This is a genomic window from Streptomyces sp. NPDC026672, assembly GCF_040638185.1.
Lineage (GTDB): Bacteria > Actinomycetota > Actinomycetes > Streptomycetales > Streptomycetaceae > Streptomyces.
Genome location: NZ_JBEZXS010000033.1, coordinates 54,802 through 100,083 on the forward strand (window position 1 = coordinate 54,802; position 45,282 = coordinate 100,083).

38 protein-coding genes and 16 pseudogenes (1 of these 54 only partly in view) are annotated in these 45,282 nt (G+C 67.7%); 31 read left to right on the top strand and 23 right to left on the bottom strand.

The window, feature by feature from the left end; all coding sequences use genetic code 11:
- A protein-coding gene (locus tag AB0F77_RS31260; RefSeq protein WP_361955077.1) for a YibE/F family protein crosses the window boundary here: on the top strand, positions 1-327 show its 3' end. 1,080 nt of this gene lie to the left of the window's left edge; only the last 327 of its 1,407 coding nucleotides appear in the window; its start codon lies beyond the left edge, outside the window; it ends in the stop codon at positions 325-327.
- A gap of 307 nt (positions 328-634) precedes the next feature.
- Here AB0F77_RS31260 and AB0F77_RS31265 read toward each other — a convergent pair whose 3' ends face one another.
- On the bottom strand, positions 635-1,192 hold the full coding sequence (locus AB0F77_RS31265) for a Ku protein (RefSeq protein ID WP_361955078.1): 558 nt from the start codon (positions 1,190-1,192) through the stop codon (positions 635-637).
- A gap of 71 nt (positions 1,193-1,263) precedes the next feature.
- On the opposite strand from AB0F77_RS31265, the pseudogene AB0F77_RS31270 reads away from it, so the two are divergent.
- A pseudogene (locus tag AB0F77_RS31270) lies at positions 1,264-1,728 on the top strand (transposase); the annotation flags it as partial.
- 21 nt (positions 1,729-1,749) lie between these two features.
- Positions 1,750-2,187, top strand: a complete 438-nt coding sequence (locus AB0F77_RS31275) for a cytidine deaminase (RefSeq protein ID WP_358079763.1) — start codon at positions 1,750-1,752, stop codon at positions 2,185-2,187.
- Between the two features lie 41 nt (positions 2,188-2,228).
- On the opposite strand, the gene AB0F77_RS31280 is transcribed toward AB0F77_RS31275, so the two are convergent.
- The 3 genes from AB0F77_RS31280 to AB0F77_RS31290 form a co-directional block, all read right to left on the bottom strand.
- Entirely contained in the window at positions 2,229-2,765 is a 537-nt protein-coding gene (locus AB0F77_RS31280; RefSeq protein ID WP_361955046.1) for an IS5 family transposase, read from the bottom strand.
- 445 nt (positions 2,766-3,210) lie between these two features.
- Complete coding sequence (locus AB0F77_RS31285; protein WP_361955047.1) at positions 3,211-4,107, bottom strand: TIGR03620 family F420-dependent LLM class oxidoreductase; 897 nt, start codon at positions 4,105-4,107, stop codon at positions 3,211-3,213.
- 748 nt (positions 4,108-4,855) lie between these two features.
- Complete coding sequence (locus AB0F77_RS31290) at positions 4,856-6,202, bottom strand: epoxide hydrolase family protein (protein WP_361955048.1); 1,347 nt, start codon at positions 6,200-6,202, stop codon at positions 4,856-4,858.
- Between the two features lie 455 nt (positions 6,203-6,657).
- Between AB0F77_RS31290 and AB0F77_RS31295 the strand changes: the two genes are divergently transcribed.
- Positions 6,658-7,122, top strand: a complete 465-nt coding sequence (locus AB0F77_RS31295; RefSeq protein WP_361955049.1) for a MarR family winged helix-turn-helix transcriptional regulator — start codon at positions 6,658-6,660, stop codon at positions 7,120-7,122.
- Positions 7,123-7,388: 266 nt separating this feature from the next.
- Here the strand turns inward: AB0F77_RS31295 and AB0F77_RS31300 are convergent, their stop codons facing one another.
- The 4 genes from AB0F77_RS31300 to AB0F77_RS31315 all read right to left on the bottom strand — a co-directional run bounded on the left by AB0F77_RS31300 (position 7,389) and on the right by AB0F77_RS31315 (position 10,524).
- Positions 7,389-7,700 carry an aldo/keto reductase gene (locus AB0F77_RS31300; RefSeq protein WP_361955050.1) on the bottom strand — a complete coding sequence of 104 codons (312 nt, stop codon included), beginning with the start codon at positions 7,698-7,700 and terminating at the stop codon, positions 7,389-7,391.
- Positions 7,701-8,001: 301 nt separating this feature from the next.
- The gene (locus tag AB0F77_RS31305) at positions 8,002-9,084 is read right to left on the bottom strand and encodes a cell wall protein (RefSeq protein WP_361955051.1); all 1,083 of its coding nucleotides are present in this window, start codon (positions 9,082-9,084) and stop codon (positions 8,002-8,004) included.
- Complete coding sequence (locus AB0F77_RS31310; protein ID WP_361955052.1) at positions 9,081-10,109, bottom strand: ABC transporter ATP-binding protein; 1,029 nt, start codon at positions 10,107-10,109, stop codon at positions 9,081-9,083. Before AB0F77_RS31310 ends, AB0F77_RS31305 begins: the two co-directional genes overlap by 4 nt.
- Positions 10,110-10,119: 10 nt before the next feature.
- Positions 10,120-10,524, bottom strand: a complete 405-nt coding sequence (locus tag AB0F77_RS31315; RefSeq protein ID WP_361955079.1) for a GntR family transcriptional regulator — start codon at positions 10,522-10,524, stop codon at positions 10,120-10,122.
- A 417-nt stretch (positions 10,525-10,941) separates the two neighbouring features.
- Here AB0F77_RS31315 and AB0F77_RS31320 point away from each other — a divergent pair, with 417 nt between their 5' ends.
- A complete protein-coding gene (locus AB0F77_RS31320) occupies positions 10,942-12,414 on the top strand; it encodes a hypothetical protein (protein WP_361955053.1) in 1,473 nt (490 codons plus the stop codon).
- Positions 12,415-12,558: 144 nt separating this feature from the next.
- Here AB0F77_RS31320 and AB0F77_RS31325 read toward each other — a convergent pair whose 3' ends face one another.
- The 5 genes from AB0F77_RS31325 to AB0F77_RS31345 form a co-directional block, all read right to left on the bottom strand.
- On the bottom strand, positions 12,559-13,860 hold the full coding sequence (locus AB0F77_RS31325) for a nucleotide disphospho-sugar-binding domain-containing protein (protein WP_361955054.1): 1,302 nt from the start codon (positions 13,858-13,860) through the stop codon (positions 12,559-12,561).
- A 257-nt stretch (positions 13,861-14,117) separates the two neighbouring features.
- Positions 14,118-14,864 carry an SDR family oxidoreductase gene (locus AB0F77_RS31330; RefSeq protein WP_358079801.1) on the bottom strand — a complete coding sequence of 249 codons (747 nt, stop codon included), beginning with the start codon at positions 14,862-14,864 and terminating at the stop codon, positions 14,118-14,120.
- 83 nt (positions 14,865-14,947) lie between these two features.
- Positions 14,948-15,712, bottom strand: coding sequence for an SDR family oxidoreductase (locus AB0F77_RS31335; RefSeq protein ID WP_361955055.1), 765 nt, complete (start codon positions 15,710-15,712; stop codon positions 14,948-14,950).
- A gap of 379 nt (positions 15,713-16,091) precedes the next feature.
- Entirely contained in the window at positions 16,092-16,826 is a 735-nt protein-coding gene (locus AB0F77_RS31340; RefSeq protein ID WP_361955056.1) for an SDR family oxidoreductase, read from the bottom strand.
- 88 nt (positions 16,827-16,914) lie between these two features.
- The gene (locus tag AB0F77_RS31345) at positions 16,915-17,877 is read right to left on the bottom strand and encodes an NAD(P)-dependent alcohol dehydrogenase (RefSeq protein ID WP_361955057.1); all 963 of its coding nucleotides are present in this window, start codon (positions 17,875-17,877) and stop codon (positions 16,915-16,917) included.
- Positions 17,878-18,031: 154 nt separating this feature from the next.
- Between AB0F77_RS31345 and AB0F77_RS31350 the strand changes: the two genes are divergently transcribed.
- The 3 genes and pseudogenes from AB0F77_RS31350 to AB0F77_RS31360 all read left to right on the top strand — a co-directional run.
- The gene (locus tag AB0F77_RS31350; protein WP_361955058.1) at positions 18,032-19,039 is read left to right on the top strand and encodes an RNA polymerase subunit sigma-70; all 1,008 of its coding nucleotides are present in this window, start codon (positions 18,032-18,034) and stop codon (positions 19,037-19,039) included.
- 299 nt (positions 19,040-19,338) lie between these two features.
- Complete coding sequence (locus tag AB0F77_RS31355) at positions 19,339-20,025, top strand: NAD(P)-binding domain-containing protein (protein ID WP_361955059.1); 687 nt, start codon at positions 19,339-19,341, stop codon at positions 20,023-20,025.
- Between the two features lie 138 nt (positions 20,026-20,163).
- Positions 20,164-20,409, top strand: a pseudogene (locus AB0F77_RS31360) (VOC family protein); the annotation flags it as partial.
- A 116-nt stretch (positions 20,410-20,525) separates the two neighbouring features.
- On the opposite strand, the gene AB0F77_RS31365 reads toward AB0F77_RS31360, so the two are convergent.
- On the bottom strand, positions 20,526-20,717 hold the full coding sequence (locus AB0F77_RS31365) for a hypothetical protein (RefSeq protein WP_361955083.1): 192 nt from the start codon (positions 20,715-20,717) through the stop codon (positions 20,526-20,528).
- Between AB0F77_RS31365 and AB0F77_RS31370 the strand changes: the two are divergent.
- The 3 genes and pseudogenes from AB0F77_RS31370 to AB0F77_RS31380 all read left to right on the top strand — a co-directional run.
- Positions 20,644-20,901, top strand: a pseudogene (locus tag AB0F77_RS31370) (SDR family NAD(P)-dependent oxidoreductase); the annotation flags it as partial. The gene AB0F77_RS31365 and the pseudogene AB0F77_RS31370 overlap by 74 nt on opposite strands.
- Positions 20,902-20,965: 64 nt before the next feature.
- On the top strand, positions 20,966-21,307 hold the full coding sequence (locus tag AB0F77_RS31375; protein ID WP_361955080.1) for an SDR family oxidoreductase: 342 nt from the start codon (positions 20,966-20,968) through the stop codon (positions 21,305-21,307).
- An 88-nt stretch (positions 21,308-21,395) separates the two neighbouring features.
- Positions 21,396-22,145, top strand: coding sequence for an SDR family oxidoreductase (locus AB0F77_RS31380; RefSeq protein WP_361955060.1), 750 nt, complete (start codon positions 21,396-21,398; stop codon positions 22,143-22,145).
- Positions 22,146-22,218: 73 nt separating this feature from the next.
- On the opposite strand, the gene AB0F77_RS31385 is transcribed toward AB0F77_RS31380, so the two are convergent.
- Positions 22,219-22,896 (bottom strand): TetR/AcrR family transcriptional regulator, encoded by a 678-nt coding sequence (locus AB0F77_RS31385; RefSeq protein WP_361955061.1) that lies wholly within the window; start codon positions 22,894-22,896, stop codon positions 22,219-22,221.
- 371 nt (positions 22,897-23,267) lie between these two features.
- Here AB0F77_RS31385 and AB0F77_RS31390 point away from each other — a divergent pair, with 371 nt between their 5' ends.
- From AB0F77_RS31390 to AB0F77_RS31405, 4 genes and pseudogenes are all read left to right on the top strand, one after another.
- A complete protein-coding gene (locus tag AB0F77_RS31390; RefSeq protein ID WP_361955062.1) occupies positions 23,268-24,221 on the top strand; it encodes an LLM class flavin-dependent oxidoreductase in 954 nt (317 codons plus the stop codon).
- 116 nt (positions 24,222-24,337) lie between these two features.
- Positions 24,338-24,778, top strand: a complete 441-nt coding sequence (locus AB0F77_RS31395; RefSeq protein ID WP_361955063.1) for an ester cyclase — start codon at positions 24,338-24,340, stop codon at positions 24,776-24,778.
- A gap of 220 nt (positions 24,779-24,998) precedes the next feature.
- Positions 24,999-25,505: pseudogene (locus tag AB0F77_RS31400) on the top strand (SDR family NAD(P)-dependent oxidoreductase); the annotation flags it as partial.
- Between the two features lie 65 nt (positions 25,506-25,570).
- The gene (locus AB0F77_RS31405) at positions 25,571-25,750 is read left to right on the top strand and encodes an SDR family oxidoreductase (protein ID WP_361955081.1); all 180 of its coding nucleotides are present in this window, start codon (positions 25,571-25,573) and stop codon (positions 25,748-25,750) included.
- 85 nt (positions 25,751-25,835) lie between these two features.
- Here AB0F77_RS31405 and AB0F77_RS31410 read toward each other — a convergent pair whose 3' ends face one another.
- Together AB0F77_RS31410 and AB0F77_RS31415 are read right to left on the bottom strand one after the other, a co-directional pair.
- Positions 25,836-26,363 carry a MarR family winged helix-turn-helix transcriptional regulator gene (locus AB0F77_RS31410; protein ID WP_361955064.1) on the bottom strand — a complete coding sequence of 176 codons (528 nt, stop codon included), beginning with the start codon at positions 26,361-26,363 and terminating at the stop codon, positions 25,836-25,838.
- Positions 26,364-26,590: 227 nt separating this feature from the next.
- A complete protein-coding gene (locus AB0F77_RS31415) occupies positions 26,591-27,421 on the bottom strand; it encodes an SDR family NAD(P)-dependent oxidoreductase (protein ID WP_358079813.1) in 831 nt (276 codons plus the stop codon).
- A 59-nt stretch (positions 27,422-27,480) separates the two neighbouring features.
- Here AB0F77_RS31415 and AB0F77_RS31420 point away from each other — a divergent pair, with 59 nt between their 5' ends.
- Complete coding sequence (locus tag AB0F77_RS31420) at positions 27,481-28,107, top strand: TetR/AcrR family transcriptional regulator (RefSeq protein WP_358079815.1); 627 nt, start codon at positions 27,481-27,483, stop codon at positions 28,105-28,107.
- 98 nt (positions 28,108-28,205) lie between these two features.
- Positions 28,206-28,865 (top strand): peroxiredoxin-like family protein, encoded by a 660-nt coding sequence (locus tag AB0F77_RS31425; RefSeq protein ID WP_361955065.1) that lies wholly within the window; start codon positions 28,206-28,208, stop codon positions 28,863-28,865.
- 201 nt (positions 28,866-29,066) lie between these two features.
- Here AB0F77_RS31425 and AB0F77_RS31430 read toward each other — a convergent pair.
- Positions 29,067-29,678: pseudogene (locus AB0F77_RS31430) on the bottom strand (transposase family protein); the annotation flags it as partial.
- Positions 29,679-30,258: 580 nt separating this feature from the next.
- On the opposite strand from AB0F77_RS31430, the gene AB0F77_RS31435 reads away from it, so the two are divergent.
- The 3 genes from AB0F77_RS31435 (at position 30,259) to AB0F77_RS31445 (ending at position 32,945) form a co-directional block, all read left to right on the top strand.
- On the top strand, positions 30,259-30,513 hold the full coding sequence (locus AB0F77_RS31435) for a hypothetical protein (protein WP_361955066.1): 255 nt from the start codon (positions 30,259-30,261) through the stop codon (positions 30,511-30,513).
- Positions 30,514-30,521: 8 nt separating this feature from the next.
- Positions 30,522-31,391, top strand: a complete 870-nt coding sequence (locus AB0F77_RS31440) for a helix-turn-helix transcriptional regulator (RefSeq protein WP_361955067.1) — start codon at positions 30,522-30,524, stop codon at positions 31,389-31,391.
- Between the two features lie 618 nt (positions 31,392-32,009).
- Positions 32,010-32,945: a hypothetical protein gene (locus AB0F77_RS31445; RefSeq protein ID WP_361955068.1), complete on the top strand. Its 936-nt coding sequence runs from the start codon at positions 32,010-32,012 to the stop codon at positions 32,943-32,945.
- Positions 32,946-33,014: 69 nt separating this feature from the next.
- On the opposite strand, the gene AB0F77_RS31450 is transcribed toward AB0F77_RS31445, so the two are convergent.
- Positions 33,015-34,817, bottom strand: coding sequence for a hypothetical protein (locus AB0F77_RS31450; protein ID WP_361955069.1), 1,803 nt, complete (start codon positions 34,815-34,817; stop codon positions 33,015-33,017).
- A gap of 521 nt (positions 34,818-35,338) precedes the next feature.
- Here AB0F77_RS31450 and AB0F77_RS31455 point away from each other — a divergent pair.
- Both AB0F77_RS31455 and AB0F77_RS31460 read left to right on the top strand, forming a co-directional pair.
- Positions 35,339-35,689, top strand: a pseudogene (locus AB0F77_RS31455) (CoA-transferase); the annotation flags it as partial.
- The gene (locus AB0F77_RS31460) at positions 35,689-36,348 is read left to right on the top strand and encodes a CoA transferase subunit B (RefSeq protein ID WP_361955070.1); all 660 of its coding nucleotides are present in this window, start codon (positions 35,689-35,691) and stop codon (positions 36,346-36,348) included. The pseudogene AB0F77_RS31455 and the gene AB0F77_RS31460, both read left to right, overlap by 1 nt.
- Positions 36,349-36,621: 273 nt before the next feature.
- On the opposite strand, the pseudogene AB0F77_RS31465 reads toward AB0F77_RS31460, so the two are convergent.
- Positions 36,622-37,427: pseudogene (locus AB0F77_RS31465) on the bottom strand (3'-5' exonuclease); the annotation flags it as partial.
- A gap of 50 nt (positions 37,428-37,477) precedes the next feature.
- Between AB0F77_RS31465 and AB0F77_RS31470 the strand changes: the two are divergent.
- Together AB0F77_RS31470 and rpsR are read left to right on the top strand one after the other, a co-directional pair.
- Positions 37,478-38,089 (top strand): annotated as a pseudogene (locus tag AB0F77_RS31470) (GTP-binding protein); the annotation flags it as partial.
- A 69-nt stretch (positions 38,090-38,158) separates the two neighbouring features.
- Positions 38,159-38,398: pseudogene (rpsR, locus tag AB0F77_RS31475) on the top strand (30S ribosomal protein S18).
- A gap of 511 nt (positions 38,399-38,909) precedes the next feature.
- Here the strand turns inward: rpsR and AB0F77_RS31480 are convergent.
- Positions 38,910-39,188 carry a hypothetical protein gene (locus AB0F77_RS31480; protein ID WP_361955071.1) on the bottom strand — a complete coding sequence of 93 codons (279 nt, stop codon included), beginning with the start codon at positions 39,186-39,188 and terminating at the stop codon, positions 38,910-38,912.
- A gap of 325 nt (positions 39,189-39,513) precedes the next feature.
- Between AB0F77_RS31480 and AB0F77_RS31485 the strand changes: the two are divergent.
- Positions 39,514-39,961: pseudogene (locus tag AB0F77_RS31485) on the top strand (magnesium transporter CorA); the annotation flags it as partial.
- A pseudogene (locus AB0F77_RS31490) lies at positions 39,961-40,304 on the top strand (cobalt-precorrin-5B (C(1))-methyltransferase); the annotation flags it as partial. The pseudogenes AB0F77_RS31485 and AB0F77_RS31490, both read left to right, overlap by 1 nt.
- 42 nt (positions 40,305-40,346) lie before the next feature.
- Here the strand turns inward: AB0F77_RS31490 and AB0F77_RS31495 are convergent.
- Positions 40,347-40,777: pseudogene (locus AB0F77_RS31495) on the bottom strand (hypothetical protein); the annotation flags it as partial.
- Positions 40,776-41,090: pseudogene (locus tag AB0F77_RS31500) on the bottom strand (ABC transporter ATP-binding protein); the annotation flags it as partial. The pseudogenes AB0F77_RS31500 and AB0F77_RS31495, both read right to left, overlap by 2 nt.
- 177 nt (positions 41,091-41,267) lie before the next feature.
- Here AB0F77_RS31500 and AB0F77_RS31505 point away from each other — a divergent pair.
- The 5 genes and pseudogenes from AB0F77_RS31505 to AB0F77_RS31525 form a co-directional block, all read left to right on the top strand.
- On the top strand, positions 41,268-42,395 hold the full coding sequence (locus AB0F77_RS31505) for a glycoside hydrolase family 88 protein (protein WP_361955072.1): 1,128 nt from the start codon (positions 41,268-41,270) through the stop codon (positions 42,393-42,395).
- A 198-nt stretch (positions 42,396-42,593) separates the two neighbouring features.
- Positions 42,594-43,015, top strand: a pseudogene (locus AB0F77_RS31510) (GNAT family N-acetyltransferase); the annotation flags it as partial.
- A gap of 976 nt (positions 43,016-43,991) precedes the next feature.
- Positions 43,992-44,768 carry an SAM-dependent methyltransferase gene (locus AB0F77_RS31515; RefSeq protein ID WP_361955082.1) on the top strand — a complete coding sequence of 259 codons (777 nt, stop codon included), beginning with the start codon at positions 43,992-43,994 and terminating at the stop codon, positions 44,766-44,768.
- A 23-nt stretch (positions 44,769-44,791) separates the two neighbouring features.
- Positions 44,792-44,977 (top strand): annotated as a pseudogene (locus tag AB0F77_RS31520) (IS5/IS1182 family transposase); the annotation flags it as partial.
- A 28-nt stretch (positions 44,978-45,005) separates the two neighbouring features.
- Positions 45,006-45,282: pseudogene (locus AB0F77_RS31525) on the top strand (hypothetical protein); the annotation flags it as partial.

Below are 45,282 nucleotides of genomic sequence, written 5' to 3' on the forward strand. Positions count from 1 at the left end.
ATCCGCATCGGCCGCGACCACATCGCTTCCGTCGTCAACACCCTGGTCCTCGCCTACGCCGGCGCCGCGCTGCCCCTGCTGCTGCTCTTCTCCATCGCGCAGAGCAGCGTCGGGGCGGTCGCCAACAGCGAGCTGGTCGCGGAGGAGATCGTACGCACCCTGGTCGGCTCGATCGGCCTGGTCGCCTCCGTACCGGTCACGACCCTGCTCGCGGCGCTCGTGGTCTCCGCCGACCGGCCCAACAAGCAGACGACCATGATGACTGCGATCCCCGTAGTGACAGGCGGGGCTGCCGCGGGCCGGGGCGGACGCCGGCGCAAGCGCTGAGAGCGATCTCTTCGAGATGAGCACGCAGCTGCACCGGCCCCCTCTCGTGGAGGGTGACGCTCGCCGGCCGGGATACACAACAGCCCCGGGCCGGCAGGGTGCCGGCCCGGGGCCGGCTCGTGCGGCGTGGTCGTGAAGGGCGGTCGCCTACGCGGCGAAAGGCTCCATGAGGCTTCAGCCGAACGATCATCCTCATGGGCAATAGGTGAGGCCCGGGGACACTGTCCCCTCCACAACCACGCCCTCTACAACTACCCACACCCGCCGCACATTCCCGGCCCGCCAGTGATGGGGCTGCCGGTGGCCGTCATGAGGCGCGGCGGGGCCGCTTGGCAGTCGTCTTCTTCGCCGCGGCCTTCTTCGCGGCCGTCTTCGTGGTGGTCTTCTTCGCCGTGGTCTTGCGGGCCGGCTGCTTCTTCGCGGTCTTCTTGCGCGGCAGTTCGTGGACGTCGGCGTCGTCGCCGTTCTCGCCGCGGGACGACCTCGCCTTGGACACCGACTCCTGCAACGCGGCCATCAGATCGACCACCTTGCCCGGCGCGCGTTCCGGCTCCGATGCTTCGGGCAGTACCCGGTGTTCGCGTTTGGCTTCGACGATCTGTTCCAGGTCCTCGGTGTAGGTGTCGCGGAACTCGGGCCCTTCCAGGTCCTCGCGGGTCATCGTGTCGATCAGCGCGAGCGCGCCGTCGACCTCGTCCTCGCTCACCTCCACCGACGGCGGATCCACCACACCCGGGTCCCGGATCTCGTCCGGCCACAGCAGCTGATGCAGCACGATCACGTCGTCGCGGACCCGCAGCATCCCCAGCCGCTCCCGGCCCGACCACGCGAACTTCGCAACGGCCACCTTGGACGAGCGCGCCAGCGCCTAGCACAGCAGGGTGTACGGCTTGGCGGCGACCTTGCCGTCGGGCTGGAGGTAGTGGCGGCGAACCACGCCGCAGGCGGCGGGCGACCTACAACCGCTACGGCGGAGTACGGCATCTGTTCGCCGCCCTGGACCTGGCCAAGGACAAGCTCTACGGCCACATCAAACCGGTCAAGAAGCGCACCCAGTTCCTGGAGTTCTGCCGCTACCTGCGCACCCTCTACCCACCCCAGGTCCGTATCGCGATCGTCTGTGACAACTACTCCCCGCACCTGACCACGAAGAAGTGCCGGCGGGTCGGCACCTGGGCGGCAGCGAACAATGTCGAGCTCGCCTACACCCCGACCAACAGCTCCTGGCTCAACCGCATAGAAGCCCAGTTCACGGCCCTGCGCTACTTCACCCTCAACGGCACCGATCACGCCGACCACAAGAAGCAGGGCAGGATGATCCGCCGCTACATCATCTGGCGAACCCGCCACGTCGACGACCAGCGCCTGCGCGCCGTCATCGACAGGGCCAACGCCGTCTGAAACCGCATGAAGGCAGAGAAGATGACCACACAGACCGACCGCGTCGACCACGAGCTGATCCGGGCAGCGGCGCACGTCGCGGCCACACGCTGCCGGGGCGACAACCACACCATGGCGGCTGCGGCCCGCGCCCGAGACGGCCGGATCATCACCGCGGTGAACGCCTACCACTTCACCGGAGGCCCCTGCGCGGAGCTGGTCCTCATCGGCGCTGCTGCCGCCCAGGGCGCCTACGACCTGGACACCATCGTCGCCGTGGGCGACCGCGACCGAGGCGTCGTGCCCCCATGCGGCCGCTGCCGCCAAGTCCTCCTTGACTACTTCCCAGCCCTGAAGGTCATCGTCGGGACAAGCGACGGCCTCCGGACGGTGCCCGTTACCAACCTGCTTCCCGAAAGCTACATCTGGGCGGACCACCAGCTCGACGCCGAGGAGAACGCACCACTCAGCACGAGCTGACGCCCCAGGCGGTTACAGGGCAAACGCTGCCTGCTACGGCACTAGGCCGTTTCTGATGGCTCTTGGACGATGTCGCGGAGCCAGATGACGATCGCGGTGACGGTGAGGGTGCCGTTGAAGACGTAGTCCCGCTTGTCGTAGCGGGTGGCCACCGCGCGGAACTGCTTCCACTTGTTCACGCATCGCTCGACCGCGTTGCGGTGGCGGTACTGGGCCTTGTCGAAGGCCGGGGGCCGGCCACCGGCCCGTCCCCGGCGCTTGCGGTGGGCCCGTTGGTCGTCGGGCTGCGCGATGGTGGCCTTGATGCCGCGCCGTCGCAGGTAGGCACGGTTGTCCCGGCTGGAGTACGCCTTGTCACCGCGCACCCGGTCCGGCCTGTTGCGCGGGCGGCCCGGTCCGCGGCGCCGGATGCGTAAGCCGTCCAGCACCGGGGCGAACATCAAGCTGTCACCCCGCTGACCGGGCGAGGTCAGCCAGTGCAGCGGGCGCGCCCGGTCATCGGACAGCAGATGGACCTTACTGGTCAGCCCGCCCCGCGAGCGCCCCAACGCCTCACGCCCATCTGCCTCCTCACGCACCCCGCCCCCTTTTGCGGGTGGTCGGCCGGAGGCTTGCGGGGCGGATCCTCCCCAGACAGCCCGCCCACCGTGCCCGGCAGCCCACGCATCCACCAACGCACGGGCTGCTCATGCCGGACACACCGGCACTGACCACGCTGCGGCAGCGGATCGATGGCTTCGGCACGTTCCCGGTCCTGGAGCACATCACCCCCTCCCCCATGCCATGCACATCCAGGAGTGCGGGCCGGTACCCGTCAAGGTCACCGAAGGCGTGTCGGGCATCGAGGACACGGACACCAGACGGCAACAGTGAGCGACCGGTCATCCAGCAGATGATCGCGCTCCCGCACAGCATCCGCCGCCTACGCACCCGGCGTGCCGGTGAACCGGTGCGACAGGCAGTTGGCCCGGCGTCCTCCTGCCTGTCGGAGCGTCGATCTGGTGGGAACGTTTGTTGGCAGGACTACAGGGAAGTCAGCTCGGCGAGTTGCTCCCATTCCTGGGTCGGAAGGCCCGGGCCGACATGGCCGAGGACTTGGAGTGCGACATGGTCCGCGCCGGCGTTCAGGAACGTGGTGATCCGTTCCGCGATGGTGTCGAGAGAGCCGTGAGCGGTGACGGCGTCGATGAGTTGATCGCTGCCGCCATCAGTAAGGTCGGACTCGGAGAAGCCAAGACGCTGGAGGTTGGCACGGTAGGCAGGGAAGCCGAAGAAGATGCCGACCGCGTGGCGGGCAGTGTCCCGGGCGCGGGAGGCGTTGCTGTCGAGGACGACGCCGAGGTGCGGGGCAATTACCAGGTCAGCGTATGTATCGCGCTGGGCACGGACGGACGCGGGCGTGACGAGGAAGGGGTGGATTCCTGCGGTGCGGTGTGCGGCGAGGGCAACCATCTTGGGGCCCAGCGCTCCTAGGAGGCGGCTGTTTGCTGGGATCGCGTTACCGCGGTCCAAGCGGTCAAGGTAGGTAGTCATGTCGCGCAGCGGTGTCGTGGGGCTGGCGCCGGCGGCACGCGCGCTGTCGGGGCCGCTCACCCCGAAACCGGTGACGAGACGCCGGCCGTACGAACTGACGAGGCGGTTCCAGACCGTCGGGGCGTCATCTCCTTCATCTCCCCAGATGCTCGCGACACCGGTGGCGATGGTGATACGCGATGTCGCGGCCAGCAGCCTTTCGGCGTCGGCCCACAATCCCTTTCCGCCGGCATTGGGGATCCAAAGAGTTCCCCATCCCGCCGATTCCAGTACGCGCGCCGCATCGGAAGTCGCCGGTCCGTCGGCCCGCAACTCCGTACTCCACACGCCGACCCTGCCCAACTGCGGGTCCATTTCCCGAAGTTGGTCCGTGATCGTGTTATTCATCTCTGATGTCCTCTCTGTGCGGGTGTGCAGTGCTGCCGACGCGCTGCACATATTCCCTTTGTTTTCTGACCGGTGCAGAAACGCTGACGGCGCACCACTGTCATTCCCGTTGCGCTGCGTTGGCCGACGGGCTGGTCGTCATGCGTCGATGCAGCTGCGGGGATGGGAGGCTGCTCGATTGCGTCTCCGTGCCGGGGCCGGGCTAACCATGGCGAAGGCATTGGTGTGCGGTGGAGGTACTATCCTTCATCGCACACCAAAGCTCACGAGGGTTCGCTGGACCGGACAGACAGTCAGCCGATCTGACACCGCTCCTATTCACTGAAAGGATTCCGGTAACAGGTGCGACAGTCCGCGCGATTTTCGGGCTGCTGCAGGAAACCGTAGTTCTCTATGCCAAGGACGACACTCTAGGCGACGGACTCGGCCTGGAGAAACAACGCGTCCAGTTTTCCAAGCGTGCCGCACTGATGAGCACATCGCCCGTTTCCAGGGTGAACACCTTGGCGAAATCGGTAATTTGGATCAAAATTCCGGATCGCCGCGCCCCCCATAAGTCGCCACACTGGCAGTGATGCCCGCGATCCTCGGCGCTTCCACCAACTCCAAGTTGCGTGCATGGGGACGTTTCCATGGCTGACAGGGCCGCTAGCCGCACACATGATGCGACGAGATTCCGGATCATGATGTCGTTACGGCGGCCGTATCACTGTCGGACGCATTGGAAGGTGGGAGATCCGGGGCCGCTCTACCAATTACGGAAGAAGCGGCCGAACTTGCGGATCTCCTCAGCGAATCGAGGTGGTTGTTCGAATGCCGCGAAATGTCCGCCGACAGGGATCTGGTCGTTGAAGTAGACGAGGTTACTGTAAGCGCGCTCAGCCCAGATGCGGGGGGTTCGGATAATCTCGCCAGGGAAGACGCTTACCCCGACGGGGAGGTCGACTGTGTTCAGCGACGGGGGGGCCGGTGCGCGGTTCTCCCAGTACATTCGGGCTGAAGACGCAGCTGTGCCTGTGAGCCAGTACAGAGTGATGTTATCGAGCATCTGATCACGGCTGAGAACTGATTCAGGGTCGTGACCACTGTCGGTCCAGGCGCCGAATTTCTCGTAGATCCATGCAGCTTGCCCAGCCGGGGAGTCGGTGAGAGCGTAGCCGATGGTCTGAGGGCTGGTCCCCTGCTCAAGGAAGTATCCGGCATCGTTGGTCAGGAAGTCGGTGAGCTGGTCAAGCGCGGTCTGTTCCGGCGGAGTGACGGTCTCCTGCACCGGGGGCGAAAACAGGTAATCCTGGAAGTTGAGATGGATGCCCAGCAGGCCAGGAGGCTGCTCGACGCCCATCCGGATAGTCACTCCAGCACCTATGTCGCCGCCTTGGGCGAGGTATCGCCGGTAGCCCAGCCGGGACATGAGCGTGACCCACGCGCTAGCAGTGCGGCCCACGTCCCATCCGCTCTCGTGAGGCCGGTCGGACAGCCCGAACCCGGGCAGAGATGGGATTACCAGGTGGAAGGCATCATCAGCGGTGGCGCCGTACGCCGTGGGATCGGTCAAGGGTCCGATGACGTCCAGGAATTCCACAACCGATCCAGGCCAGCCATGGGTCAGGATCAGAGGCAGAGCGTTGGGGTGGTGGGAGCGTATGTGAAGGAAGTGGATACCCAGTCCGTCGATCAGCGTCCTGTACTGGCCGAGCGTGTTGAGTCTGCGCTCGAGCCGACGCCAGTCGTAGTGGTCCTGCCAGTACTGGAGCAGGCTGTGAACACGCTCGATCGGGGCTCCTTGGGCCCAGCCTGGTGCCGTCTGTGATTCGGGGAAACGGGTACGCGACAGTCGGCTGCGCAGATCTGTCAGAGCACTGTGCTCAACGCTTAAGGCAAGGCGCGCGATTTCGGGGGTGGCAGGGGGCAGGCTGACGCCGCCCGCGGTGGCGCCGGCCGTAGAGGGGTAACCGGGCAACGTAACGGCAGTGGCGGGTTGTGCAGCCAGCAGGGACGCTGCCGCAACGCCGCCCGCGCGGAGTAGGTTTCTGCGGGAGGCCAGTGGTCGAGAGTCTCCGGCTAGTCCGCGTGCCGTTTTTTCGTAGTGGTCCATATCGTTCCTTACAGGGTCGGTTCACAGGACCTGTTCGCAGGGCTGGGGCTTCGTGCAGACGAGGTACACAGCGCGGGCCACCGGCACAGTGCGCAGTGGCGATTGAGTCGGGACAGGGCGATGGCCGATCTGCCTTGATCCCGGCGCGGCCGGGAGTCTCGGCCCATGAGGCGCCCCTGGCGGCCGGATCCACGAGCCGTGACCAGCCAGGCTCGTTCGAGGAAGCCCCTGGGGCTCACCGGGCGCAGACGGCGGGTGGAGAGACGCCCTGGTCATCGCGCCAGCGTCGCGTAGGCCAACAGCCTGCCGCCCGATCGCTACCGCCACCCCGCTTGCCGCTCCGGCGTGGAGCCGGGTGGCGAGCAGACTGCGATTACTTGAAACCACATCGGCACCGTAACAGATGCGTGCGCAGGCACCAAAGTGTGCTAGCACTCTCCTGTTAGGCTGTACTTGTGCACAAGTCTTCGACCAAACCGGCGATCATCACCTCGGCCCAGCAAGAAGCCTGGTTTGCCATGTTGTTCGCGCATGCCGCCGTCACCGCGCGAATCGACGACGTGCTCATGGAGCAACACCGGATTTCCTTCAGCGCGTTCGAAATACTGTGCCGCCTGAAGGAGGGTGAGCCTCAGCCGGTCCGGGGGCTGGCCGGGCAGCTTGTCAGCGTCAGCCCCACTCGGGCCTCCCGGTTGCTTCAGGACCTCATCGATGAGGGCCTCCTGCAGCGCGGCGCCGACCAGACCGACGGCAGAGTGTCGCTGATCAGCTTCACCGACGAGGGCCGCCGCTACACAGCAAAAGTGGCAAGAACCTTCGAGGAATCCGTTCAGAAATACTTCGTCGATCCGCTCGACGAAGACGACATCGCTGCCATCACCCGGATCTGGGAAAAGATCCGGGCCGTAGCTGATGTCTAACCCATAGAACCCGAGTGTGGATGATCAGTTCGATCTCGGCGTGCTCTGCATCAGACGACTTCCGAGGCCAATGCAGAAATGGCGTCGGCCTCGTGGGGGACCGATGTTGGCGGCAGCGAGGTTCTCGTGCAGGTGGTCGACGCTCGTGGTGCCGTGGATGGGGGGCGGTCGTTGTGCGGTGCAGTTGCCAGGCCAGCGCGACCTGCTGCGGCGTCGCGTCGTGCTTGTCCGCGATGGGGTCGATGACTGCGCGGAACCGCTCGTCCTCAGTGACGGGCGGGATTGCTGCAGGATGCGAAGGAGAAGGTCATGCTAGCCCCTTCGGCGATGTTGCGGACAGCGGCATTCACGCGCACCGCCACGTTGCAGTGAGCGGTCACCGCTGCGATGTCGGTGATCGATATCGCGGTGCGGAGTTGGTCGGCGCTGACGTTGGACAAGCTGATGTGGCGGATCAGGCCGTAGGCCTTCATGCCAGCAAGTATCTCGACCGTCTCCTCGAATGGAGTGTCAGTGACGGCGCCGGTGTGCTGGCAGGGGAAGTTGACATGGTCCAGGCCGAGGCGGCTCATGCTCATGTAGGCGGCTGGACGCCCGTAGGCAAGGAGCCGGACCAGCCCCAACTGGCGGGCGAAAGGGTTCAGAGGGACCCGTGACGAGGTGATACGAGTTGGTCAACCGCCTGGCAGGAGGAGAAAAGAACACGCAGGGCAATTTGCGTTGCGACAAGCTCGTGTAGGTCACCGCGCACCGACCCAAGGGTGTTACTGCGGACCGTGCTCTGGTTGCCGGCATTGTTGCGGGCAATCGAGAAACGCCCTCCGGTTGCTCCCGCAAGTAACCTTGTTTCCAGAACCTTTGATGGAACGGAGCACTCTTTCAGGCGGCGATACGGCGGACGCCATGCAGACAGAGCACGGCGAGGGCAGCCGCGGCAGCGAGGCAGATCCCGGTCTCGATCAGCTGGAGGGGCACGATCTGGTCTGGGAGGAGAACACGGCTGTACTGGGTGACGATGTCGTGCGCACGTAGACAGGAATGGAAGTCCTGCGGAGCGGACTGCCCCCCGGAGTACGCGCAGGGGTAGACCTCGGTGAGTCGGCCGTCGGCGTGGACATAGCCACTGCTGAGCTGCCAGCTGTCGAGCGGGACATCGGGGTAGTTGTCGAGCCCGGTCCCCCGGGTGACATGCGCCGGGAGCAGCCGGGGGCGCAGTTGGTCCAATGTGAGCTGCCATCCCTGGCTCGCGGCAGCGGCGAGTGCGACGGCAGGCAGGGCGCGCCGCATGTACATGCCGACGACTGCCCCGGTCATCAGAGCGAGCAGCAGGTGGGCGACGCCAACCGGCCCGGTGAAGGGGAACAGTGACCAGTCGACCCAGAAGGTGGTTCGCCGCCACGCGTTCCCGTCCGGACCGGTGAGCTGGTGGCCGCGCAGGACGGACCCCCACCACCAGGTGACCGGCAAGGTGAGCACGATGGCCGCCGCCGTGGTGACCGCTGCGGCCGTGACCAGCTTGGCCGCTGCCCACTCCCGGCGGCCCACCGATTGCGTCCAGTCCAGCCGGTACGTGCCGTTCTCCAGGTCTTGCGCGAACAGCGGTGCGCCGAGTAGCGCGCCCACCACCAGCGGCAGAAAGCGCAGCACCGAGGGTGCTTGCTCAAAGAGCAGGTGGATGCTGTCGGACACGGGCGGTGCAACATGGCCGCCTGTGTCTTCGGTGCTCTCGCAGACAGCGGGTGTCCGGCGGCATGCCAGGGCGTAGTCGTGGATCCCGGAGACGAGCTGCTGGTGCTCCCACACCGCCCACAGTGCAGCGAGCACGGCCAGGGCTGCGGCGATGCGGTAGGCCGCGCGGTGCCGCCGCCAGGCAAACCAGACTGCTCCGGTCGGCCGCAGTAGCGGGACGGGTCGTATGGCGGGCTGCCGCTCACGCGACACCGAGCGGGCGAACACGTTCACGACGCGGCCTTCCCGTGCCCGTTTTGAGGTCTGGCATCGCATCCTGATGCGCGGGCGGGCCCGTCGTCCGGTGCGAGCAGCGCGGGTGCGTCCGGGTTGCGCAGGTAGGCCAGGAGGATCTCCTCCAGGGTGGGCGGCCGCGCGGTTCCGAGACCGTCGAGCGAGGTCGGGAGCTGGATCATCGCGGTGACCTGCCGCCCGGTGACCTGTGCTTCGACAACGGTGTGGCCGTGCAGGTGGGACGGCAGATCCGGCGCCGCCGGCATGGGCCGGTCGTCCATAGGGCGGGCACGACGGTCGGCGAGGGTGTGGGTGACGAGGGTGTGGGCGGCCTGGACGAACTCCACGTCGTCGGCGACGAGCATGCGTCCGTGGGCCAGCAGCAGTACGTAGTCGCAGACGAGGTCGAGTTCGGCGAGGATGTGCGAGGACATCACCACGGTGGTACCGCGCTCGGCGGCGGTCGTCATCAGGGCGGCCATCATGGCGTGCCGCCGCAGCGGGTCGAGGTTGGCCATCGGCTCGTCGAGCAGCAGCAGGTCCGGGCGCTTGCCGAGGGCGAGTGCCAGGGCCACGCAGGTGCGCTGGCCGCCGGAGAGCCGGCCCACCTTGGCGTTCAGCGGTACCTCGGCGTCGGCCACGACCGCTCGGGCGGTTGCCTCGTGCCAGCCCGGGTTGAGCTCGCGGCCCATGCGCAATGTCTCAGCCACGGTGAAAGCCGCGTGCAGAGGGGGGTCCTGGAGCAGGACACCGACGCGGGGCAGTATGTCGTGCGAGCCCGGTCGCCCGCCGAGCACCTGCATGCCGCCCTCGGTCGGGGCGCGCAGGCCCGCGGCGACCGAGAGCAGTGAGCTCTTGCCGTCGCCGTTGGGCCCGACCAAGGCGGCGATCCGGCCACGGGGAACACGGAAGTCGCAGGCGCGCAAGATCCATTCTCCGCGGTTGCGCAGGCCGAGGCCGTGCGCCTGCAGAGCAGGTGCGTCGGTGGCCGGGACCTGGTGCCAGGGCGTCGGGTGCTGGGTCATCCGGGCTTACTCATTCGTTCACCCGGGCGTCCGCACTGTGCGGGAACGCCTCATCGAGCGCGGCGGACACGAGCGCCGCGACATCCTCGCGGCTGAGGTCGGCTGCGCATGCGGCGGCCATCCAGGTGTGCAGGCTGCTGTGCAGCGGAGAGCCGACCGCGATGCCGGGCTGGGCGAGTGATCGGCGGACGAAGGTGCCGACGCCCTGCCGTGCCTCGACCAGGCCCTCAACCTCCAGCTCGCGGTAGGCCTTGAGCACGGTGTTGGGGTTGATCGCCGTCGCGGCCACGACTTCCGCAGCCGACGGCAGCTTGTCGCCGGGCGCCAACTGCCCCAGCCTCAGGGCCTGTTTGGTCTGCTGAACAATCTGCTGGTAGGCGGCGACGCTGCTGCGGCGTTCGATATGGAAAGTCACCACCGCCACACCATACCGCTAGTGGACTAGTGGACCTCCGGGGTCGTCGCACCCTGATTCCGGGATGCCGACCGCGAGACCCTTCGCGGTTCTTCGTGGCTCCGCACCTACTACGAGCTGCACTTTCGCGTCCCGGGGCATCCCGTGTTTGACAAGAGCCACCCCCACCCACACACTCCACTAGTCAACTAGTGGAGTGTGGGACCTGATGGGTGCGGGTGATGGCCCGTCGGCGATTCGCGCGCCTGCCCGCGAACGGGAAACGGCCCGGCAGCAGGCGGGCCCCGCGCGGACTGCGGTCTTGCGGAGAGGAGTGCGACCGTGTCGGTGGAGGCGGACCAAGTCCTCCCGGCGACCCCAGGGCCGGCCGTACGGGAACGAACGCTCCCCCTGGCCCGTCCCCGGCGGGGCAGCAGGGTGGCCAGCCAGGCGGTGCTTCTGCTCGCGCTGTCCCTTGTGGTGCGCGCGCCCTCCTTCCGCCGTCCTTTCTGGAGCCCGGACGAGGGATACCTGGCCACTGAAGCGCTCATGCTGCGGCATGGCGGACGGATGTACCAGGACGTGGTGGACCGCAAACCACCGTTGCTGCCGTGGCTGTACGAGGCGTGCTTCGCCGCCGCAGGGCCCAGAGGACTGTTGCTCGTGCGGCTGCTTGCGGTGGCTGCGCTCGCGCTGACCGCCGTGTTCACGGCCAGGCTGGCCGCGCGGACGCTCGGGACTTGGGCGGCCCTGCCGGCCGGGGTACTCACCGTCGCCGCGTCGGCGGCGCTGCCCGCGCCCGACGCGATGGCGGCCACTTTCGAAATCTTCATGCTCCCGGCGACTGCGGCGGCAATGCACTTCGGCGTCCGGGGCCACTGGCTCGCCGCCGGGCTCGCGGTGTCGGTGGCCACCCTGACCAAGCAGGTCGGGCTTGCACCGCTGCTGCCGCTGGCGCTGCACGCAGTGACAGGCCGCCACCGGCTGCGGGACATCGCTGCCCTGCTGGCGGGGGCTGCCGCCATGCCGGCAGGCTGTGCACTCGCGCTGGGGGCACGGCGGTTCGTGTTCTGGATGTTCCTCTCTTCCGGCTCGTACGCCACGTCGCCGCCGGGGATACGGCCGGTGGCCGTGCATGCGCTGGGCAACCTGGCGTCGCTGTTCACGGCGTTCGCTCCCGTCGTCGCCGTGGTGATGACGGCGGCGTGGCATCGGCGGCGTCCCCTCTTCCCGAGTCCGCGGGCCGGCGCGGGCAGAGGGCGAAAGACGGCCGCCGTGGGGACCGATCGCATGCTTGGGCTGTGGTTGTTCGCCTCTGCGTGCGGTGTGACCGTCGGATTCCACTTCTACGGCCACTACTTTCTCCAACTGGCGCCTCCGCTGGTTCTGTTGGGATTGCGTGCTGTGGACCTCGCCTGCCGCGCGAGCGTCGTTGGTCGGCCCCATGCGGCCGCAGTAGCCGCGGGGTGCGCACTCGCGGTCGCGATGGGCTGGAGCACAACGGCGGTACGGGCGGAGCCACCGCTGATGGACAAGACGCTCGCGGTGGCGGCAGCAGTCGACGCATACAGTGCGCCGGGTGAGCGGGTGTTCCTCTGGGGGATGCACCCCGAGGTCTACTGGCTCGCCGGACGGCAGCCTGCCAGCCGCTATCTGACGGCGGGTCTGCTCACGAACTTCAGCGGCGGTGGGAACGTGCACCGTGTCGGTGCAGCGTACGCGGTCCCCGGAGCGTGGCAGGTCCTACGCCACGAACTGGCCGCCCATCCCCCCTGCCTGCTCGTGGACGACTCCGCAGGGACGCCTTACCCTCTCGCGGACTACCCGCAACTGCGGGGCCTCCTCGCACACGGCTTCCGCGAGAAGGCAGTGGTGCACGGGGCGCGGATCTACCGCCGCACCGGATGTTGAAAGACCGCAGTGTTCCGGCACGGGTCTCGGGTACGGGGGCGGGGTCTGCCTACACGCCCGGCTGAGCGGGGAATGGGGTTCACGGGCGGACTTTGTCGGGCGTGGTGCGTTCCGGCGTGTGTCGTTCTGTGTATCCCGTGGTTCTCAGCGTGTGCCGAGGTTCTGTGAGATTTCGGCCACTGCCTGGGCGATTTCGTCGAAGGGGCGGTGCCGCTCGATTCCGTTCATCAGGCGCCGGGCGTGAGCGCGGTAGACCGGATCGCTCGTCACGGTGTCGACGGCGGCACGGATGTCGGCTTGGGCGGGTGTGTCGGTTACAAGATTCAGTGCGGCGCCGGTCCAGGCCAGTCGGGCGGCGACTTCTGTCTTGTCCTCGCTCTGTCCGGCGATGACGAGCGGGATGCCGTGGGCGAGCGCCTGAAGGCCAGCGGCGTAGCCGCCGTTGGTGACGAGGATGTCCGTGTGCGGGAGGAGCATCGAATACGGCACGAAGGAGGTCACCCGGGCATTGGCCGGGATGTTGTCGATGACGGCGTCGTCGCGGCAGGTCGTGGCAACGACGAGGGCATCGGTGTCGGCCAGCGCTCGCAGGGTGGGCTCGATGAGCTGACTGAGGTCACGGTTGGCAACCGTGCCCTGGGTCACAACGACGACCTGGCGGGCGGCGAGCACGTCGTCCCACCAAGCGGGAAGCGGCCCGTCCGCGGGTTCTGCGGGCAGGGGACCGGTGAAGCGGACGCCGGGCGGAAGGTCACTGCGGGGATACTCCGCCTCGGCGGGCGAGAGCTGTAGGAAGAGATCGGGCTGGGAGACGATGGCGTTCATGGGGAATGGCATGTCGCCCGTCGCGCCCAGATCCTTGAGGATGGCATCGAGAAACTCGGTGGACGTGGCGAACAGTCCCTCGGCCATCCGGTTCTGGGCAGCGTTGCGGACCCTGCCGGCCGGCGAGGAATCCGGTGGGAGGCCGAGTCCGAAAGGTGCGGTGTCGACACTGTTCAGTGACAGCGGAATGGTGCCGACGCCGATCACGGCCGCGGGCCTGGTCCCGGGAGCGCCGAGCTGCACTGCCCAGTGGCCCATGAAGGACTGGTCGGTGATGACGACGGTTGGGGTGTCCGGCTGCTCCGCGAGGATCCGCTGCAGGGTGGCGTGTTGGTCGGGGACGGGCTCGTAGAAGAGCTTCATGAAATCGTAGTTGAGCTGTTCTGGGCCAGGAGGCAGCGCTACGCGGCCGGCGAGCACCTCTTCCTCCCGCCATGCCGGGGAGCCGGCGATGCCCTGCAGCGGGACGAAGGTCAGGCCGGCCTTCTCGGCCGGCTCCCTGTACTCGACGCCGGAGACGAAAGTGACGTCATGGCCGCGCTCGGCCAGATCGGCGGCGATTCTGCGCATGGTTGCGGCGTGCGACGGCACCGGTACCGCTGCGACCAGGATCCGCGTCATGGTGATCCTTTCTCTGGGAAGTGACGGAAGGAGGCCGTGGAGGGCGGCCCCTTCCCTCGCGTGGCAATAGCCCGCTCCTTCGGCATGCCTCCTCTTGCAGCCGAGCGTGGTTGATCGGGCGGGCGATGGGATCAGGACGTCGGGCGCCTGCATCCAGCAAGCAGGGCCGTCCTCTGCGAGGCTTCAGCACGGTTCTGAACAGCCAGCCATGGGGTATCGGCCCGCTGGCAGGGAGTGTCTGCAGAACCGGCCCGGGCTCAGATTTGGGCGAGGCCGCCGTCGACGGCCAGTTCCGTGCCGTGGACGAAGCTCGAGTCGTCGGAGGCGAGGAAGAGCACAGCAGTGGCGATCTCTTCGGAAGTTCCGAACCGGCCGGCCGGGACCATGGAAGCGACCTGGTCACGTATGTCTACCGGGATGGCGTCGAAGGTGGCTGTGTCGATGGGCCCGGGGCTGAGCAGGTTGACCCGGATGCCGCGTCCGGCGAGTTCGGCGGTCCAGGTGCGGACGAACGAGCGCAGTGCCGCCTTGCTGGCGGCATAGACCGTGGATCCGGGGACGCCCTTGACTGCTCCGGCTGAGCCGTTGATGACGACCGATCCGCCGGCTGCCATCAGCGGGAGCGCGTGCTGGACGGTGAGCAGGGTGCCCCGCACGTTGACCGCGAACACGTTGTCGAACGAGGTGGTGGTGACCGCCTCCAAGGGTTCGGTCAGGCTGCCGATGCCGGCGCTGGCGTAGACGATGTCGACATGTCCGTGAGCGGCCCCGACGGTCCCGAAGAGAGCGGCGATGTCTTCGGGACTTCCGGAGTCGGCCTGTACGCCGGTCACCCGGCCGGGTGCGGCTTCCTCGACGGCGCGGACGGCCTGGTCGAGCTGGTCCTTGCGGCGGCCGGTGATGTAGACGTGAGCGCCCTCTGAGGCCAGCAGTCGGGCGGTGGCAAGCCCCATTCCTGATGTGGCCCCGGTGACGACGGCGATCTTACCGTTGAGCTTCGACATGATTCTCTGGATTACCTTTCGGCTGATGAGGTTGCCGGCATTGGGATACCGGCCGGCGACGTTCTTCCGGTGTCTTGGGTGGTTCACTGTTTCTGCAGGAGGCCGCCGTCGGCAGCGATGACTTCGCCGGTGATGAATGAGGCTTCGTCGCTGAGCAGGAACGCGACGGCGTTGGCGATCTCCGCCGGAGTGGCCATGCGTCCCATGGGGACGAGTGAACGGATCATCGCGATCTCGCCAGGACCGGCGTTGCCGACCATCGGCGTCATGACCGGGCCAGGGGTGATCGCGTTGACGCGGATGCCGTCAGTCATGTACTCGATGGCAGCCAACCTCGTCATTTCCGCGATCGCATGCCTGCCGGCTCCGTAAGCGGGCATGCCGAGGTTGGCGACCGAGGCGGTGTTGACGATCGCGCCGCCGCCGCGATGGAGGAAGTAACCGATCTCTGCCTTCATCGCCTGCCTGACGCCGCGTAGGCTGCCGAGGAAAACCCGTTCGAAGACGGTCGTGTCCTGTTCGTGGGTGCGACTGAACGGCTGCGCTATGCCCGCGTTGTTGAACGCCAGGTCCAGGCTTCCGAACGTGAGCACGGCGAACTCGACCAGACCGACAGCGGCGGACTCGTCGCTGACGTCGGCGTGGCGGAAGACGGCTCTGCCGCCTTTCTCGGTGATCTCCTGGATCACCCGCTCACCATGGCTGTCGTCGATGTCGGCCACGACCACGGAGGCCCCTCGGGCAGCGAGCGTCTTCGCGGTGGCTTCCCCGATACCTGATCCGCCGCCCGTGACGAGCGCGGTCTTGCCGGCGAACTGCGCGGCAAGCAGCGACTGTGCGACTGCCATCGGACATCCTTTACGCGCGACCTGCGACCACGGGCGAGCTTCGTGCGAGGAACATGAAGCCCCAGCACCCCCGGTCGGGGCCTGAGCTGCTGCCCTGCAGGCGTACCGGGACCCCGTGATCGGGACGTGTTCGCCGTGCTTCGGCGACGGATTCTTCATGGCTGTTCCTGCGGTTCGAGCGGCCACTGCCGCGAACGGGCGTGGTCAGCCATGTGACTGAGGCACCCAATGAGCTTTATAGCGATCGTTATGAAACGTAAGGGGGTGACACCCGTATGGTCAAGCTAGATCAGTAGCGATCGCTACGAAAATGGGACGGCCAGGTTTGCCTCGCAGGCGGCAACGGTGCCGGCTGGGTGGGGCTGTCCGGAGAGTGTGGTCATACCTGAGTCATCCCGCCGTCGATGACCAGCTCGGTGCCCGTCATGTAGCTCGACGCGGAGGAGGCGAGGAACAGTGCCGCCCTCGCGACCTCGCCGGGCTGGCCGAGGCGTCCCGCTGGGATGCCCGCAGCAAGCTGCTCTTTCAGTGTGGCGGGTACGCCGTCGTCGGGGCCGAGGTCGATCACGCCCAGGCTGAGGAGGTTGACTCGGATACTGCGTCCGGCCAGCTCCGCTGCCCAGGTGCGGGCGAACGAGCGCAAGGATGCTTTGCTCGCTGCATACACGGTGGTGCCCGGGGTGCCCTTCACCACGCCTGCGGAGCCGCTGAGGACCAACGATGCCCCGTCGGCCAGCAACGGCAGGAGCTGCTGCACGGTGAGCAGGGTCCCGCGGGTGTTGACGGCGAAGACGGTGTCGAAGTCCTCGCCGGTGATCTCCGGCAGCGGCACGCGAGGCACCCCGGTGCCGGCGGCGGCGTACAGCACGTCGATGTGTCCCGGTCCGGAGCGGATGGCCTCGGCCAGCCAGGTGAGATCGGCCAGGTTGCTGGTGTCGCAGTTCACCGCGGTGATGTCGCCGTCGATCGCTGCGAGGCTCCCGGAGAGCCGGTCGGACGGGTGGCCGGCTGCGTAGACGTGCGCGCCTTCGGCGGCGAAGAGCCGCGCGGCTGCCAGACCGATGCCGGACGCGGCCCCGGTGATGACGGCTACTTTTCCGTCGAGCTGGGACATGATGTCCCCTTTCAATGGCTGGGAGTTTCAGGAGCCGGGAGACGCCGCTCCCGTGGAGAGAAGGCCGTGCGCCTCCGGGTGGCGGCGCTCAGGCCATCTGGATCACGCGCTTGCCGAAGCCGCCGCTTTTCTCCATGGAGCGGTGGGCGGTGGCGATGTCCTCCAACGGGTAGACCGAGTCGACGACCGGAAGGACGGATTTGTTGTCCACGTACTCGGCCAGGGAGGTGAGCAGCGTGCCGGTGGCCGGGCTCTGGATGAAGCGGACTCGTCGGCCACCGTGAATGCGCGAGGCCACCAGGTAGGCGATGTCGGCGGGGGACCCGATCGCCATGGCGGCCATCCGACCCCCAGGCGCAAGGAGGTGCCGGTAGGGGCGCATGTTCCTGCCCACCGGGTCGAGGATGACGTCGAAGCGCCCGAGTCCACGGGGATCCGTGGTGTGGTAGTCGAATGCCTGCTCGGCGCCCAGGTTCCGCAGCCGGTCCAGGTGGGCCGGGCCGGCCAGCGCGATCACCTGCCCGCCCAGAGCCCGGGCGACCTGGACGGCGGCGGTGCCGACGCCGCCGTTCGCGCCGCGGACCAGCACCCGCTCCCCGTGCCGCAGTCGGACGTGATCGCGCAGGATTCCGATGACTGAGGCGCCGACGCCGGACAGGGCGGCGGCCTCGACGGCGTTGACCGAGCGGGGACGCAGAACCGTGTCCTTGGCGGGGGCCAGGATGTAGTCGGCCGCCGCGCCGGAAGGGCCGGGGTCACGGACGCCGTTCACGAAGCCCCACACCTCATCGCCTGCTGCGAGGCCTTGCACGTCACTGGCGGCCTCGACGACCTCGCCGGCGAAGTCGAATCCGGCTCCGCGCGGGAAGGCCCGGCCGGATACCAGCTTCAGCTTCCCGCTGCGGATCGCGGTGTCGGCTCCGTTGATGCTGCTGGCCGCGACCCGGACCAGCACATGCCCAGGACGGAGCCGGGGGACGGGAACCGTCCCTATCCGCAGGACCTCGGGCGGGCCGTAGATGTCGTACTGCGCCGCGCGCATCTCGTTCATGAACTGTCTCCGTTCAGGTGCTGAAGAAGCGGGTTCATCCGTTCCGACACCACGGGGCCGCAGATTTGGGCAGCTCGGCACTGCCTAAATCCGGGCTCCCGCGGTGTCGGAACAGGTAGTCGCATGAAGGGAGCCCAGATCGTGGAGGGTGCAGATGAGGGACGCGGAGCTACTGGGGCGAGCCAGGGCCGGGGACGGGGAGGCATTCGCCGAGCTGACCGAGCCCTACCGGCGCGAGCTGCTGGCGCACTGCTACCGGATGCTTGCCTCGGCGCAGGACGCCGAGGACGCCGTACAGGAGACGATGCTGGCTGCCTGGCAGGGCCTCGGCTCCTTCCAGGAACGGGCCTCGCTGCGGACGTGGCTGTACCGGATCGCCACCAACCGCTGCCTCAACGCCCTGCGGTCCGCTAAGAGGCGCCCGGCCATGCACGAAACGCACGCCCACGACGACGCCCAGGAGCCACCCCGGATCAGCGAGGTCACCTGGCTTGAGCCCTACCCCGACCTCCTCCTGGAAGCCGTTGCCGACCATGAACCCGGGCCCGAGGCACGTTACGAGGCCACCGAGGCGATCTCCCTGGCCTTCATCACGGCCCTCCAGCTCCTGCCGCCCCGCCAACGCGCAGCCCTCATCCTGTGCGACGTGGTCGGCCACCGTGCCGGCGAAGTCGCCGACATGCTCGGTACGACCTACGGGGCAGTCGCCAGCGCCCTCAAGCACGCCCGCGCCACCATGGCCAGACACGCTGCGGAAGTCGGCGACGAACCGCCCCCGACGCCGCACACCCCGGCCGAACGAGACCTGATCGACAAGCTCACCAGCGCCTACGCCGCAGCCGACCTCGACAGTCTGCTGGCACTTCTGGCCGACGACATCCGGCTCACCATGCCTCCCCACCCGTTCGAGTACCACGGCCGAGCCTTCGCCGCCCGGGGCATCGGCCAACTGTTCGCCCAAGGTCACCAGTACCGCCTGATCGAGACCCGCGCGAACGGCCAGCCCGCCTTCGCCCTCTACCGCAAGGACCCCCACGCCGGCATCCTGCACGCCAATGGCCTGCTCGTCGTCACCCTGGCCGGCACCCACATCAGCGCCCTGACCATGTTCACCGCCAGTGTTCTGGGGCGCTTCGGACTGCCCAGAACACTGCCCGCGTGAACACCGGCAACGCCCGGTGGGCCGTCCGCCGTCACCCGCTTCTCGCAGCAACCGACAGCCACGCGCAGCGGACTGCTGCCGGGCTGTTCGGAGCCCTGAGCGGCCGACGCAGCGTGTGGTCGGCTGACGGCAGGGTGTCCGCGCGCGCCCTCATGCACGGACACGGCGGTGTCGTACCCGCCTCCCGCAGTCCCGGCTTCACCAGCGCCTCCACGTTGCCCTTACCGCGCCGGCCTCGTCCGAACCAGCCCTGAGCCGGCCATCAAGTCCTTTTCCATCGGTACTTCCAGGAGGAGAACATGCAGGTCGGATTCATCGGGGCCGGCGCTGTCGCGAACGCGATCGCCAGCCAGCTCACCAGCGCGGGCCACTCGGTGACACTGTCCAACCGCCGCGGGCCGGACAGTCTCCGGGACCAGGTGGCGGCCCTGGGCCCCCTGGCTCGCGCCGGTACGAAGGAGGAGGCCGCCGCGGCACAGATGGTGTTCCTTTCCGTCATGTGGAGCGACATCGACGCGGCCCTCGAAGGCCTGCCGGACTGGGACGGTCGGATCCTCGTCGACACCACCAATCAGTTCGAGCAGGTAGACGGGCACTACACACCGGTCGACACCAGGACCGGCTTCGGAGTCGAAACCGGCAGTGAGGTCGTCGCTCAGAAGACGCCCGGGGCACGAGTGATCAAAGCCTTCAACACGCTGTTCGCCCCCGACCTCAGCCGCTTTCCGCGTCACGACGGCGGCCGGCGCGTCCTCTTCCACTGCGGTGACGACCCTGACGCCAAGAGCAGCTTCACCGGCGTCGTCGACGAGGTCGGATGGTTCCCGGTGGACCTGGGCAGCCTGCGCAACGGCGGACGGCTCATGCAGGTCGGGACCGGCCCCCTCCCCGGCCTGCATCTGCTGACCCAGCATGCCGAGCCGACCCCGCCCGCCACGCGCCGAACCGCCGAACGGGTCCGCCTCGCCGAGCGCGAGGAAAGCTGATGCTCGACCACATCATCATCCAGGCGGACGGCCTGGAGGCAATGGGCGCCTTCTACGACCAGATCGTCGGGATCCTGGACGGCCGCCGCACCATGAACGCCCCGGCACTGATCGGCTACGGCCGGGGCAACGACACCCACCCGCCTCTACTTCTCCGCCGCCACAGACACAGCCGGCCGCCAGTCCCATATCGCCCTCACCGCGGCGAGCCGCACACAGGTCGACCGAACCCAGGCACTCGCGAACCGGCTCGGCGCCGAAATCCTGCACAAGACCCGCGAGTGGCCCGAGTACCACCGCGACTACTACGCCGTGTTCATCCGCGACCCCGCCGGCAACAACCTCGAAATCGTCTGCCACGCACCGGATGCCGGCGCCCCGTGACCGCCCGACCAGCCCTCTCCGCACCGCCGCGCGGACGGCAGCCCCGCTCACATCGCCTCGCCCAAGCCAGGGGCCCTGTCAGCCTGGCCCTCACCGGCCACTGACTGCCCGACACCTCACTGCGGAGGAATCATGCATGTGTCCGTACCTGCGGTCACCGACGAGTTCCAGGGGCGGCGGGCGATCGTCACCGGTGCCTCGCGCGGCATGGGCGCGGCCATCGCCCAGCGGCTCATCGACGGCGGCGCCGCCGTCGTCGCGATCGCCCGCTCGGCAACCGGACAGACACCCGAGGACGCGACGTTCATCCCGGCCGACCTGCGCATACCCAATGAGGTCGAACGAGCGGTCGAGAGCTCCGTCAGCCGTCTCGGCGGCCTTGACCTGCTGGTCAACTGCGCAGGAGCAGCGCGCGTGTTCATGCACGGCCCGACCGCCGTCCCTGACACAGAATGGCAGGACGCACTCGACATCAACTTCCTTGCCACCGTCCGCGTCACCAATGCCGCACTACCGAGCCTGGCCGCATCGCCCGGCGCGGCAGCGATAGTTCAACATCACCTCCAGCGCGGCCAAGTCGCCGCAGCCACCAGCTCTCCACTACGCCTCGGCCAAGGCGGCGCTCGCCGCCTACAGCAGAGGGATGTCGAAGGCGCTCGCCCCGGCCGGCATCCGCGTGAACACACTGACCCCGACCCACATCAACACTCCGGGCGGCGAAGAGGTCCTGCGCACAATCACCGAGGCCACCGGCACCTCGATCGGCGCGCTCAAAAAAGGCATACCGCTCGGCCGCTTCGGCGACTCCCGCGACACCGCCGAAGCCGCGGCCTTCCTGCTCTCGGCACGCGCGCAGTGGATCACCGGGGCGGACCTTGACGTCAACGGAGGGATGTAGCCGACCCGGCGACCGACAAAGAGGCTGCGGCCCACCCGGGACCAGCGCCGAGAACCGTACGAAAACCAAGAACAAGGAGCAGCACATCATGGGAGCACTCGAAGGAAAGGTCGCCCTGATCACGGGCGGCAGCCGGGGAATCGGGCTGGCCGTCGCACGGCGCTTCGCCGCCGAAGGCGCAGACGTGTTCATCACCGGCCGGAACAAGGACACCCTCGACGCAGCAGCCGCAACGATCGGCGACAAGGCCACGCCGGTGACCGGTGACATGTCCGACCTCAACGACCTGGACCGGCTGTACGCCCGCATCCGGGACCAGACGGGCAGGCTCGACGTACTTGTGGCCAACGCGGCAGTCGGCGAGTCTGCGCCTCTTGCCGATGTCACGCCTGAGCAGTTCGACGCCACCTACAACACCGACGCCCGCGGAGTGTTCTTCACCGTGCAGAAGGCGCTGCCCCTGCTCAGCGAGGACGCCTCCGTGATCATGATGAGCTCGGGGCTGTGGCGCAAAGGCCAGCCCGGAACCAGCGTGTACGGCGGACCCAAAGCCGCGCTGCGGTCCTTCGCCCGGACATGGACTTCCGAGCTGAAGGACCGTCGCATCCGCGTCAACGTCATCACGGTCGGGGGGATCGACAGCGGTGCCTGGGACCGCCAGGCACCGACACCGGAGGCAGCCGAAGCGATCAAGGCCGAAGTGGCGAGGAGCACACCGCTGGGACGTATGGGCCGCAGCGAGGAACTCGCAGCCGCGGCATTGTTCCTGGCCAGCTCGGAAAGCAGCTTCGTCGCCGGCGTCGAACTGCCTGTCGACGGCGGTTACCTGGCCGTCTGATCCCACGCATCATGGCCCCGAGCGAGTGGCGTCCAGAGCCTGTAGGGAACGGCGCCCGCTCGGGACCGACTGGTCACTTGGGGCCCGGTCCTTCCGGCGGCGTACCCTCCTGCGGCCGGGCCTCGGCCATGACGTCGGCAAGGGCGTCGTGCCCGGCAGCCGGCGGACGCGGCCAGCCGCTCATCACGACGTCGACGACCTCGTGCAGCTCAGCCGCGCTCGCCCCGCCCGCGGCCTGCACGGCGAGCCCGAAACTGACGGTGAACAGATGACGGGCAACGGCTGCCGCGTCCCGTCCAGCGGGAAGCTCACCGGGGCCGGCTCGCTCCAGGCGCTCGGCGAACAGCGCCTCGCCCTGCCGCCGACGGACGGCCAGGTCGTCCCGGACGGCCCGCCCGCGGTCCGAGGCCACCAGCGCGCCCTGAATGGTCAGACATCCGTGCGGGGTACCCTGACCGGCCGCGAGGTCCACCATGCCGCGAAGCAGGCTCTCAGCCACCTCCCGCGCCGTGGAACAGCGCAACGCGGCGACCAGATGGCGCGCCGGACCCGCCACGTAACGGTCGGCCGCACGCCGGAACAGTTCCTCCTTGCTACCGAAGGCCGAATACATGCTCGGCGGCGAGATCCCCATGACCTTTGTCAGATCCGCGACACCGGTCGCCTCGTACCCCTGTTCCCAGAAGAGCCGCATCGCGGCATCCAGCGCCTCCTCCTCGTCGAACCCGCGGGGGCGACCTCCTCCCGGCATCCTGACCTCCCCGGAATACATTTCTTAGGGATCACTACAGTACCACTTGACCCTTCAATTACCTGCGGCTATGTTTTGTATCGATCACTACGAATGCATGCGGTTACTCCCTCGGGGGAGCCGGACACACAACCCCCGGAGCGGGAGGACGGACCGTGACCGGACGCCTGCGCCGGCATGGGCCGGCCAGGGGCGCGGTCCGCACGAGCGGCATCCACCGAACCGGCCGAGGCCTCCCGCGCCCCGGCGGACCACGGGGAGACCAGCCTCTTGCCGATTGCGCCACGGCCTCGGCCTCGAGGCGCTTCAACGGGGTGCGTCCCCAAACGGCTGACTACCGCGCGTACGCAGTCCGCAGAAGGATGTGAACGATGCCCGACTTCGGACATGACCTCCAGTTCGCCACTTTCCCCGAACCCGTCGCCCGGCCTGTCGGCGCACCGGTCGATCTTGCGCTACTCAGCGAGCAGTGGGGTTACGACCTCGTCATGTTCCAGGACCACCCGTACCGGCCCGGCTACCTGGACGCCTGGACCCTGATGAGCTGGACGGCCGCCCGTACCGAGCGGATCCGCATCGCCCCGAACGTGCTCAATATGGCGATGAGGGCGCCGGCCATGGTCGCGAAGGCCGCCGCCAGCCTCGATCTGCTGTCCGGCGGCCGCATCGAACTCGGCCTCGGCGCCGGGCACTTCTGGGACGAGATCACCACCATGGGCGTCCAGCGACGCACCAGCGGACAGGCCGTCGACGCACTTGAGGAAGCAATCGACGTCATCCGCGCCGCCTGGCCGGACGGGCCGTCTGTTCCCATGGGGGTCGAGGTCCCCGGTCATTACCACCGCCTCGCCGGCATGCGACCCGGACCGCCGACCGCCCACCCCATGGCCATCTGGCTCGGCGCCTACAAGCCTCGGATGCTGCGGCTGACCGGCCAGAAGGCCGACGGCTGGACAGCCTTGCTCGGCGGGACCCACGGCCGAGCCCATTGGCAGTCGGCGAGCACAGTCATCGACGAAGCGGCAACGGAGGCCGGACGCACCCCGGCCGACATCCGCCGCATGGCCGGCATCACCGGCCAGTTCACCGCCCGCAACGGCGGCTACCTGCACGGTCCGCCAGAGCAGTGGGTCCAGGAACTCCTGCCCAGCATCCTGGAGGACGGTGTCGGCACCTTCGTGCTCGCCACCGACCACAGGCCCACCCTCCAGCGCTTCGCCACCGAAGTCATGCCCGCCCTGCGTGCAGCCGTCACGGCTGAGCGTCAATCGACGCGTGATCTCCCTGCCGGGGGCAGGCCGATCCCGGCAACCGGCAGCAGTTGATCGATAACAGGCTTGTAAAATTGACACGTCAAGCTTATAGTTGACGCGTCAAGCACTTCGTTGCCGCAGGCACTGGGCGGTGATGAATAGGACAACCAACACGGCTGGAAACAACAATGGCAAACAGCAACGAAGAAGTTGTGCGGCGTGCCTACGAGTTCGCCGAGGGAAAGAGCACCAGTGTCCCCGGTTGGAGGGATAGCTTCACCGAGGACGGGGTCTTCGCCAACCATGCCACGGGGCAGTCGTTCAGTGGTGAGTCCCTGGGCGTGGTCGTCGAAGAGATGGTGAAGGGATTCCCCGACGTGCACCGGGAGATCCACAGCGTTTACAGCGTCGAGGACACGGTGATCGTCCAGCTCTCCATCCAGGGAACCCATAAGGGCACCCTGCACTCGATGGCGGGTCCTGTGGAGGCGACGGGCAGGCGGTTGGACATTCCGTGCTGCGACGTCTTCAAGGTCGTGGACGGGAAGATCGATCGATTCGACTGCTATCCCTCCGGGACCCTGATGCTTGAGCAGCTCGGGGTTGTGGGAGCCGCAGCCGCCCGCTGACCTGCGGCGGTTGCGGCGCGCGGCGCCGTGATCCGGCCTTGTGGCCTGCCCGGGAGACCCTGCGCAGGCCACAAGGCCGCTGATCGATGAAAGGACCCGGTGCCGTGCGCACGCGGATGGTTCACACCGGCCGGTGAAGTCCGTCAGGACGTCACCACCTCAACGACGCGCCCGAACGCGGCGCACGCTTTTCTCCGTGATTCTTTTGAGGAGTTCACTCATGAGCAGTACTTTGGCCGGAAAGGTCGCCGTAGTAACCGGTGGGACCAGCGGAATCGGGCAGGCGGTGGTCGAGCGACTGACCGCGGAGGGCGTGACCGTTTATGTCATGGGCCGTCGGCAGGAGGAATTGGACAAGACGGTGGCCGAAGCCGGCCCGAACGCGGTAGGCGTCCAGGGCGACGTCTCGAGCCTGGCCGACCTCGACCGTCTTTTCGCCAGGGTGCGGGCGGAAAAGGGTACGCTCGACATTGTCTTCGCCAACGCGGCCGTCATCGATCTGGAACCCCTGGGCCAGATCACTGAGGACAGTTTCGACCGCCAGTTCAACACCAATGTCAAGGGCATCGTCTTCACCGTGCAGAAAGCGCTCGACCTCCTAGCCGACGGCGGTTCTGTGATCCTGACCGGTTCGATCGGATCGAGGAAGGTGGCTCCGGCGCAGAGCGTCTACACCTCGGCCAAGGCGGCGATCCGCACTCTCGCGCGCACCTGGGCGCTGGAGCTCAAGGAACGGCGCATCCGTGTCAACGTGGTCAGCCCGGGGGCGACCGACACGCCCGGCCTGGCGCCATGTTGCCGGACGAGACCCTGCGGAAGGGCTTCTACGACCAGATCACGGCCCAGACACCGCTGGGACGGCTCGGGCAGCCCGAGGAGATCGCCTCCGCCGTCGCCTTCCTGGCCTCAGGAGAAGCCAGCTTCATCACAGGCGCGGACATCCAGGTCGACGGCGGCTTGGCGCAGATCTGACCCTTCATCGTCAGAAACTCCGAACCGGTCACCGGATTCCTCTCTGACGCCGGACGCGAAGTGCCCTGGGCCGGGATGAGCGCACTCACCGTCCCGGGGACGTGATCCGGTCGGTCGGCCGGTCCATGGGCTCGTCCGCGGCGATGGCTGCCAACGCCGCAGCGAGTTCGCCCAGGTCGATTCCCCTCAACCTGTCGAAGACAAGTCTGCGGACGCTGGCCAGGTGCCCTGGGTAGCTCGCCTCCAACTGCTTGTGGCCCTCCTCGGTGAGGACGGCCACCTGACCACGCTTGTCGTACTCGGAAGGACGGCGGGCCACCAGACCGGCGCGGCACAGTCGCTCGACGATGCGTGTGGCGGCGCTCTGACTGAGCCACAGCCGTCCCGCCAGATCGATCATCCTCATGGCGTGCTGCGGCGCCTCCGAAAGGTGCATCAGGACGGCGTACTCCGACCCCGAAAGGCCTCCGGCCGCCACCAGGTCAGCTTCACTGGCGCGGGGCAGCACGATCATGATGCGCATCAGCTGGCGCCAGACCTGCTCCTCGCTTTGCGCCAGCGGTTCGATCTCGACCCCCTTGAACACGACGTTGCCCTGTGCCGTCTTCTCCACGCCGGTTCTCCTTACGACGTTCGCAACCGCCCCCAGCGTAGCAATTTGACAAGACAAGCATGTCTGTGACAAAGAAAGTATGCTGTGGCGGCAGCGCCAAAAGGCAGGCCGCACATCCGGGGTTGCGGTCCATCGCCGGCTCGGCCGGGGAGGCGGACCTGAACGCCGCTGTCCGCCTCCGAGCCGGGGCGTCCCGGTGGCGGAGACGGACAGGACGCCCCCTCTCATCAACGTGGACGCGCAGCGGTGAACTCGCCCGGTTTCGCCGTCAGCGCGCGGTTGACCAGACGGCCGAACATCGCGGTCTGCACACGCCGCGGCGTCGTGTACTTGCCCAGTGCGTCACTGAACTGGTTGATGCCCCCGGGGATCACCAGTGCCTTGCGTCCCAGCGCCCGAAGCGAGGTGCGCACCACACGCTCGGGGGACATCATCGGCAGGGGAAGTTTGCCGAAATCGATACCCTCAGTGGTCTCCACACCCTCCGTGCGGGTCGGGCCCGGCGCCACGGTGAGCACGTCCACACCGGTTCGTCGCAACTCGAAGGCCAGCGCCTGACCGAACGAGGCGACATACGCCTTCACCGCCGCATAGTTGGCCGTGAAGGGCACAGGGGCGAACGCCACCGACGACGACAGGAGGACAAGCGCCCCCCGCCCGCGCTTCATGAACCGGAGCCCGAAGGCGTGTGCCAGCTGCACCGGCACGCTCAGGTTCAGCCCGATCAGCTCCAGCTCCGCTGTCAGCTCCTGCTCGAGGAAGGCACCTGCGGTCACGACGCCGGCTGAGGCCACGATCATGCCGACATCAAGGCCGGCCGTGCGTTCCACCAGTTCGGCAACGGCACCCGGGGCGGTAAGGTCGAGCGGGAGAAGAACAACGTCGGCGTTGTGGACCGTACGCAGTTCACCGGCCAGCGCCTCCAGTTTTTCGACACGCCTCGCGACGAGCACGACACCGACACCCTTGGCGGCGATCTGTCGGGCGAACTCCGCTCCGATCCCGGAAGAGGCCCCGGTGACAATCGCGAACTTTCCGTATTTCTTGAGATCTCTCATGCCTTCAGAGTGACCAGCCAAGACTGGCATCGCAATGCCAAAGTTCGTACGCTGCTTCCATGCCCATGAAACCAGGAACGCTGACGGCCAAAGGCCAGGAGACCAGGCGGCGGATCGTTGCTGCAGCCGCTCAGCTGATGTTCGAGAACGGTGTCGCCGACACGACGATCGAAGAAGTGCGTGACCGCTCCGGCGCGAGCAACTCGCAGATCTACCGCCACTTCGCCGACAAGACGACCCTGGTGCGAGCCGTCATCGAGTTCCAGACAGATGCGGTGATCGAGCCGCAGCAGTCCCTGTTCGCCCGGCTCGACACCATGGAAGGCCTGCGGGAGTGGCGTGACTTCGCCGTGAACCGGCAACGCGAGCTCAACTGCCGGGGCGGCTGCCCCATCGCCTCGCTGACCAGCCAGCTGGCCGAGCACGACGAAGCCGCACGCCTCCAGCTGGCGCACAGCTTCCGACGCTGGTCCTGGGGACTTCAGGCAGGTCTCGTCGCCATGCACGCCAAGGGGACCCTCCGTCCTGAGGCGGACCCTGAAACCCTGGCCACCGTGCTCCTCACAGCCTTGCAGGGCGGCCTCCTGCTCGCGCAGCTGAACCGTGACACCCGCCCCCTGGAGGTCGCGCTCGACGCTGCGATGGGACACATCGAGTCGCAGTTGGCCGCAACCCGAGGTCGGTGACCAGTCCGCGAAGTCTGGAATTGCGGTTCCGTTTTTCGCTGGCAACTCTGGATCACGCATGCCATTACAGGCAGTGCCGACCGTCCAGAGAGGCAACCATGACCACCACTCCGATCGCCGACCAAGCCACAGTTCTCACCGCACAGATGGCCGGGCAGGCCCCGGCAGAAATCCTCGCCCCGTTCGCGGCCGAGCGGGAGCAACTCATCGAGTCCGGTGTTCCCGGCACGGTCGTCGAGCCGGGCACACCGATGCCTGACGGAGCCCTGCTGGACGCCCACGGTGCGCCCACCACCCTGCGGGCGTCGCTCGACAACAAGCCCGGCGTCATCGTGTTCTACCGCGGCGCCTGGTGCCCCTACTGCAACATCGCCCTGCGCACGTATCAGACCCAGCTCGTCGACGAGCTCGCCGGCCGTGGCGCCTCCCTGCTGGCGATCAGTCCCCAGAAGCCGGACGGATCACTGACCGTGCGGGAGACCAACGAACTGACCTTCGCGGTGCTGTCGGACCCCGGGAACCAGATCGCCGCCAAGCTCGGCATCCTGACCGAGCCGACCGACGGCGCCAAGGCGTCCCAGACGGCACTGGGACTCGACGTCGCCGCGACGAACGCCGACGGAACCGCGGTGATCCCCATGCCGACCACCGTCATCGTCGACGCCGACGGTGTCATCCGCTGGATCGACGTCCACCCCGACTACGTCACCCGGAGCGAGCCCGCGGACATCCTGACCGCCTACGACGCCATCCTGTAAGCGAGGGCTTGTCCTGGGCCGCCTGAACGGCCCAGGATACCCGGTCACCGTCGCGCGCTATGGGCTCAGAACTTGGTGTCCAGCGACGCTCGGTACGCCCGCTTCAAGGAAGCGATCAGCAGTCCGAAACCCGTCGCGTGCTAAAGGGTGTTGCAGAAGGCCGTGTTTTTGCGGGCCGAATCGGTGTTCGGGCGTGGTCGGTCATGCAGCCAGGGCGAGGTTGTGCATGCGGGCTATGGCCTGGACGGCGTGGTGAAGGCCGTCGCCGCATTGCCGGCAGTCGCGGAGGATCTTGTAGTTCTTCATGCGGGAGAAGGTGTGCTCGACGCGGGCGCGGACCTTGCGGTGGGCGGCGTTGTCCTCTTCCTCGCCCTTCAGCAGCGCTCGTCCAGGGCGTTTGCGGTGGGGGACGATCAGGCCGGTGTTGATGTAGGCGCCGTCGCCCAGGACGGTCACGCCCTCGCAGTGCGCGGCCAGGCCGGACTCACACCACGCTTTCGCGTCCTCCGTGTTGCCGGGCACCGGGCGGGCGGCCGTTACCACCAGGCGGGTCTCCGCATCCACGATGACCTGCACGTTCGCCGAGAACCGGTAGTTGCGGGAGGACGCTCCGACCTTGCGGTCGCGGACCGGGATGAGGGTGCCGTCGACGATCCACAGCCGTTCGACTGCTTCCTGGGAGGTGCGGGCCGGCTCCAGCGCGAGTAGCGGGCCGAGCCGCTGGACAACCCGGCACACGGTCGCGGGCGAGACACCGAACAGCGGGGCGAGCTGCCGCATCGTGAGATTCGTGCGGTAGTACACGGCCGCCAGTGGAAACCGGAGAGCTTCCTGGGCTTGACGCACCGAAGGCCGGCATCGAGGGTGCCGGCCGGACGCTCAGCAGGCGCGGGCCAACGCGTCTGCCGGTTCCTGAGGTTCGGGCTTGCGACCATTCGCCGTCAGGAGGACACCGGCCGCGAAGCGGCGGGGATCGTCGCTCCGCAGCGTCTAGTAACAAGGCTTCAACCGCAAGCGAATGGGAACGGATGCTGGGCCGTATGGGCTCCTGCCGGCTGCGATCGTCCGGCAGGTTGTCCCAGGTTGCTCACACCAGTGCCGTGTACGTTGCGGCGCGGCACGCTGTCGACGGGACCTGGGAGCCGTTGGTGCCGGCAGGAACTGCGTAGCCGGCAGGGGAACGTTCGCTGGGCCATCAATCGGCAAACCGGACATTGAGGTATCCGGCGGTAGGCGGGCCTACGCGGTGGCATGGAAGGCTGTTCGCATCGCGCAGCCCTGCGTAACGACAGGGCCAACTGCCGCAGCGCTGCACGCTTCTGCGACCGCTCACAGCCCCGGGACCGGCCGATGCGCCGGGGTCCCTCGCCAACGGAGTCATGCCGTGAACCAGATGCCCTCCTCTCTCTCGCACGCCGCGCCGCTCTCCCAGGGGCGCTGGGGTCCCACTCATGCCTTGATCCTGCTGATCGCGTTCCTCACGCTCGGCACCCTGCTGTTTCGCGAGGGAACACCGATCGGTGACGTCCTTGCCCTGCTGGGCGGCTGCGGCGCGATCGGCGCGGGCACCCTCACGCTCGCTGGGGGCGGCCACCGCCTGATCGCCGTCCTGGCCAAGGCCGCGGTGCGCTCCGGCGCCGGCAAGTAGGTGCCTGCTTGCCCCGCCCCGACAGCACCGTTCACGCGCCGTACGCCCGCCTCGCCGCGCACCTGATCGCGCTGCGCAAGGGCGTACGGTTCAGCCAGCGCGCCCTCGCCGCTGCCACAGCCGTCTCCCGTGGCACGGTCCAGAACGCCGAGTCCGGCGAAAGTGCCCCCTCCCCCGTTGTCCTCGACGCCCTCCTCGATGCGTGCCGGGCTCCCGATCACGCTCACCACGACGCGCACCAGCTGCGAAACCGCGGCCGGACCATCGCTCGTGGCCGCCGTCTCCACGCACCCTCTGCCCACCTCATCCATAGCCGCGGCGCACTCGCCGACGCCTACGAGAAGGCCGGCGCCCCCTCCCCCACCACCTTCACCCGTCCCACGGCAGGGCTGACGCCTGTCCCCCGCACCACTCTCTACAACATCGTCAACCGCAGCAGGCTGCCGGCAACCGAGGAACAGTTGAAGACGTTCCTCTCCGTCTGCCGCGTAAGACGGAGCGACCGCGCCCATATCCACAGCGCATGGCGTCACCTCCGCAACTTCCCTCAGCCCAAGCCCCCCACCCATCGGGCACGCCACCACATCGCCGGCGACGAGACTGCTCTGCGAGGCGCGGCCCAGCGACGTCTACGAAGCACGTTCGCGGACCGCACACCGAGTCTCGGAGCGTCCGGACACCGTCAGTTGCTGTCCCTCCTGCCCGACGCCATCGCCGACGAGGTCGTCGAGACCGGGCTCCGCCACGTCGCCGCCCTCTACGCCGTCCGCAACGGCACCACCGTCAACGCCAGCCCGTCCGACCGAATCCTGCTGCTCCTCCAGAGCCAGCACATCAGCGGCCCCAAGCCACGTGACACCCGACGCGCCGCCTCTTGAGTTCAGACGACGCAGACAACCGGCGCTGGCAAGACGACTGGTACGCCCGACAGGACCGGGAAGAAGAATCCGCACACCTGCGTCACCTCCTGACACCCAGCGCTCCCCGCTGCCCCTCCCACGCCTCGCAGGCGCTGAAGCCGGTAATAGAACGCCACAGCAGAAGCCAGTGTCGTCAAGGACCAGCCGACCGCGTAACGCCCCGGTACGGACCGGGCAGAGCATGCCCCGCGTGAGGCTACGCACTCCATTTCCTCGCTGTTCCCGCGCACGTTCCACAGCCCGGCCACACGCGTCCCTGTGCGGATTGTCGCGTAAGAGGCTGGTTTGGCTCTCGGGTCTGACCGGGAGGCGCCGCCACGCCACTCTCTCTGGGTCAGATGGCCAGGGCCAGAACGGCTTACACGGTCGATCGCGCCTTGGATCGTTCACTGCCAAGGATCCCGGCGTGGGGCTGCTGCCCCTGTAGGGAATGATCGCCAACGTACCCCGGCCGAGAGAGGGGTCGCGTTCTCGCCGGTTCATCAACGCATGATTGCTGTACCAGCCGTTGATTGGGGGCGAGCGGCCTACTGTATGGGAGCTACTCCCCACCCGACATCTGAGGAGCACCAGGCTGTGAACGTCGAAATCTCCCCGGACGTGCGCGACGCCGCTTCCCAGCTTGGCGGTGGTGTCCCCTACGCCCTGAGGGTCCTGGCCGGTCAGTTGGCCGATGATCCGGACATGGGCCTGCCCTCGGGGCTGCCCGGTGTGCTTACTGTGACAGTCGAGGGCGACGTGTTCGAGGACTGCCCCGCGCTGTCCGTGGGCTACATCCGCGAGGCGGACCGGATCGAGATCCGCTACCTAAAGCCCATCCCCTCCCCGGACGCCGATGACCAGTCTCAGGAACAGGGCCAGGGCCACCCTGCCAGCGCTGTCGAAGCAGCGCTCGTGGTACGGGAAATCGCCGATGCCTGGCACCGGATCGTCCGCTGGCTACAACGCCGGGCGCCCGACTCCTACGCTGCTCTTCGCGCCGGTGCCAGCCCCGCTGCGATCGCTGCTCTGGAAGGCAGCTTCGGCATGCAGGTACCCATCGAACTGCGCTGTCTGTGGTCGCTGACCGCCGGCGACGACGGGGTCAATGGCTGGGGATGCCTTCCGGGCAATAGGGCCCTGATGCCCCTGGAGGCTGTGGCCGCTGTCTACCAGCTGAAGATGGATTCCCAGATACACCAGGATGCACTCGACACCGGCCGCTCCGAAGACGAGCAGATCACCGTGTGGAAGCCCACCTGGATTCCGGTCGTCGCCCTTGGCCCGGCCGACCGCACATCGGGCCTGTACCTGGACGCTGCTACCGGCTACCTGGGCCGCTGGTCCCGCTACAACGAAGGCCCCGGCAAGGAGCGCGACACACTGGCCACCTATCTGGAAGATGTCGCCGACATGCTCGAAGCTCCGGCTCTGGCCACACGCGACAAGCCTGGCCTGGTCGGTGCGGCGCTGGTCTGGGGCAGCAGGCTCGATTCCTTGCAGGAAGAGCGGTGGCAGCCGCTGACCAGCTGACCCCGTACGAGAAGGAGGCCGGCCCGCAGGGCCGGCCTCCTTCCTGTTTCACCCAAGCACGGGCTTGGGTCAGCCGATCTTGCTCCACGTGCAGGTGGCCGCGGTCGACGTGCAGTGCTCGAATCCTGGAAGGGTCACGAAAAACCCGTCGCCGTCCAGCATGCGCCATCTCGGAGCCGGGAACCCGCTGAACGCCTGCTGGTTCTGCACGCTGGGGATCGCGGCACGTCCGCACCGCTCCGTGCCGCTCGGCCCGTTCGTCGCCGTACGGGTGTCCGCGACGATGCCGAAGTTCGCCGAACCGTCCCCCATCTTGTCGGTGAAGAACTGCGCACACTTACTACCCGACGTCACCAGGTTCACGCTGTTCGGGTAGCCGCCGGACTCGTGCGTCGAAGCCATCGCGTACTCGTCGCAGTCGACCGAACCCACTGACGCGTCGGACGCATGCACGCTCCAGGTACTGTCGCACACGCGGGTACGGCTGTTGTCCGACGTCCACGGCCCGCCACTGCTGTTCTTCAGAGGTGTGTCCGGACCCAGGTAGTGCATCAGCGAGTCCCACCTCTTCGAGCCGGCATGGTCCGGCATCACCTGTTGCATGTACCAGTAGTAGGCCCCAGCAGCCGGGTACTTGTTGGTGTCTACCGTGTAGGTCAGCTTGAAGAACGGTAGGACACAACCCGGCGCCGAGCCCGCGACGATGTCGTCACAGCGCGGCGACAGCTCCCGTACCTCCGGAATCCCCGAGGTCCCGAAGTCCGCCGTAGCAGTCGCCGTTTCGCTGGCGTCCACGGTTGCGGTCACCGACCAGCCGAGGTCGATGGTCTCCTTCCCTGTCCCGGACCAGGTTGTCTGCACAGTGCCCCACCGGCCTTCGAGCGGGTTCCAGTCATTCGCGTCCCAGTAAGCGTTGGCACCCGCGTTGTTGTTCTGGTTGTCGGCCCAGCGAATCGTCGACGTCACGCACGACGAGCACGTCGATCCGACGTTCCACTTCATCGTGACGCCTTCCAGCGCCGGGTCGATCGAAACCGGCACGATGACGATCTGCTGATCGAACTCCGCGAAGTCCGAACCCGACGCACCCTTGTTCGGATACGCCTTGATCCGCTGCTCGAAATCAAACTCCGCGAAGCCGATCTCCACCCCCTTTTCGGCATCGATGAACACCAAGGTCCCCGACCCGATGTTCTTCAGACACGCCTCCCCACGGGTCATGTAGTCCTTGCCCACCGGCTGGTCGTAACACCAGTCGACCAGCTCCACCGCAGGCGCTACAGCCGCGGCCGCAGCAGCGGCTTCGGGAGACTTGCCCGCCTTCCGGGCCTTCACCTCCTGATCCTTGCTCAGCGCCTCAGCACGCTTCTTCGCGCGCGCCTGCGACTCCTTGGTGGGAGGAGACAGTTCCATGCAGAGCTGGCGGCCCTGCGCGTCCTGCTTGCCACAGGTACGCTGCTGCGTCGACTGCCGCTTCACCGCGCCGTTCGCATCGAACGTCGGCAGCGCCGGACCTGGATCGGTCCGCGTGAACTCGTCGATCTCCTGCACCGTGGTGTCGATCGTCGACGTCGCCTGCGGTGCGGGGAACTTCACGTACGGGTCGACGCGAAAGTCCGCCCAGGCCGACCAGGTCGTCTCATACAGACTGCCGTCGTAAGCGGAAGTACGGAACTTGTACAGCACACCGGGCTTGAGTATGCCGTACGCCACGGTCACCTTCGCCGTACTGCCCGAGGCCACGTACGGCGACACCAGCACTCCGAACTGACCTGACCCGTCGAGGTCGACCTGGGTCTTCGGAGTACCGTCCGCGTTCGCGGTGTACACCTGGAACGTCAGGTTCGCGGTATCACCGTCCGCGTCGGTCACACTGTTCCGCAGCACCACTTCCGGGGTGATGACCCGCCAGACAGTCCCCGACTTGGCGAACTTGGGACCGGCCGACGGGCTAGTGCCCGACACCGGCCGCGCACCCGCAGCAGCAATGGCCGCGACCTGCGGGCCAGCAGCCGCAACCTCCGCCGGAGAAGCCCCCAAGCCAGGTCCAGGCGACACCGGAGCAGCCACCGCAGAACCCGTCCCCACCAAAAGCGCAAGCACGGCACCAGCGGCAATATGCCACCGCGCCACAACGCGTAAGAATCTCACTTCCTTTGTTCCCCCTCGCGAGTGAGTGACATGTACGCGCCCACCCGCACCACATCACTCCCCCACACAAAACGACATGCCCAAAATCACGGTTTACGAGAGAGGAATCCATTTCAGGCCAAGAAGTAGTTCCAGCGGCGGCGACCAGCGCCCCGGAGCCGCCAGCAGACGCAGGACAGGATCTCGCCTCTCCCGCTTCGTCAGATGCCCGGGACGCCGCTTCACTGCCCGCGCCCCAGCATGGCGGAGGCTCGGTAGCTGTCGCGTCCCCGGCCAAGGAGACACGGGATTTCGACGGCACCACATACGTGCTGGAACGCTCGGTGACGACGGACTTCGCCCTCGTACGCGCTTCGAAGGGCGACCGTCACGGGAACCTCGTCTTCGACAAGACCACCGCCAACTTCAACCCGTTGTGCGCGATGGCCGGCCGCATCACCATCGCGGAAGTCGAGGAATTGGTCGATCCCGGGGGCATCGACCCGAACGACGTCCATCTACCGGGCATCTTCGTCCAACGCGTGATCGTCGTAGGGAGCATGGGCGACAAGCCGGTCGAGAAGCGCACCATCCGTGAAGAGGAGCCTTCCTGATGCCCTGGACCCGCACCGAGATGGCGGCTCGCGCCGCCCGTGAACTTCCCGATGGCGCTTACGTCAACCTGGGCATCGGTCTGCCGACTCTCATCCCCGACCATGTGCCGTCCGATGTCCACGTCGTCCTGCACAGCGAGAACGGCATCCTCGGCACCGGTCCCTACCCGGCAGCCGACGTGGTCGACCCCGACCTCATCAACGCGGGCAAGGAGACTGTCACCGTCCTGCCAGGATCTGCCTTCTTCGACTCGGCGCTCAGTTTCGCGATGATCCGTGGCCGCCATCTCGATGTCGCGGTCCTCGGCGGCATGCAGGTCTCCGCCCGCGGTGACCTGGCCAACTGGGCTGTGCCAGGCAAGATGATCAAGGGTATGGGCGGCGCGATGGATCTCGTCCACGGTGCCCGCCGTGTCCTTGTCCTCATGGAGCACACCGCCAAGGACGGGAAACCAAAGCTGGTGTCGGAGTGCACGCTTCCCCTGACCGGCCGCACCTGCGTCGATCGCATCATCACGGACCTGGCCGTCCTGGACGTCACCCCTGGCGGTCTGCAACTCGTGGAACTGGCGCCAGGCGTCACGGAAGCCGACGTCCGCGAGAAGACCGCCGCGCCAGTACGCACCGGCCGCGAACTGGCGTCCACGGGCCCCCTCTGAGCGGCACGCTGTTGTGGCAGCGCAGCTTGGCCGGCCCGGCTGCTTGCGGGCCTGTCCGGCCGGCGCGTGTTGTCCAGGCAGAACATGATGCGCGTCGGTGGTGTATCTCTGTCGGATGGCTGGCTCGCGGACAGTTCCGCAGCCGCGTAGCCGACGAGCGACCAAGCACGGTCGGCGCGGGCTTGGGATCACTCCGGTCGCTGGCATCCGTGCCTCTGCGGCGCACTTGCGGGACCTGCCGGAACGAGCGCGTACCGCTCGGACCGGATGTTTTCAACGGGCGGCGGTCTCGGCGGTCGGCATGTCGTCCTCGACGGGATGGTCGTTGATCCAGGACAGGCCTCCCAGGTCCAGGCACTCACGGGTACGGGTGACGGCTACATACGCGAGCCGGGCTTCGGCGTCGCCGATGGGCTCGGCCGCAGCAGGGGTGTCGGTTCCGCCGGTGGTGGTGTCGTCGGGGCGGGCGAAGTCGTCTGCGATCAGTACGCAGGGCCATTCGCGCCCTTTGGCTTTGTGGGCTGTGGAGACGGTGATCTGTGCTTCGGTCTCCGTGGTGAGGTGGCTCAGGGCGGCGAGGATGGCATCGGTGCCGTGGGTGTCGACGAGGTTGACGAGGGGTTGGAGGTCGCGCCCGGCCGGGTCGTAGGCGGCGTAGTCCTGAAGGTCGGCCCAGCACTCGAAGAGGACGAGCTCCGGGTGGTGGGTGCGGCGTCCCGCCTTCAGGTCCCGGGCGGCCTGGGCCAGGGCGTGGAGGCTGTCTCCTCCGCCGCTGAGGGCGACCTGGTGTCCGGCGGCCATGAGTTTCATGATCTGGGCCATGGCGCCCACGTTGGTGCGGCACAGCACCGCGTCGGGATGAACGACGGGACCGATTCGTGTCGGATGGCCGGTGAGCCGGTGAGGCGGATGGGGGCGCCGGCGTGGTGGAGCCAGCGGTTGGCTTCCTGGGCGAAGGCGGGTCCGAAGCGGAAGGACTGGGACAGCATCAGCTGGGTGCCGTCGGATCCGGTCATGACGTCCTTGGCGCCGCGCCACTGGTAGATGGCCTGGGCAGAGTCGCCGACCATGACGAGTTGGGGTGATCGCCCTGGCCGAGTACGGCTCGGGCGGGACGGACGGTCTAGGCTCCAACGACGGTAATCACGCGTTGCTCACCCATCTCACGCCGGGCGCACGAAGGGTACGTGTGGGGGGCGGTGTCCTGAGCGACGTACTGTCGGCGGGGTTCGACGTGGCGGCGGCTGCCGCCCGGGTCCATCCCGCGTGCGCGCTGCTGCCGCAGGAATGCGACGAGCACGGCGTGAGCACCGTCGTCCGGCGACGCGAGCGGCCCTTCCACCCGCAGCGCCTCTACACGGCGTTGGAGGACCTTGCCTGCGCCGCCGCCCGCAGCCGCGGGCGGTTCCGGCTGGCGGACCGCCCCGACACACTGCTGTCCTGGGACGCCGCGGGCGGGGCGCTGTGCGTGGAGTCGGCCGGCCCCTGGCTGTCAGCTCTGCCGGACGCGGCCTGGGAGATGGTGCCGGCCGAGCAGCGCGTCGCGGCCTCATTGGGCTGGCACCCCGAACACGGCGACCGCTGCCAGCACCTCACCTTCACCTCGCCCGGGCTCGACGGCGACGGTCTGGCGGCTCTGCTCGACTCATGCCTGCTCACCGATGACGAGTACGCGGCGGGCAGGGACCACTGGCAACAACTCCCGCACGCCTTCGACACCTTGCTCGACCCGGTGACCTGAACCGGGATCCGTTCCGCCGTATCCCCACGCATGCACGGCATCCCGCTGAAGGAGTGGACCGACTTCACCATGCCCCACCACACGAGCACCGGGCGACAGACCGCCAAGCAGCGTGTCAACCCGTTGGACGCCGAAGGCGTCAGGTACGTCGACTACAAGGACACCGACCTGCTGCGGAAGTTCATTTCCGACCGCGGGAAGATCCGCAGCCGTCGGGTGACCCATGTGACGCCTTAGCAGCAGCGGCGGATAGCGCAGGCCATCAAGAACGCACGCGAGATGGCACTCCTGCCCTACAGCTCCCGGTAGACAGCCGTACATGGGCAGGAACATGGTCTACCAGCCGACCTCGGTGTGGAACTGGTACAGGTGCAGCCGGTTCGTGCAATCGACCGCGAGCGCCGAGCGTTTCCCGGTATCCGCCCCCGTCCGGGCCGGCAACTCGGTGCTCAGGGTGTCGGCGTAACGACGAGTGTGCCACCCACGTCGAGGAAGGCGCGGCACGCCTTGACGCGGGCCCAGGTGTACTGGCAATCGCTGTCGGCGCCCTACCGCAGGAGGAGCAAGCAGGGATCAGGCAACACCCTCGCCGCGCACCAGGGCCGCGCCTCCCAGAGAGCGCGGCCCCTTCGGTGCCTTGGCGAAACACTGCCCGGAACCCGTCCGATTCCCCCGCGCTTTCGTCCTCACACCACCAGGCCAGCACCCAGCCGTCCTACAAGACGGCCACCAGCGACGCCATGTCTTCCAGAACCGCTCGTGATCAGGACGACAGCTACCCTGCCGGGCAACGAGCCTGAACAGTCGATGTTGCTAGTGGTCACTCGGTGTGGTCGTAGTACCAGCCCGTACAGAAACTGTGGGCGGCTGAGGTGACACGCATGCACGCCCGCATCCAGTTGCCCTCGTTGAGCAGGTCATTGGAGCTGCGGCGTTTGAACGGTCCGCACTGGCTCCAGTTCGTCCCCCCGTCGTAGGAGCGGTCCACCCAGACCAGGTCGTCGGAGTTGTAACCGCTCTTGATGTAGGCGTAGGAATGGTCGCTCCAGCGGCCGGTTAACAGGACCACCGTCCTGTTGGACCATGAAGCACTGCGCACCTCAACGTCCTGAATGAGGTCACCGGGTGAGCTGCCGCAGTTCGTGTCCGCATGCGCAGACCCCGCTGAGGTGACCAGGAGCATGGGAACCACGCAGACCGCGGCTGCCAGTCCTGCAAGAGACGCCCGTTTCCGAGCAGCCATGCTGTCCCCCTAAAGTCGATGATGTCATGGTAAGAGACAGCGGCCCCCGCCGAATGGTTGCTGCACACGGACAAGTGGCTGTTGGCGCTCCGTAATTGAGTGAGTGGCGGGCAGTACGCGGTCTGCTCCGAGATCTCCGTCCAAGAGGAGATCGGCCTCAGCGACGGCGGATTCGGCGGAGCTGGAAACGGCGCAACGCATCCGTCGCCCCCGCCGCGTGGACCTCGGCCATCCGGCCCGCTCCCCGCTCGGCTCGGCCGTGGTCAACTGTGTCGCCCACCGCGACGGCGTCCGCCGGCAGGGTACGGACTCGGCGGGGGTCGAGGACGCCGTCCGGGCCCACCAGCGCCCAAGATCGAGCAGTACGACGACGTCCTGTCCGCGGTCTTCAAGACCGTCACGTACGTCCAACACCCCGAGCTGACGGCTGCCAGCGAGGTCGTGAACACAGGGGAGATCATGGTGTTCACCGGACCCGACTTCGTCGTCATCGTCCGCCACGTCCGCCACAGGTCCCTCCTCGGCTCCCTGCGCGAGGGCCTTGAGGCCGAAGCCAGCTCCTCGCCATGGGCCCCTCCGCGGTCCTGCACGCCATCGCCGACCACGTCGTCGACTACTACGTCACGGTCGCCGCCACCTGGTCGAACGACTCACGATCTGCGGTGGTTTCGCCAAGCTCTCCAAACCGGCCGCCGGGCACCTGGACCTGCACTCCGCCCGCTCCCAGGTCGACAAGGGCTTCCTCGCCGGACTCGCCCGCCGGGGCGGCACGGACGAAGCGCTGGTCTCCGAGATGGCAAAGGCCAACACCGGTGTGGCCGCCCCTCCAGTTGTGCGCCACCGCCAGGGTTCCCCTTGGCGACCTGGTTGCGGCTGCCGCACTCGATGAGGTCCTGGCCGTGCTGTGGGGGCCCGTCGCGGTCGACGTGATCTTGCATCGACCGGGAAGGCACGATCGTGGGCCACAGCGCGGCGCGGCAGCCGATGTCTCAGGGGGGGGCGCAGGCCCCGTCTTCAGTTCGGACCGTTCCGGTCGTCGGCGACGCTGCGCAGATGGGTGCCCAAGCGGCTGATCGCCGACGGGTTGCGGGGGCCTTCAACGAGGTCGGTGTAGTCGAGTGCGAGGATCCGTCGGTGCTTCACGGCGGAGACGTTGCGCAGCGGGGCGTAGAAGAGGAGGAACTTCTTCTTCTGTTCGGCGCTGACGTCGCCGTCGTCGCAGATCACGATCACGTCCGGATTCCACTGCATAACGCCCTCCCAGCCGACGATGGTCAGGGAACGTCGTTCAGGTTCCCCTTGTCGTTGGGCATGACGTGGCCCGCCATCCGGTCCTCCAGGCCGAGGGCGAATATCAGCTCGGTGATGCCCACGTCGTTGGTGACGACGCGCTCCGGGACCTTGGTGTACGTCACCCGCTCGCCACAGTTGGTGAGGGTGACCGAGCAGGTCGAACAGCCGCTGGACGGCGCCGGTCCGCGGGTGCCGAACGGGATGTGCCCGCACCCCGAACACCTCTGCGAACAGAGCGGGTTGGAGCACGTCGTATGGTGATCCGGAGACGACGATCCGGCCCCCGGCGATCACATACAGCGTGTCGCAGTGCGCCGCGGCCGGGTTGAGGTCGTGCAGGGCTGCCGGCGTGATGAGGCCGCTGCTGCGGACCAGGGACAGGACGTCCAACTGGCGGGCGATGTCGAGGTGGTTGGTCGGTTCGTCGAGGACCAGTACGCGGGGCTGCTCGGCGAGGGCCCGGGCTGCAGGTCGGTGTTCATCTCCATACCGCCTGCGGGCGGACGCCGGCCCGCTGAACGGGCTGGAGGCGCGGTATCGGGACAAGTTCTCTCCCGGTCCGTCTCCCCGGGCTTTCGCAAGGTCCACCGTTCCGCGAAAATCCTGGTGCCATTCGACACACGCTTGTTCGGAGGTAACACGATGCAACGACGCAGCTTCCTGCGGATGACAGCCGCGCTTCCGCTCGCCTCGGCAGTGCTCGGCCCTACAGACGCTGTCGCGGCCGATGTCCTGCCGGACAGGGCCTCCGTCGTAGAGGTCGCGCGCCGGGTCAACGACTACTGGATCAGTACACATCCCGACCCCGGTGACAACCTCTGGGCCCGTGCCACCTATTTCAGCGGCAACATGGCCGCGTACCGGTCGACGGGCGAGAACCGCTACCTCACCTACGCGAGTTCCTGGGCGGACAAGCACTCCTATGGCCTCGCCGGCGGCGTCACGACCCGGCACGCCGACAACCACTGTGCCGGCCAGACCTACCTCGACCTCTACGACATACTCGGCGGCGAGGCGAAGATCTCAGCCATCGAAGCGTCTCTGCGCAGGATGGTCTACACCGACCAGCCGCAGAAGCACGACGACTGGTGGTGGGTGGACGCCCTGCACATGGCGATGCCCCCCATGGCCCGGATCGGTGCACTGCGGCACGACACCAACTACTGGGTCAAAATGTACGCGATGTACAACCACACCAAGCGCGTCCGGGGCGGCGGACTCTACGACTACGAGCACGAGTTGTGGTACCGCGACGACAACTGGTCCCCGGGCGGCGCGGGCAGGCTCTCGCCCAACGGCAGGCCCGTGTTCTGGTCGCGGGGCAACGGGTGGGCGTACGCGGCCCATGCCAAGGTCCTCGCCGTCCTGCCGTCGGACGACAAACGGGCACCGGAATACCAGTGGAACATGCAGGGCGTGAGCCGCAGTCTCCTGGCCTCACAGCGCCCGGACGGTTTCTGGAACCCGTCCCTTGCCGACCCGGCGCACCTGCCCGGCAAGGAGTCCAGCGGCACGGCGATGTTCTGCTTCGGCCTCGCCTACGCCATCCGCACGGGTGTCATCGACCGGGCCGTGTACCTGCCGGTTCTCGCACGGGGCTGGAACGGACTCGTCCGGGACGCGGTGCATCCGGACGGCAGGCTCGGCTGGGTCCAGGGCGTAGGCGACCGGCCGGAGTCGAGCCAGCCGATCAGCTACGAGTCCACCGCCGATTTCGGCGTCGGTGCCTTCCTGATGGCCGCTTCAGAGGTTGCACGCCTGGCCACGTGAACCGAACGGCCAGGGCGTGCACCAGCGATCTCCCCACGTGTCCGTCGGCCCCCATCACCACAATCATGGTCAACTCCTCGGCTTGGTCAACTCGCTTTCGTCAGGGCCAGCAAGAGCATGGGGCAGTAACGACCTGGCCGCAGCCGAGGCTGGAACGTGGGGTCTCGGCTGGGCCTTGGGCTGGCTGGGCTGCTGGTCATGGATTCGGCCACGACCAGCGGTGTGACCAGTGGGCCCGCCGTCATTGACGCCATGGAGCTGACTTCCGGTCCGGAACTGGAGGCCCGGTTCGCTGAGCCGGCCCACCGGATCCTGGCGGACCTGGTCAGTGGAGGTGCCGCGCTGGGCTGGGTCGAACCGCCCTCGCGGGATGAGATGGCGGAGCTTCTCGGCCACGTCGTCTCTGCGGCACAGGCCGGGGATGCGGCCCTGCGCGCCGCTTGCCTCGACCGTCGGCTTGTCGGGTTGGGGTACTGGCTCCGCTACGCCCGACCGACCCATCGGCCGCACGCCGATCTGGAGAAGATCGCGGTGGACACCGCTGTCCATGGTCGCGGTGTCGGCCGGGCGCTGACCGCTGCCTTGATCGCCGACGCCCGGGAGACGGCATCGAGGTCCTGTGCCAACGGTAGAAGGCGCTGGTCGTGACCCAGGTCGTCCAGCACCGTCCCGCCAACCGCACGCCGGACGTCCCGCCCAGGCCAAGGAGTGGATCACAGCCTGCGAGAGCCCAGACCTCGCCCGCGCCACCCACCTTGAGTACATGGACCTCGACTCGGGCCACCGGCCGATGGCCACCCACCCCCGCGAGCTGGCCCGCGTCCTGGCGAAGGCCGCGAACTCATGATGCTGTGGCCGGGGGTGAGTCGTCAGGCCACTGCCGGTCGTGGTCTGCCGCCCCAGCAAATGCCTTTCTCGCTGCGGATGTGCGCAGGTTCCTGCGTTCGGTGGGCCGGGCGTGGGCGTTGGCGTTGCGCCAATGGGTTGGGCATGCGGGGCCCAGGTCCGCACCGTGCGGTCGCGGGAGTTCGAGTTGGTGATGGTGATGGTGAACTGCCTCAGCGACCCGGAGTGAGTCTCGATCGGGTTCGCTCACGAGGCCGAGGCGGGATCCTGACCGCTGCGGCGGGCGTGGCGCCGGGGCCTTCCTGGTCGACGTACGGGTGACGCCCCAGGGCCAGTCCAGCCGTCAGGAGCTCGACCGTGCAGCCGGCGACGCACGCATCAACGGTCGCGCTCCGAGGTACAACACCGCCTGATATAAGCCAAGTTGGCCGTCCACCACGCCATTCGCCTCCCCTGCTGGGGCGTATTGTGCGCCCCGTGGTTGCACCCACCCACCAAGCTCGCCGCCCACCGTGCCGCCGTGACTCACGCGAGCACGCCGCACGTCCAGGCAGCCTGATCGAGCAGTTCCGCCGCGACATCGACCTGGTCCACACCCCGCTCGGACCCGACGACCTCCAGCTCAAAGGGCCGAGCGAACGGCACCTGGCCTGCGCCGGTGGTGGTCTGCCCGGCCCGCCGCCGCGCCATCCGACACCCGCCACCCCGTTCCGCTGCGCGACCGGACCCCACCTTTCCGGAGGAAACCCCGTGGACAACAAGATCGACACGTCCGTCCCCCACTCAGCACGAACCTGGAACTACTGGCAGGGCGGCAAGGACAACTACCCCGCCGACCGGGAGGCCGGCGACGCCTACGCCGCGACAGCCCCCCAGGTGAGGATCATGGCCCGCGCGTCCCGTCAGTACCTGATCCGCACGGTCACCCACCTCACCCGCGACCGTGGCATCCGCCAGTTCCTCGACATCGGCACCGGCCTGCCCACCAACGACAATACCCACGAGGTCGCCCAGAGGATCGCCCCCGCCGCCAGGATCGTCTACGTCGACAACGACCCGATCGTCCTGGCACACGCCGAGGCCCTGCTCCGCAGCACACCCCCCGGAGTCACCGCCTACATCGACGCCGACCTGCACGACCCCGAGACGATCCTGCGCCGCGCCGCGGACACCCTGGACTTCGCCCAGCCCGTCGCCCTGATGCTCATGGGCGTCCTGGGCCACGTCCAGGACCACACCGAGGCGAAGGCGATCGTCGACCGCCTCTTGTCCGCGCTGCCCTCCGGCAGCTATCTCGTGCACTACGACGGCGCCGACACCGACCCCGACCTCATGAAGGCACAGGCCGACTACGACGACACCGGCGCCGTCCCCTACGTTCTGCGCAGCCCCGACCGGATCGCCGCTTACTACGACGGCCTCGACCTCCTGGACCCCGGCGTCGTCTCGTGCCCCCTGTGGCGTCCCGACCCAGGAGCCTCCCCCGAACCGACTTACATCTACGGCGGCATCGGGCGCAAGGCGTAATACGCCACCAGATACCCACACGCCTTCAACGATCACCGCGGTCGGGCGCCCTGCTCGCCGACCGCGGCTACGACCACGACGAGTACCGGCGCCTGCTGCGGCAGCGCGGCATCCGCCCCGTCATCGCCGAACGAGGCCGGCCCTACGGCTCCGGCCTCGGCGTCTTCCGATCCGTCGCCGAAAGGACAATGGCCCGGCTGAACGGCTTCGGGTCTTCCGGCCGACACGATCGTGGTGGTGGCCGGTCGGTGTCCGCCCGAGGCGAGCTGGCAGGCCGACATCGGCTGGGACGCGGTGCCGTCGGCGGCGCACAGGCATGCCCTGGAGGTCTGCGCTCACGCGTACGACACGACGGAGGACCTGCTGCGGTCCGTCCTGGACGGGTCCGATGACGCCGCGGCCGTGTTCGCCTGGTTGCACACACAGCCGTACATCGAGTCGACGCCCCACGGCGTGCATCCCCATGGCCTGGTGCGCGACCTGCTCGACACGGATCTGCGATGGCGTGATCCCC

Bases quoted from the DNA above. Each gene is read 5' to 3' on its own strand.
- AB0F77_RS31275 (WP_358079763.1), top strand. From the start codon at position 1,750: ATGACCACACAGACCGACCGCGTCGACCACGAGCTGATCCGGGCAGCG.
- AB0F77_RS31420 (WP_358079815.1), top strand. From the start codon at position 27,481: ATGCCCATGAAACCAGGAACGCTGACGGCCAAAGGCCAGGAGACCAGG.
- AB0F77_RS31285 (WP_361955047.1), bottom strand. From the start codon at position 4,107: ATGAATAACACGATCACGGACCAACTTCGGGAAATGGACCCGCAGTTG.
- AB0F77_RS31405 (WP_361955081.1), top strand. From the start codon at position 25,571: ATGTTGCCGGACGAGACCCTGCGGAAGGGCTTCTACGACCAGATCACG.
- AB0F77_RS31415 (WP_358079813.1), bottom strand. From the start codon at position 27,421: ATGAGAGATCTCAAGAAATACGGAAAGTTCGCGATTGTCACCGGGGCC.
- AB0F77_RS31425 (WP_361955065.1), top strand. From the start codon at position 28,206: ATGACCACCACTCCGATCGCCGACCAAGCCACAGTTCTCACCGCACAG.
- AB0F77_RS31435 (WP_361955066.1), top strand. From the start codon at position 30,259: ATGCCCTCCTCTCTCTCGCACGCCGCGCCGCTCTCCCAGGGGCGCTGG.
- AB0F77_RS31300 (WP_361955050.1), bottom strand. From the start codon at position 7,700: ATGAGCATGAGCCGCCTCGGCCTGGACCATGTCAACTTCCCCTGCCAG.
- AB0F77_RS31365 (WP_361955083.1), bottom strand. From the start codon at position 20,717: ATGAACGTCGCGTCCTCGGGTGTCTGTCCGGTTGCCGAGCGGGCGATC.
- AB0F77_RS31385 (WP_361955061.1), bottom strand. From the start codon at position 22,896: ATGCCGGGAGGAGGTCGCCCCCGCGGGTTCGACGAGGAGGAGGCGCTG.
- AB0F77_RS31340 (WP_361955056.1), bottom strand. From the start codon at position 16,826: ATGTCCCAGCTCGACGGAAAAGTAGCCGTCATCACCGGGGCCGCGTCC.
- AB0F77_RS31350 (WP_361955058.1), top strand. From the start codon at position 18,032: ATGAGGGACGCGGAGCTACTGGGGCGAGCCAGGGCCGGGGACGGGGAG.
- AB0F77_RS31505 (WP_361955072.1), top strand. From the start codon at position 41,268: ATGCAACGACGCAGCTTCCTGCGGATGACAGCCGCGCTTCCGCTCGCC.
- AB0F77_RS31335 (WP_361955055.1), bottom strand. From the start codon at position 15,712: ATGGCAGTCGCACAGTCGCTGCTTGCCGCGCAGTTCGCCGGCAAGACC.
- AB0F77_RS31310 (WP_361955052.1), bottom strand. From the start codon at position 10,109: ATGACCCAGCACCCGACGCCCTGGCACCAGGTCCCGGCCACCGACGCA.
- AB0F77_RS31330 (WP_358079801.1), bottom strand. From the start codon at position 14,864: ATGTCGAAGCTCAACGGTAAGATCGCCGTCGTCACCGGGGCCACATCA.
- AB0F77_RS31325 (WP_361955054.1), bottom strand. From the start codon at position 13,860: ATGACGCGGATCCTGGTCGCAGCGGTACCGGTGCCGTCGCACGCCGCA.
- AB0F77_RS31395 (WP_361955063.1), top strand. From the start codon at position 24,338: ATGGCAAACAGCAACGAAGAAGTTGTGCGGCGTGCCTACGAGTTCGCC.
- AB0F77_RS31345 (WP_361955057.1), bottom strand. From the start codon at position 17,877: ATGAACGAGATGCGCGCGGCGCAGTACGACATCTACGGCCCGCCCGAG.
- AB0F77_RS31460 (WP_361955070.1), top strand. From the start codon at position 35,689: ATGCCCTGGACCCGCACCGAGATGGCGGCTCGCGCCGCCCGTGAACTT.
- AB0F77_RS31380 (WP_361955060.1), top strand. From the start codon at position 21,396: ATGGGAGCACTCGAAGGAAAGGTCGCCCTGATCACGGGCGGCAGCCGG.
- AB0F77_RS31290 (WP_361955048.1), bottom strand. From the start codon at position 6,202: ATGGACCACTACGAAAAAACGGCACGCGGACTAGCCGGAGACTCTCGA.
- AB0F77_RS31355 (WP_361955059.1), top strand. From the start codon at position 19,339: ATGCAGGTCGGATTCATCGGGGCCGGCGCTGTCGCGAACGCGATCGCC.
- AB0F77_RS31390 (WP_361955062.1), top strand. From the start codon at position 23,268: ATGCCCGACTTCGGACATGACCTCCAGTTCGCCACTTTCCCCGAACCC.